Below are 57,671 nucleotides of genomic sequence, written 5' to 3'. Positions count from 1 at the left end.
TGTATTGTTAAAAAAGTATTAATTATACAAAAAAAGGCGAGTTAAAAAACTCGCCTTTTTAATTTACTATTTATTGTCTACTGTCATATTTTTCATAGCAGCTCCTAATTCATCCATGTCTCGATTGTATTCTTCTTTAAAAGATTCCCAGTCACTATTAGTGTCGTTTTTGTATTCTTGCACTTTTAGTTTAATGTTCTTGTTCTTTTGCTCTAATTCTTCAATTTGTTTTGCATATATTTCATCAATTGATTTACCGGTTCTTTTCATTTTGGTTTTCATTTCCGCAATTCGAATTTCGTTTTGCTTAATAGTAGAATTAGTGCTGTCTTTAAAATCATTCCACTCTTTCTCTGTAGCTGCGGCTCTTACATCTGACAATTCCTCTTTGGCATCATCAAGATTATCTCTTGCTTCTTCTACATTATCTTTAGCAGCTTCTTCTTTTTTTGAGGTATTTTGACATCCTACTAAAACAGTTCCGGCCATGAATGTTGTAATGGCGAGTGTAAAAAGTATTTTTTTCATTTTGGGTTATTTTTATTGTTTGTTTTGGAATTATATTTTAATATTTAAATGTAATTTGTTTATTGTGAGTATGTTAAAGGTAATAAAATTATTTTTGTCAAGCAAAATTTTTAATTTGCTAGTAGGTTGTAGAATACTACTCAAAGTCCTTGGAATATTTTAAATAATTCTTCTCTGGTTATCCCCAGTTTAGCTTGGTACTTTTTAAACATTTCTTCTTTTTTCTCTTCTGAAAAAAGTGCCTTATTATTCGTCAAAGCAGCAAACTTTTCTTTTAACTCTTTTTTTTGTTCTTCCCAGTTTCCCTCGCGCTCTATCGGATCCATTTATTTATTGTGTATTGAATGCGAAATAGTTTTCACTTTACAAATTTGGGACTTTTACAAGTTCAAGCAGTTATATAACTATAAAGATTAGTTTCATTATTCACTGATTCAGTAGATTATAACACAGATTAACAAAAAAAAAATAATGAAATAGAACGGTATTCTTTAAATATTAAGACTATAACTAAGAATAACGTTGTGTAGTTGTATATTAATTATGGCTTTGACTATATTTTTTTAATAAATTTTCGAGAGATTCATAATAATCGCTCAGTACTTTAATAGTTACTTCTGGCTGATCAACATCAGGAATAGTTACTGGCATCTCTGATAAATACTTAATTAATTCAGGATATTCATTGCGTATTTTCATAGTAATTTCGAGTATTGCCTGATTGATTTCTTTTTCTGTTTTCATGATAAATTATTTAAATATATTTATTAATAATTGTTGGAAATAACTAATTTAAACGTCATAATATTTTAAAGTATAATCTTGTTTTAAATTGGTTACCATTTGTGTAAATTAATTATTTTAAAGAATCATTTTCATCACCAATTTTTAATTCTTTTTTCATTTCCTCTTCTTCTAAATCAACTGCGTCCTCCAATTTTTTTGCTTCTGCTTTTTTCTTTTTATTAAAGTATCCTTTCAACAAGAAATTATTTTTGGCAGCTTCAATAACTTCATTCAGTCCTTTTGTCGCAGATTTAACGTTCGTTAAAGATGAATCTATAACTTTTCCCATTCTTTCATCGCTAACTAGTTTAGACAAAGCTCCTTTTCCGTTATTCATATTTACAGTAAATTTTTTGAATTCGGTTGAGCTATTTTCAAGATTAGTGACCATGATTTTTATGCTATTTCCAAATTCCTCATCAGAAACTAACCTGGATAATGCACCGTTACCATTGTTCATGCTGTAACTGAATTGAGCAAGCTGCGCTGTAATAATTCCGGCGTTATCGACACTTTTTTTGACACTAACCATTAAATCATCCATTTCTATCGATTGTTTGGAAGCTATGTAATTGCTATTTTCCACTATGACCGTAGAGTTTTTACCTGAGGAAATTGTAAGTACTTTATCGCCCATCAAACCATCTGAGTTAATACTGGCGATAGCATCTTTTTTAATGTATTTACGAACTTCGTCTTTGATGACTAATTTTATTACTACAGAAGTGTCCGTCAAAAATTCAATTTCATCAACAGTACCGATATTAATACCTGATAAGCGAACATTATTTCCTACTTCAAGCCCATTAACCGAATTAAATTTTGAATATAATTCAAAAGTAGATCCAAATAAATTTTTTTGTTTTCCAACAAAATAAATGGTTCCTACAAAAAGTATTAATCCTATTATTACAAACATTCCCAATTTCCATTGGTATCCAGATTCCTTGTTCATTTTTTATTTTTTTATTGGTTATATGAAAAAAGAGCGCACCCATTCATCGTCGCTTTTTTCTAATTCTTCGTATGTTCCTTCTGCGTGTATTATGCCTTCTTTTAAAATAATGATACGGTCACCAGTATGTTTGGCACAAGGCATATCATGCGTAATTATTATAGAAGATGTTTTGTTTTTCTTTTGGATTTCTAATATAAGTTCACTTATTTCTCTGGAAGTTATAGTGTCTAATCCTGTAGTGGGTTCATCGTATAAAATGATTTCAGGTTTTAATATAAGTGTTCTTGCAAGTCCAATTCTTTTGCGCATACCGCCGGATAATTCCGAAGGCATCTTGTCAATAGCTTCGCTCAAACCTACACTTTCTAAAACATTTTTTATTTGATTTTCCACTTCCTCAGCAGATAAATCCTTAGCATGTCTTTTTAAAGTAAAGCCTAGGTTTTCTCGAACACTCATCGAATCATATAGAGCGGCATTTTGAAATAAAAATCCAATGCGAACCCTAATTTCGTTGAGTTCATTATTGTCTAATTTGGTAATATCAGTTCCAAAAACATTTATTTCGCCTTTGTCAACTTCGACCAAACCAACTAAGCATTTTATAGCAATTGATTTCCCTGAACCGGATTTACCTAATACAACTAAGTTTTCTCCCTTATTGACAGAAAAAGTAACGCCTTTCAAAACCTCGTTTTTACCAAAGGATTTATATATATCTTTAATTTCAATCACTGGCGCATTGGTATCAACCCTTGAAGTACCATTTATCGATGTCTTTTCTTGTGTCATTTTAAAAGAATAAATCAGTTATCTGTACCGCTAACATGTCAATTATAAATATAGTCAGCGATGCGGTGACAACTGCAGAGTTAGCGGCTTTACCAACACTTTCTGTTCCATTAGCCGCATTAAATCCTTTGTAACAGCCAATCATTCCGATAAAAAAGCCAAAGAAAAAAGTTTTTATGGTTGCTGGGAAAATGTCTAAAAAAGCTATCGATTCTAAAACCTGGGCCAGATATCGATATAAATTCACTTCACTGTGGATATTGATTCCAACATATCCACCTAAAACTCCAACACCGTCAGCATAAATTACTAATAACGGAATCATAAGCGTTGTTGCTAAAATTCGGGTAACTACTAAATATTTGAAAGGATTTATGGCTGAAACTTCCATGGCATCAATTTGTTCTGTTACTTTCATGGAACCTAATTCGGCACCAATACCGGAGGAAACTTTACCTGCACAAATTAAAGCGGTTATTACAGGAGCTATTTCTCTGATAAGGGATAACGCAACCATGCTTGGTAACCAGGATTCTGCACCAAACTTAGCTAAAGTAGGTCTCGATTGCAATGTAAGAACTAGTCCCATTATGAAACCCGTAATAGTTACTAATGGTAATGATTTGTAGCCAATAACGTAACATTGCTTAATGAACTCCTTCATTTCATACGGAGGCTTAACTACTTCCTTAAAGAAGCGTGCGGAGAACATCGTAACTTTGCCTACATCATTAAAAGTTTCTTTTAAATAGATCGTTAGACTCTCCTTTTTTGTGGTTACTATGTTATTCATTTATCATTAATATTATTTTTTGATTTTTTGAAGGCAAATAATTTCATCTGGTCGCGGAGAAAGGATATCGTCAAGGAAATTTAGGTTGGTTAATCTAGTGACTTATCATAATCTTCTTTGTTTAGCATAATCCGTGAAATACTTTACTATTATTTGAAATATTCAAAATAAAAAGAATTTTGTGATTTTTTTTTAACTTATGAAAAGTATGAATTTGCATTTTACAAAATTAATTAACAGAATTACTACCTAATATTTTTAAAACATTTGTACTTAAATTTGAAATACCTATCTGATTGAACTAATAATTAAATTCTAAATGTTTGAAAATTTTAAGTAATCGAATGAAAAATTGAGTAAAATTCGCAGCATATTTTACTTACGATAACATCAAATCACCTAATTTTTTAACTTTATCATGATGTGCTGTTAACAAAATTTGTTGTGATTTAAGCATAATATGAAGTTCAGCGGTAAGATGGTCCAAGTTGTCAGACAAGGTATCCTTATAACTTTTTATAGCCACAAATTCATTGTATTCAAGCGTGTTTAAAATGTCTTCTCTTTCTTGCCCCATGAGTTTTGATTTAAAAATAATCCAAACCCTTACCAATAAACTTTTATTTCTGGCCACCTTAACAGGAACTCCTCCCATTTTCTGCACCTCTTCAACAAGTTCTGATTTGAAAATTGCGCTTGTTTTCTGGAATTCGGAAAACAAATCTTTTAAATCGTTCTCTTCAGTTACTTTTTTAGCTGTTTTATAAATCTCAATTCTTTCATTGTTGATTTCAATAAGATTATTTAACACTACAATTGATTTTTCTTTATTCATCATCTTAATTATTAAATATTAAACGAACTGAAAGGATGGTTTTCGGGAAAGAATTGTTGATTAATAAAAGAAATGAAACCTATTTTTTTAATCAATTTATTCCAACTGCTAGGAAAGTCATTTCTCAGTTTTAAAATAGAGACAGTATTATCAGGTTCTTTTCAATTTATTACGAGTACTCAAGAATCAAGTCAACAACAATAGTAGTTTCTACAAATTAATTTTATATGAAATTAAAATTTATTTGTTGTGAGAACAAGTTGCATTCCAGGGTACTGAACATCTGCGTTGTCCTCAGCTGTAATGAATATTTTTACTGGTGCAAATGATGTAACGGTTTCAAAATTCGCTTTAAGTTTTGATGACATAAAACCAGTGTCGCTTTTTATTTGTCCAATATTTTTCACAACAGAATCTTCCGTTTCCATCCAAACAACGTATACATTTTTAGAAGGTTGTAATCTGGTTACTTCTGCTAAATTTGTAATTTCTATTTTGATTGCATTGTTCTTATTACTGTCTTTTTTAACACTCACTTTTCCTTGCGCAGCCGGAACTATTGAAGAGTTTTGAAAAGCAATATTTTTGCTGCAAGAGGCAAACGATAAAAACACGATTAAAGCTAAAGCGCTAATGAATATTTTTTTAATATCTAAATTTAGTTGAATTGTCATTGTATGTTTTTTTTTGATTATAATACAATACAAATTTCACAATCAAAGCAATAAATATGTTATATAAATATTGTAAAAAGTTATATTATTCACACGTAAATAAAAATGATTTCCTTAATTTAATAATTTTTCTTAGTACCAAACACTAGCAAAACAACACCACCTACAGCAAGTACAATACCTATTATGGGCGACCAGGCAATTGGATGATTTACTTCTTTATTTATTTCAATAGGGCCTATGTCAACCACTTTTTCTGTAGTTGTAAAATTAAAGCTATTGTAAAGCAACATTAATATTCCTAAAACAATCAGTATAATTCCTATGGTTTTGCTTTTCATTTATATTTATTTAAAAGTTAATTATTTAAAAGTTATTTTTTAGTAATAAGATTATGCTTTAGAAAAATATTTTTAGGCAAAATTATGTCGCGGATTTAATTTTAGCTTATCAATGTTTTTGATTTTGAATTCAATTTTAAGAAAATGTTTATTTCCACTAACTAGATCCAACAAAGCTACTTTTGCATCCGTAAGACCAAAAAGAATTACGCGTTTTTAGTTTTTAATTGTTTCGCCAATTTTTTGTAATAGTTGTACAATTGTTTTGGATCTTTTGAAAGCATGAAATTTTCGTTTTTTGCTAAATATTTATTTTTTCCTTGTTTAGAAACTTTGATTCATTAGTTTCAATTTCGAAATAATTTAATGTTAGTTCCATTAGATCCGCTAGTACTGATCCATCTAAATTCCTAATTATTTCAATGCTGTCATGATGATTTGTTTTTGGATTTATTCATGTAACATGCTTTAATATCGGCAACTATAATTGTAAAAGTCTAAAGTTCAGGTGGTTATTTTTTTTTTTAATAATTGTATAAATTTACATAAATTTATTTAATTACATTTTTGTAAATCATATTAATAAATCACATTGATTTTGAATGAAGGAAATTTTGTGAAATTATTTGTATTTCAAATTTTTATAGGAATATTTTTTATTTCTCTTTTCAAAGATTTTTCTACAGTTAATCTTGCCATCAAATAGCTCACAGTTGACTCCGCACCTTGATTTAGATTTACATAATTATCTTCTAATCCGTCATAACATCCGCCAGTGCAAGGATTGTAAATAATTTGGTATAAATGATTGTTTCCCAAAAACCAATTAAAAGCGGTTTCCATTTTTTGAAGATATTGCTCATTTTCAAAAACAAGAGCAAATTTCCCTAAAGCAAGAATAGTATACGCGACATCAATAGGTTGTTCGCCTCCTATAGGACTCGGAGCCAATTTATTTTCTTTGTTAAGCCACCCTTTATTAGAAATTACCCGAATCCGGTTTTCTACAAAAATTTCAGAAAGAAGAAAGTCAAAAGATGTTTTTGCAATTTCCTTATAAATTAATTTTCCTGTGACTAACCAAGCACAAAGCATAGCTTCAGGCAAAATACTGTTACCATAAGTAAGATAACTTTCAAACCACGTCCATTCCTTTTCTGTTTCGTGTGTGTACATTTGTACTAACCTATTGGTTAGCGCCTTAACTGTAGAAATGTTTTGCTCTGATACTTTTTTTATATTGTAATAATAGATCCCTTTAATTATAAAAGCCATAGCTCGAGTGGAATGAATTTCAAGCACTTTTAATAAGGCTCGTTGCATTGTAACGTCAGCATCTTTTGCTAACTCTTCGGGAAGAATAGCACCAATTGAATTTAAATAGCCCAAAGCCCATATCGCTCTTCCATTTGAATCTTCCAAGTTTGTAGTATAATTTTGCGCTGTAAAAAGGTATTCTTCATCTACATAATTTAGAAAATATCCGTCAGGCTGTAAACAATACTTTATAAAGTCAAAATAGATCTGAATGTATTTTAAATTCTCCTCGTCCTTTGTTAATTCATACTGTTGACACATAGCTACCATTGCTCTGGCATTGTCATCTAAAGTGTATCCCGAATCAATATCAGGCTGATTAATTTTCGAAAACTGAATCATTCCAAAAGGTTTCGTGAGCTTTTTTATATGATCCAGATTGACTTTTGGAATTTTATAACGCAAGTGGAAGTTTTCTTCTCCAATTTTTTCAAATAACATAGCATGAGCAATTGCTGCATTTTCCCAAGCGGTAGGAGCTATTTTATGCAAACCGTTTGATCCCATATTCTTTCTCAACTGCTCGTCTAGCAATAGAATATTTGTTTTTTTAGCCAATTGTTTAGGATTGTTGAAATCAATGATAATTCCAACATTATTTTTTAATACTTCACACACATGGGGGATAGGAGTAGAAATAATTGGGCAACCACAACTAATAGCGTACGAAAAGGTTCCACTTACCGCTTGATTTGGATCTTTGGAAGTAAATAAATAAATATCAGTAAGTTGTAAGTATTCTAAAAGATTTGGTAACGGCAGAAAATGATTTATAAATTGAACATGTTCCTGAAGTTGTAAGTCTTCAATCTTAGCTTGAAGCATCAAACGGTATTTTTCGCCTTCTTCTTTTATAACAGATGGATGGGTTTTTCCAATAATTAAGAATATTACGTCTTTATTCTTTTTTATAATTTGTGGTAATGCATCTAAAGTGGTTTCAATGCTTTTTCCAGAGCTTAACAATCCAAAAGTAGAAAGTATTTTTTTTCCACTTAATTTATATTTTATTTTTAATTCCTCTTTGTCAGAATGAGGAACTAAATGAGTCCCGTGTTGAATTATTGTGATTTTATCTGCAGCAACATCATAGTCTTTTACTAATAGATCAGCAGCCGAATTAGTCATTACAATAATGGAATGCGCTTCTTGTACTATTTCTTGAACATTTGCTTGCAAGCATGGATTTGGCCTGGGTAATATTGTATGGAATACAATGATAACAGGTTTTTGAACTATTTTCAGAAACTGTTTTAAATCGGCTTCATTATTTTTAAATAACCCGAACTCATGCTGAATTAATACCATCTGAAGATTGACATTAGTATTAATTTTATTCGCCAAATTACTAAAACCATTCGGATGATCGGTATTTAGTAAATATTTTATGGAATCAGTATAAACATGTTGCTCATTGTTAGATTCTAAAGGACAAATTGTTATTTTAAAACAATCCCTGAATTTATTATTCAACGCTTTAATCAAATCTTGGGAATAGGTAGCTATACCGCATTCTCGAGCAGGATATGTTGTAATAAATAAGATTTCGGGCAACTCTTTTTTTGTACCTACTAGCAGTAAATTGTTTGACTCATTCACATAAGCTTTTGATAGGATGCTTTTAAATTGGATATTTTGACGTTTAACCTTGATTTTATTGATCATTATCTATAATTTAGGATTAATTCTTTAAGTAATTCTAATTAAGCGCGAAACAAATTGCCTATTTATGGACTGTATCATAATTTTTAGAAAGATTATCTCTAAATCAAGCAATATCTAAAGGGAAATATCTATTATCTACTTATCCTTTTAATCTTCAACTCAATTTGGGTTTAAAGAAAGGATACGGTAATAGTTCTATTTCATTGTGGCCTCATGTAAATCAAACAATGCTTTACAAGCTGAATAAATAAAGCCTTTTATAGTATCTTTAATATCAATAGATTATGGACAGTCAATTTTTTTTTCAATTGAAGGACCTGCTTAATAATGAAATGGTAAGTTGTTTATTATATGTACTGTAACATTACAATAATTACCATTGCTTACCATTCAGTAAAGAAATGGTTGTTATTTCCTTCGTTTATTTATACAGGATTTGGGGCTCCTCCATTTTTAAAATCGAACAACATTTTCTGAATTTTAATACCTTCTTTTTTTAAAGCTACCATGTGAGTTATATAAATATATCATTGATAAAATTTTAAAAAAAACATCATATGGATTAAGTTCCGGAGAAATCTGAGTTATAAAGATCAGTTTCTTATTTATTAAAAGTGTTATATAAATTTTAAAATTAGTTACATTATTTACAGTTTATTTGCTGCAATTATTTTACTTTGAAAACTAACTAATAGCTAAAATTTAATATTGTACTTTAAATCAATGTTATCCAATATACTAGATAATCTATTCTTGAAATTTTGAAAAGTGGAATAGACATTAAAATTCAATTGTTAATACTTTATTGTTCGCCACAATATTTCTGTAAGGTTCAATTCTTGAGGATATGGTTGTAAAGAGTAAATCGAAATTTCTTTTTCATTTCATTCTTTAATTGTATCCATAATTTTTTTTGAATTTTGTATTGGTGAGTTAACAAAAATCAAATCTTTTTTTTTGACGGTTTGGTTAGCAAAACTATTCCTGAAACTAATCATTTTATCAGAATTAAAAGTTGTTTCATGGGCTGCAAAGTAAAAATTATTTTTACGAGTCATAAATCCAATCACATTTAGATATTTTCCTTCAACAAACAGTAATAATATCGGATTTTTTTCTGCTTGCCAAGTATTAGGAACATTAGGAGTAAGTCCAAAATGACTTTCGTCTTCAAAACACACGTTCATATATTCGTGTGTTCCAATTTTGTCAGATTTTTTATTAGATTTTGTTTTAATTCAAATTGATTCTTGTTTGGTTTTCCTTTAAAAAAACGTCGAGCTCTTATCCATCCTTAGCCCACTATCTTTAAAAAAATTCTGAAAAGTCTTTTTACAAATTATAGTATTGTTTTGCTCTTCAAAATAAATCAATTCATTTATTATGTTCCTTTTGTAAAGTTCTGATTGCTGCGAAACCTCTTTGGAATAATATTTTAAACGGGTTGTAGGAACTCTTCCTTAAGTTGCAGCAAGGGATTAGATCCCGATTTCGCTCCGACTATAATAGCAACGTTTAATAGTTTTGCACTGACTTCAAAAATAGATGTCATTTACTTAATCTTATGTTTAGATCCGGCAAAAAAAACTCAACGCCAATATTTTCTTGTAGTGTTATTAGGATCTTTTCAATGAAGTTATTCTTATACCTCAATCTCTTTACTTTTAAATTTTACACATCTCATAATGAGAGAGATGTTTGTAATTTATGACCTGTAAACAACAAAATAGGATATTATTTTATTCTATTTTCTTTAGACTTTAATCACAGAGCACAAAAGAAGGGCTGTTGTTTCCAACAGCCCTTCAACTAACCAAACCAAAAACCCAACCTAATCTTACTATTTTTCGTAGGTCATTTTCAACTCTACTCTTCTATTTTTAGCACGCCCAATTGCCGTTGCATTTGTAGCGATCGGTTTACTTTCACCATAACCAACTGCTGTAACTCTTGATCCAGAAATACCTTTTTCCATTAAATAATTTTTAACAGATTCAGTACGTTTTTGAGATAACTCTAAATTCAAGGCATCGCTACCATTGCTATCAGCATGTCCTTCGATAACTAGGTTAGAAGAATCATATTTATTGATGATGTTAACCAACTCATCTAATTGAACTAATGATCCAACTTTTAATTTGGCACTATTGTTTTCAAAGAAAATTTTACTTCCTAAATAAGTTATTCTTTCAACATCTTGTTTTGTAATTTCAGGACATCCTTTGTTTTCCATAGTTCCTTTTACAGCAGGACAACGGTCATCCATATCAGATACACCATCTCCGTCAGAATCCGGACAACCATTTAAACTCATTGGACCAGCAACATCTGGACAACGGTCTAGATCATTAGTAATTCCATCTTTGTCATTATCCATAATACAACCAGTTGCATCTACTTTAATTCCCGGTTTAGTATCTGGGCATTTATCATTTATATCAGCAACACCATCATTATCTGAATCTGGACAACCGTTTAATAATTCTGATCCTGCAACATCTGGACAAGTATCTAAATAATCGGCAACACCGTCTTTGTCTCTGTCTAATGGACAACCATTATTATCAACAATTACACCAGCCGGAGTTCCAGGACACGTATCATTACGATCTGAAACACCATCATTGTCAGCATCTTTTTTCTCTCCTAAATTGAAAGTCAAACCAGCCATGTGAGATAAATAAGCATCTTTTTTACCATTTATAACACCGTCTCTTCTGTCTTTATTAGAAAAACTAAATGTTTCTTGTAAATTCAATGTAATCACATCACTTAATCTGAAATTTAAACCACCACCCGCTGTAGGTAGTGCGTAATCAATTCTGTCTTGATCAAAGTTTAAATCTTTGTCAAATAATATTGCTCCGACACCCGCAAATGCGTACGGCCTTACAAAAGATTCAGGACCTGTCATGTTAAATCTTAAATTTAACGCAACCGAATTAAAATCGCTTTTAAAACTTCCTGAAGGACCATTATTGTAACCAATTGTTCCTTTTGATGCTAAAAAGTTTAAATCGAAATAACGACCTAAATATCTAGAAACAGAAACACCACCAAAACCGTAAAATGCTTTATCAGTTTTGTAAAAATTATTTCCTAAATCACCTTGGTATTGTGTTACACCGCCATGAAGACCAACGTTCCATTTCTTGTCTTCCGTTTGTGCTTTCGATATTAAAGTAAATGCTAAGCACGTACTTAATAAAAGGATTTTTTTCATTTTCATTTTTGTTACATTGTTTATACAAAGGTCATTAACACCGCAGCATTATTTGTTACAGAACTATGGCAATAAGTTGTATCATTCACACATTTTGATAGCTTTAGCTTTATAAATTTGAGCGAAAACGTCAGTTAAAGCACAACACATAAAGCAAAAAAACCACCTAAGAAATTCTTTCCATTAACAGCTCAAGGAGACAGTTTTGAAATTGTTTTTTAAATGGTTCTAAGTTGTTTGAAAAAGAGTAAAGCACTTTAATTCATATAGTACAGTCATAAAAGGAAAATGACTCATCATTTTCTTCTGTCGTTCTAATTACTTTTGACAGTCGGTTTCTTGTATCAGTTGATTTTCTTCAACATGTTTTTTCGCAGTTATTTTTCCAACTCTGCAATTACTTCTAGAAATTATATAAACTTCTGATTCTAAATTTTCCATTTATAATATTGTATTTTTTTAGTTATTCTAAATATCTTCTCAATGTCCAAGCCATCGTTTCATGCGCTAACATCAAACTTGTTAAGAAATCAGCAGTTCCCGCATCCTTATTTTCATCAGCGCTTGCATCAACATCTTTTCTTAGCTGAATGATTAACGTTTCATGATCTTCTAATAGCTCTTTTAGCATTTCTTTTTGACCTGGATATTGATTTGGAGATTCCATGATAATCGTTAGCTCTGAAAACTCTTTCATTGTACCAATCGTCTTTCCACCCAATTTGCTAATTCGTTCTGCAGTTTCATCAACAGAAACTTCCAGCTGAGTATATTGTCCTTCAAACAATTTGTGAAGTTCCATAAAACTTTGACCGGATACATTCCAATGAAATTTTCTTACTTTGATATATAAAGTCATTTCATTTGCCAAAATTGAAGACAAGATCGAAATGCTGTTTTTTAAATGTGCTTCTGTAATCCCTATTTGAAGTTTCATATTTTCTTAATTTTATTTGAATAATATTATCGTATCAAAAAATGTAGTTTTTATTCTACCGTTAAAACATTTGAAGTTTAAATCATGCTTATCGAGAAAATTTTACATTACAAAGATCATTGCATTCCTCTGAAAGAGTATTATAAAATTAGAAGAATAAGTTACATCTTTCACACCTTTTTTTGTTGTAAGATAATGGTAATCAATATTTTTAAATATTTTATTTCTTTTTTGTTCATACTGTGATAATTTAAAAAAATAGCTTTTCAAATTACATCATCTTGTATTTTACAAATGTAATTTCTATTAACTAATTTGGAATAAAAACTCCATCTGAGGGTTAGGCTATCGAAACTTCTTTGGCTAAATAAATTTCTTGTACTGCCTGAATGAGTTGTACGCCTTCGCTAAAAGGTCTTTGAAAAGCTTTTCTACCCATAATTATTCCCGCTCCACCAGCTCTTTTATTTATTACAGCTGTTTTTAAGGCTTCTGCCAAATCAGTTTCGCCTTTTGATTCTCCCCCGGAATTAATCATATTAATACGTCCTGAATAACAATTCATTACTTGATATCTACATAAATCTATGGGATTTGAGCTGGATAATTTTGTATACATTTCCAGATTTGTTTTGGCAAATTGTATTGAACTAAAACCTCCATTATTGGTTGGGAGTTTTTGCTTAATGATATCTGCTTGTATAGAAACTCCTAAATAATTAGCTTGACCGGTAATGTCCGCCGCGGTATTATAATCTATGTTGTCTTTTATAAAGGCATCATTTCTGGAATAACACCAAAGAATAGTTGCCATTCCTAAAGTATGTGCTTCTTCAAAAGCCTTTGCCACTTCAATTATTTGCCTGTCGGATTCAGCTGAGCCAAAGTAAACGGTGGCTCCTACGGCCACAGCACCCATGTTCCAAGCATCTCGAACACTCCCAAACATGATTTGATCGTATTTATTGGGGTAAGTCAATAATTCGTTGTGATTAATTTTTACCACAAACGGAATTTTATGGGCATATTTTCTGGATAGCATTGCAAGACCGCCCATCGTGGAAGCAACTGCATTACAACTCGCTTCAATAGCTAACTTGACGATATTTTCCGGATCAAAATAGATTGGATTTGGAGCAAAAGAACTTCCTGCAGTATGCTCAATTCCCTGATCTACAGGCAAAATTGAAAGGTATCCAGTGTCCGAAAGTTGACCATGATGGTACAATTGTGCTAAACTCCTAATTGTTTGCGCATTTCGATTGCTTTGTAAAAAAACAGTATCGATATGGGAAGGATTCGGCAAGTGAAGCTGATCTTTTATAATTGTTTTACAAACGTGATTTAACAAAGCGTCTTTCTCATCTCCTAACAAAGCTAGCAATTGGGATATGTCTTTCATTTTAAGTAGCTTTTGAGAGTTTCTGTAAAACATTATTTAAGAGGTAAAAATTTGTTACAGTCAAATTTTGTAAAACGGATAGTCAGTATATCCTTTTTCATCTGCTGTGTAAAATAAGTCCATATCAAGTTCCTCGGATAAAGGCCAATCATTTTGGAATCTTTCTACTAAATCAGGATTATTAATAAAAGGTCTTCCAAAAGCAACAAGATCTGTAAGTCCAGATTCTAGAGCTAATTCGGCACTTTCCTTTGTATAACCACCGCAAATAATCATGGTATTTTTAAAATTTTGACGAATTAATTTTTTGATTTCCAGAGGAACGTCAGGAGCACCCATAGCGGAATGATCCACAAGATGAATGTAGGCAATATCAAGTTTGTTAAGCTCTTTAGATAAATAATCATAAGTAGCTTCAATTTCAGGATAATGTGGCATATCGCTGGCAACTCCATAGGGCGATAGCCGTATTCCGGTTTTTTCTTTTCCAATCGCTTGAGCAACGGCCGCAGCCACTTCAATTACAAATTTGCAACGGTTTTCTACACTTCCTCCATAATCACCTGTTCGAATATTACTAACCGGAGAAAGAAATTCTTCTAATAAATATCCATTGGCAGCATGTAATTCTACACCATCAAATCCTGCAAATAGCGCATTTTCAGCTGCAGAAATATATTCTGTTTTGGCGTGTAAAATATCTTGACGGGTCATTTCATTAGGTACAACAAAATCTTGTAAACCATTTGCATCTGTCCACATTTGCCCCGCTGCTTTTACCTGAGAAGGGGCCAGTATTAAGGATTCTTTTGGCATGTTTAAAGGATGGCTAATTCTTCCGGAGTGCATTAATTGAACTATTATTTTTCCTCCGTTTTTATGAATGACAGCAGTAGTTTTTTTCCAGCCCTCTACTTGTTCAGCATTAAAAATACCAGGAATTCTAGCATATCCTAATCCATTAGGCGACGGTGATGTCCCTTCAGTTATAATAAGGCCTGCACTCGAACGCTGATTGTAATATTTAGCCATCAATTCATTAGGAACATTTCCAATCGCTCTGCATCGTGTCATTGGCGCCATCACAATTCTGTTTTTCAAATCGATGGAACCTAATTTTTTTGGTGTAAATAATTCGTATGTTTTCATTTTCTTTACGCTTATGTTGTTGACATAAAGATACTTATATTATATTAATTAAAAATATCTTTCAAAATAAAGTTGTAGTCTTTAGAGATGGATCTAAAGCTTTAAAAATCTTTGAGATAAGAATCGTTTTAAAAATCTAAAACTACAGTTAGCTTTAATTCCGTTTAAACATGATTTTTATTATGTTTGGGAACTTTAATTTTATACTTACAAAGGATGAAGTATTCTCTAAATAAACTTTTCGTCTAATGATAATTTTAAACAAAATTTTTTATAACACTAAAAACTAAAATATAAGTTAGGCAACATTTTTTTATCGTTCTAATTAACGGGTATCAAGCTCGTGTACCTATTCGTTGGTCATAGGCGGAAGATTGGAAAACCCCTATGTTCTTGATGCCGTTACGCCAATCTGGCAAATCAGAAAAAATGCTACCTAACAAAATATATTTTTATTCTTTTATCAGCAACTAAATACGATGCTCGTTTTCCAGAAATTAATAGGTTCTTCTAAAGACCATTTGGCGCATTAGCCTCATTAAATAAATCTTCAATTGCAATAGTGCATTGTGCCACCATGGATGCATGTTTTATAAAATCTATATTTCCAACCATAATGTTTGGAGCCGAAAATCTGGCCACTTTATAAAAAGGAAAATTTCATGGCTCAACACCAAAAATAGCTCCTATACGGCTGCAACGTACATAAGCATCACCATATTTTGGTTTTGGATGCTTATCTGCCAAAAATGTCTCCGCGTTAGTTGAATAGGAATCAAAAATATCAGCACTTAATAAAATTTCACCTTCTGTTTGAACAATTAATTTGCCCATTTCTAACGATATAATTTTAACTAGATGTTCTTTTTTATCACGCATCAAAGCAGCAACTTTATGCAATATTACAGCACGATGCTTATATTATAACTAGTTTGTTTCCATGAATTAAATGTTTTTACAGATTGTGCAATAAACATATCGACAGATTCATCATTCATTTCATCAAATGACCGTATGACTTCATTGGTAAAGGGGTTTACAGTTTGAATAGCCATCTTTTATTTTTAAAAAGGATTGGTAGTAGTGTCTTATATTTTTTACGGAGTTGTTAAACCGTACATTGCTTCGTATTTTGACATAATATTTATTTCACCTATGGAAGTAAAAAACTCTTCAAGGCGCTTAATATGGTCAATTGTAAATTGTAAGTGTACTTTGAGTGCGTCAGCTAATTCTTCGGTAGCAGCGTTCTTAACTAATATGGGAATTGAGATAATTAACGCTTTTTCAGAAAAGTAAATTTCTTTTAATTCCTCTAAAAAAACATTGCGACAACCCTTGCTTGTTTCAAGAATGGTTTCGTCTGAATTTCCTTTCGCTTTGTGCAATATGGTTTTTTTACCCATTTTGGTGATTGTACTTTTCAAGTGTTTTAATTTAGGTTCTACATTAAAATAATATAGTAAAGTTATTGTTTTACACTTATAAATTCATTACATAATATTCCAAATGAGTTGTAACATTCACACATATCACTATGGAAATTTGCTATACATATCTATTGTTTTACTTCATTTTTTAAGGGTGAACCCTGTTCAAAATCAGTGTAATTATTTAAGGTAGTAATAGCAATCTGGTCTAGTGCTTCAATGGTAAAAAAGCCCTGATGTGGCGTAATCAATACATTGTGAAAAGCCATCAATCGCTCAATTAAATCATCGTGAATAATGCTTTCAGATAAATCCTTAAAAAATAAATTCTCTTCTTGTTCATAAACATCTATTCCTAGATAACCTAATTGTTCTTTTTTTAAAGCTTCAATAGCATGCGATGTTTTAATCAAAGCGCCACGGCTGGTATTTATCAACATCGCGCCTTTTTTAATTTTAGAAAATGCTGTCTTGTCAAAAAGGTATTTTGTGTCAGTGGTAAGAGGGCAGTGCAGCGAGATGATATCAGAATTTTTAAAAAGTTCATCCAAAGTTCTGTAAATAACACCTTTTTTTATTAATTTCTCGGATTCAATAACATCGTAAGCAATGACATTGCAACCAAACCCTAACATTATTTGGCAAAAAGCGGCACCAATTTTCCCAGTCCCAATTACGCCAACCGTTTTTTCATGAAGATTGAATCCAGTAAGATTTTCTAATGAAAAATTACTTTCCCGAACTCTATTGTATGCTTTGTGCGTTTTGCGATTTAAAGTTAAAATCAATGCTACAGCATGTTCTGCAACAGCTTGCGGAGAGTAAGCGGGAACCCGCATTACTTTAATGTTATGTTTTGCAGCTGCTTCAAGATCAATGTTGTTGAAGCCTGCGCAACGCAAATCAATAAGTTTTATACCTATTTCTGCTAATTTTGCGATTGCTTTTTTATCGATTGTGTCATTTACGAAGACACAAACGCCTTCAAATCCTATCGCCAAATTGGTAGTTTCACTATTCAATGGCGCATCAAAATAAACTAACTCGTGTTTATGATCCATATTAAACTTGTCTAAATATTCTCGGTCGTATGGTTTTGTACTAAAGACGGCTATTTTCATGGTTTGATTTTAAATTTGATATGGAGAATTCATATTATTTATTGTAGTTTATTTTTTGTTGACAGCAAATTGTAGCATCAAAATAAGAGAATTTCCTAAATGAGTCGGTTTAGTATAAAAATTAAAATGGCCAATCCAGTAAAAACGGTATGCTTGCAAGACTATAAAATATGATTTGAGGAGCAGGGAGAACTTTAACGGATCTGTTTTAAATCACAATTCAGGAAACAGAAAAAGACATTTAAGCCTAAAAAATAAATTCTCTCTGCACATAAAAAGCAGAGAGAATTTGTTTTGTAAAAATGATATTTGAAAGTATTCTGTTTTTCGTAGAAAAACGCATTTCAATCATTTTATTGTAATATTAAAAACTTATGGTCAAAGTAATAATAAATTATTTTTCTCATTACTTGAATTGGTTTTTCATGCAATAACAATCAAATTTTCAGAAAAATAATTTATGATTCGTCTTTTGTTGTACGCACTAAGCTGATTCCGGAAATGAAGAAAAGGATACCAAGTACACCGTAAATGATTAACGATTTAACATCTGTTGTTTCACCTGAAGTACTTGCAAATATAACTGCAGTGTAAATAAGTCCACCTATTCCAAGAGCAGTAAGTAATGCTCCAAAAATTCTTTTTAAATTCATGATTTTGATTTTTAAAATTTATACTTTTTTTAATGTAAGTTTTTAACTAATATGGTTTTAAACAAACACCTTTGAATAATTAATATTTCGTTTTGGGGAGATCATAATTACTTAACAAATGTATTTTGATTGAACAGCAAAAATGTTATACAATTGTTAATAAAAGTTATATCATTCACAGTTTAAAATAAATCGAATAAATCTTTACATTATATATTTATTTGTAAAACATTGACAATGAGGGAAAAATAAATTTAATTTTGTCTTATTAGAGTTATTTTTTTTTAGTTATGTTTTTGGTAGCGGCTTTATCTTTTTATCTTTATCCGTTTTAAATTGTATCAAGTTCTTCCCTCAATTCGGTACAGGCTTGGAGGCAAACATCTTCAAGTTGCTGCACTAGTTCATGTATCTCTTTTGATTTGTCTGGTGCTGTCGCTAATTCCTGAATTTTCTTTGACATATTTTCGTAATTTGAACTGATTCCCATTATTGAAAAGGAAGGTATCAATTTATGTGCGGAAGCGCCTAATAAACACCAATTTTCATTGGCTAAACTTTGCTTCATTGTAGTTACCAGTGCTGGAGTTTGTGCCAAATATAAAATTATCATTTCCTTTAATAGTGCTGGATTTGATTTTGTTCTATGATGTAGGTATTCCAGATTGGTGTATTTTGTCTTTTTACTCGCTACCTCTTTATCGTTAATAATTTTAGTATGCTTTATTGGAATTTTCCCAATTTTTATATGTTTTGGCTTTTTTAATATGTTGACTATCTTATTATAGAGTAATCTTTCATCAACGGGTTTCGCAATGTAATCATTCATCCCAACGGCTTTGCATTTAGCTAAATCCACGGTAGTTACATCCGCAGTTAACGCAATAATAGGAATAGATAAATTCATCGTTTTACGAATGTATTCTGTCGCTTCAAATCCATTCATAACTGGCATTTGTAAGTCCATTAATATAATTTCGTAATCTTTTTCTTTTATTTTTTCAATAGCTATTTGCCCATTTTCAGCAATGTCTCGTTCAAATCCAAAATCATCTAACAATGTTTTCATCAATAATTGATTTAGCGGAATATCCTCAACTATTAATACTTTTATATTATTTATTTCTGCATCTAATAATTCTTCTTCATTTTCCAATTCTGCATCTGCGTTTGTTTTTTGAAAAGGCAAGGTGAAACTAAATGTTGAACCCTCATGAATAATACTATTTACAAAAATACTTCCTCCTTGAGGTTCTACTAATTGCTGCACAATAGCAAGACCAAGTCCAGTTCCGCCATATAATGTGGAAGTTCCGCTAGTTGCCTGTTGAAAATTTTCAAATATAGTTCCTATTTTTTCTTCAGAAATACCAATTCCGGTGTCCGTTATGGCAAATTTGAGTATTACTTTTTCATCATCTTCATGCAATAAATCGACACTTACCGTAATTTTCCCTTGAAATGTAAATTTAACGGCATTACTTACTAAATTTAAAACAATTTGATGCAAACGAATCGGATCTCCAATCAGAACATCTGGAATTTTATTATCGTATTCCTTAATAAGTTTTAAGTTTTTTTCCTGAATTTTGTTTTCAAATAAATGAAGCATTGCCGTGATTGAAGATTTCATTTTGAATGGCGTTTTCTCAAATGTCATCTTACCGGCATCAACTTTTGCCAAATCGAGTATGTCGTTAATGAGGACAATTAAGGCATCACCACTTATTTTTATTGCGCTTAAATATTCTTTTTGCTTGTCTGTCAATTCCGTTCTCAGTATCACTTTAGTAAATCCGATGATCGCATTCATTGGTGTACGGATTTCGTGACTCATATTCGACAAGAATCGCTGTTTTGCTTTTACGGCACTTTCAGCTGTAATCGCAGCATTTTCGGCGTTAATTTTAGCTTCTTCAGCAATTTTGGTGGCTGATTCCGCTGAAATTTTAGCTTCAAGTAATTCTCTTTCAGCTCTTTTTTGATTGGTCACATCTCTTGCAACAATGGCCGCTCCAAGTACATTTCCTTTATCATCTTTATATACTGCTCCATTGAATAATACATCATTCAATTTGCCATTTTTATGACAAAGAATTAATGGACAATCTGCAATAAATCCTTTTTCAAATACTTTTTGGTATAATTTGCGAGCCTTTTTTGGTTCAGTAAAATAATTAAAAAAATCTGTTCCAATTAATTGCTGTCGAGCGATACCGGTTTCTTTAACCGATGCATTATTCATGTCGGTTATTTTCCCTTCCGGATTGATGGCAAATAATGGATCATGACTTGCTTCAATTAGACTTAAAGAATATTCAGAACGTAATTTTTGGGCTTTAAGGTCGGTATTCAGTTTTTTCAATTGCTGCGCTTGAACTAATAATTCCTGATTTTTTGTGTGCAAATCCACAAAAACAGCTACTTTCGCTTTTAATATTTCAGGCGAAATAGGTTTAATCATATAATCTACAGCACCGGCCTCATATCCTTTAAAAATTTGTAAAGAGTTATCCATGCTGGCCGTTAAAAAAATTATCGGTACATGTTTAAGTTTATCGATTTGTCGAATTAGTTCTACGGTTTCAAATCCATCCATCTTAGGCATTTGCACATCAATTAATATGATGGCAAAGTCTTGTTGGTGAAGTAGAATTTTTAAGGCTTCATTTCCGGAATTTGCTTTGACACACAAATAATTTTCATTAGAAAGTATTACTTCTAAGGCAAACAAATTCTCTGGTAAATCATCGACCAATAAAATTTTAACAGGGCTATTTATTTCCATTTTTAATTGTAAAACAAAAGTTTAAGAGTTGAGTGTTTTTCTTTAAATATCAAAATATCAATCAAAAAATGCAACGTATGATGATGTCTGTATATCGCGTTCTTGAAAATGTTTGATTATTTGCTTAACCACACACGCATTAATGATAACAAACGTTCAACATCAATTGGCTTCGTGATGTAATCATTGGCGCCTGCATCAATACATTTCTGTTTGTCGTCTTTCATCGCTTTAGCCGTTAGGGCAATTATCGGTAAGTTTCTGAATTTTATCTGAGATCGTATCTGTTTCATTGCTTCATAACCGTCCATTTCTGGCATCATAATATCCATTAAAACCAAATCAATATCAGAATGAACTTCTAACATTTTTAATGCATTCTTGCCGTCTTCGGATTTTATGACTTCCATTCCTCGTTCTTGTAATATTTTTGATAAAGCAAAAACATTTCGCATGTCATCATCGACCAATAATATTTTTTTTGAATGAAATATAGCTTCTTTATCATGCAAATTATTAATCATCATTTGTTTCGATTTGGGTAAATTGCTAATCGTTCGGTGAAGAAAAAGAGCTGTTTCATCCAGCAATCGTTCTTCGGATTTTATCCCTTTTATAATAATGCTCTCCGCATATTTGTGCAGCAGATTATTTTCCTCTTTTGTAAGTTCTTTTCCGGTATAAACGATAATAGGAGGTAGGTTATGGCCTTTTAAATCGCCCAGTTTTTGGATAAGTTCAAAGCCAGTCATATCTGGTAATCCTATGTCGAGAATGATGCAGTCAATGTGTTTGTGCTCAAACAATTCTAAAGCCTCTTTTCCTGTTGCTGCCTCATAACATTTTACATCACCACTGCCAATGAGTATTTTTATTGCTTTTCTGGAATTTTCGCTGTCTTCAATAATCAACAGTTTTTTTATCTTTCTATCCACAAAATTTTGAATTCTGTTAAAAGCTTGTTCCAGACTTTCTTTCGCTATTGGTTTCATCAGATATTCTACCGCGCCTTCTCGGATAGGTTCCAGCGAACGGTCATCAGCCGATATGATATGAACCGGAATATGCCTTACCGAAGAATTTGTTTTTAGTTCAGTCAATACTTGTCTGCCTTTGATTCCTGGTAAACCCATATCAAGAATGATGGCTTGAGGTTTGTATTTTGCAGCAAGGGCCAGACCGTCTTCTCCGGAAGATGCTGACAAGCATTTGAATCCTTTTTTGTTGGCTTGTTTTAAAAGTATTGAAGCAAAATTTTGGTCATCTTCAATGATTAGTACTATTTTATCATCACTGTTTATGGTATCTCTGTCGTCTTTTATTGTTGGATAATTGAGGAATCGACTATCAATTTCAGAACGTGGCGCATTCGAAACAGGTTTCAATGGGATTTCGTTTTGAGACTCTTCTGTAGCGTAAATTTCAAATGGGATTATCAGTGAGAAAGTAGAACCTTTGTCTAAATTACTTTTCACTTTTATTTCTCCTTTTAATAATTTTGCAAGTTCCCGTGAAATAGAAAGTCCTAATCCAGTTCCACCATATTTTCTGGAAGTACCTCCTTCGGCTTGCTGAAAAGCTTCAAATATGGCTGCCTGCTTGTCTTCTGATATTCCAATTCCTGTATCACTAACTGAAATGCGCAAAGTATTTTCGGTATTAGATTCCAGATCAATAAGTACACTTCCTTTTTCGGTGAACTTTATCGCATTGGATAAAAGATTTCTCAAGATCTGATTCAAACGCTGAGAATCAGTGTAAATAAACTCGGGTAAATTATCGGCCTGTTTGCAAAGTATTTCCAGTCCTTTTTGCTCAGCTTGATGCTTAAAATCGCGAATAATATTAGCTGTAAAATTTCTCAGTGCTACTTTTTCAATATTGATAGCCATTTTTCCAGCCTCAATCTTGGAGAGATCCAGCACTTCATTGATTAAGACCAAAAGATCGTGACCACTTTTATAAATTATTTCTGCACTTTCAACTTGAACTTCATCTAGATTTTTTTTTCTGTTTTCGGATAAATCTTTGGATAATATAAGCAAACTATTAAGAGGTGTTCTTAATTCATGCGACATGTTTGCAAGAAATTCTGATTTGTACTTGCTGCTAATTTCCAGTTGTTTTGTTTTTTGTTCAATATCATTTTTAGAGGCTTCAACTTCCTTATTTTTCTCTTCCAATGATTGGGTTTGCTCTTCCAGTTCTTCGTTGGTCATTTGCAATTCCTCTTGCTGTTGTTTTAGATTTTGCGCTTGTTGTTCTAATTCTTCATTCAGTTGTCTTAGTTCTTCCTGCTGAATTTGAAGTTCTTCAGCTTGATTCGAAAGCTCTTTGTTCGCAAAACTTAATTCCACAGCCCTTTTTTCTTTTTCATCATTTTGAAAGGCAAGTTCTTCATTTGCAATAACTAATTCTGCTGCTCTTTTTTCTTTTTCTTCATTTTGATAAGCGAGTTCTCTGTTAGCAACAACTAACTCTGCGGCTCTTATTTCTTTTTCTTCAGCTTGTTGCACAGTATAGACACTTATAGCAATACTGCTCATAGCAACATTTACAAATTCTTTTTCGGTTTCGTTAAATTCTGCAAGCTTGCCTATTTCAATTACACCTATCGTTTTTCCATCGAGCAAAAAAGGGGTAATAAGCAGATGTTTTGGTTTTGCATCCAATACGGATGAAGTGATACGAATTTGATGATCAGTTACATCTGATATTGAAATTTGCTTTTGTTCCCAGGCAGCCTGACCAATTAATCCTTCATTTAATTTAAAATTTTCTTTTGAGTCATTAGTAGATGAAAAAGCAAATTTTCCACTAAGCAGTAGAGTATTTTCGTTTTCATTAAAAAGATAAACGGCGCCAATATTGGCCTTCAGATAGTTACATAGAAAACTTATGGTATTGTTTGCCAACTGTTCTATATTTTGATCTCCCATTAATTTTTCACTAAGTGCTGAGTTACCGGTAAGCAACCAATTTTTACTGGCAGTTTGTGACTCGGAATTTTTAAGTGCTTTTAAATTTGTAGCAACAATGGTATAGACAACAATAAGAATCAATACAATAACCAGCAGTAAAATAGCAAAAACAATATTAAACTTACTGGCATCTTCCGCACTATTTTGAGTCCTTTGCGCAAGAAGCGAACGTTCTAATTGCTGTGATTCACTAATTATTTTTCGTATTTCGTCTTGAATTTTTTTGCCTTCGCCAGAAGCAATAAAGGCTCGTGCTTTTTCAAAATTATTTTTACGAAGGTTTATACAGGTATTTAAATTGTCAAATCGCAGTTGAAGCACTTTTGTAAGTTTCTCGATATTAATTTGTTGATTGAAATTGTCTCGTGTTAATTTATTTATTTTTTTAATATTCTCAATTATTTTTGTATTAGCGGTTATATAATGCTTCAAAAAATTATCATCGCCTGTTATAACATAACCTCGAACTCCTGTTTCTGCATCAACAGAAGTAAGTAAAATTTGTTCGAATTCATACAATACCTGATTGGAAATATTTACCAAAGTATTTGAAGCAACAAATTTTTCACTGTTTTTAAAAGAAAACAATGCAACTCCGACAAGGACCATTGCACAAGCAATAAATCCGATAACGATTTTTCTTCCTAAGTTCATTTTCGTACTGTTATTTATAAAATTTAGGCTTTTTATTTTTTTTGTTGATCTAATTGTATTAATAATTTGATTATATCCTCCAATGGTAAAACGTAATCTGCCACAATTGCTGCAATTGCTGACATTGGCATATATTCAGATTCTGCTGTTTTTGGGTCTTGAATGATGGCTAAACCTCCACAGTCTTTTATTCGTTTAATTCCTTTTGTCCCGTCACTATTAGATCCTGTGAGCACAATTCCAATTAATTTATTTGTATACGCTTCGGCTGCTGATTCAAATAACACGTCAATTGAAGGTCTTGCAAAATTTACACGCGCGTCTATAGTAAGAGAAAACGTTTTATCCTTTTCAATCAATAAATGATAATTGGGAGGGGCAATATAAATGTTTCCTTTTTCAATTGCATCTTTTTCATCGACTTCTTTTAGATTGAGTTGACTTTTTTCACTTAAAAGTTTTATCCAATGACTATCAGATTGAGCGCTTAAATGCTGCACTACGATAATCGGAATATTAAAATGCAGTGGCAAAGAGGAAGATAAAATTTTCAACGCACTCATGCCTCCAGAAGAAACTCCTATTACAATTGCTTCATATTGCATATTCAATATTTCTTTTTAAAGATGCGTTGTTTGGTGTCCAATTCAAAATAATGGGTATATAAATCAGAAAATCGTAAACTTTCTTTAGAACCCAAACAGAGTACGCCGCCATTTATAAGACTACTGTAAAAAAGATTTTGGACTTTATTTTGTAAATTTTTATCAAAATAAATCAGCACATTGCGACACAATATTAAGTTCACTTCTGCAAAAACACTATCGGTTACCAAATTATGATTGGCCCAAACAATATTTTTTTTTAAGGAATGATTCATTATGACATTATCATAATTGGAAGTGTAATAACTGGAAAATGATTCTTTTCCTCCGGCCAACTGATAATTAGAAGTATACTCTTTTATCATTTTGTTCGAAAAAATTCCATCTTTCGCACGGTTTAGAGCCATCTGATTAAAATCAGTAGCATAAATGGTTGTTCTGTCATACAAGCCTTCTTCCTGCAAAAGAATAGCCATTGAGTAGGCTTCTTCTCCCGTAGCACAACCTGCATGCCATATTTTTATGAAAGGATATGTCTTTAAAATAGGAATAACATTTTCTCGTAATGACTTGTAGAAAACTGGGTCACGAAACATTTCTGTTACTGTTATTGACAAATCTTGTAAAAGTTCAGAAGCAAATGTTTCATCATTCAAAACCTTAGATTGCATTTCAGAAATATCTTCAAATTTCGATAGTGCCATTCTGTTCATAATCCTGCGCCTGATATGAGCTTGGGAATACTCCCTAAAATCGTAACCGTATTGCTGATCGATTGCTTTTAACAACAATGAAATTTCCAAATCTGACGTTTCTTTATACCGCATTATAAAACAATTTTGGTTTTAATATTCAACCAAATGAGGGATGATTTATTTAAATTATCTATTAAATTTTAACAAAATTACATTGGAAAACGGATTACATACGATCCATGTACCAATTTAATTCTTTTTCCATTTTTTGATATTTAAAAATAGCCGTAATTATTTTTTGCAGACGAACAAAAGCAGTTTCACTTTTTACTACATAATCAAATGCTTTGTGGTGCATACAATTTATAGCCACTTCAATTTTATCTTGAGAAGATAGCATTACAACTGGAATTTCTGGATTAAAAGCCTTTACTTTATCCAAAGTTTCTAGTCCGTTCATGGCGTTTTCTACAATACCGTCCAATTGATAATCTAATATTACCACATCTGGACTGTGAGATAAATTAGATATGCAGAGTTCTCCCGTAGGATAAGTTTCTACTATAAAATCAGCATTTTCTAAGAATTCAATTTCTAACGATTTTAAAAATAATGCATCATCATCCACAAGAAATATTTTTATTTTATCATTGTTATTATTCATTAAATAGTATTTTTAATTATGTTAAATTCTTCTTGTAATTCAATACATGCTTGTAAACAAATTTTTTCTAGTTCTAACACCAAAGTAGCAATTCCATCTGTTTTTTGTTCTACTATTGCGAAATCTTGGATTTTTTTTGCCATGTTTTCAAAATCAACACTCATCCCCATTATTGCAAAAGATGGAATCATTTTGTGTGCTGCTGCTCCTAATAAAGTCCAATTTTTTTGTGCTAAACTTTGTTTAATAGTATGTATTAAAGGGGGTGTTTGTTCTAGGTAAAGAGATATCATTTCCATCATTAGCGTAGGATTCGATTTTGTTCTTTCATTTAAATATACTAGGTCAATATATTTTATTTTTTTTGCTGTAGTCCCTTCTTCTTCCTTTTCTAATGTTTCTTTGAGTTTGGCATGTTTTGGCTTTTTTAAGAGGCCTATTATTTTACTGTGTAACAATCTTTCGTCAACAGGTTTTGCAAGATAATCGTTCATCCCCACAACTTTGCATTTGGCCAAATCGACGGTGGTCACATCAGCAGTTAACGCAATGATTGGTATTTTTGAATTCATTGTGTTGCGAATGTATTCTGTAGCTTCAAATCCATTCATTTCTGGCATTTGTAAGTCCATCAAAATAATATCGTAGACGTTTTTCTTTAGTTTTTCAATCGCTACTTTACCATTTTCGGCAATGTCCCAAATAAATCCAAAATCATCTAGCAATGTTTTCATTAGCAATTGATTCAAAGGAATATCTTCAACTACTAAAACTTTTATATTTTTTAATTTTGTACCCAGTTCGATGTCTTCATGGCCTAGTTCAGCATCAGAACTTGTTTTTTGAAAACTTAAAGTAAAACTAAATGTAGAGCCAATACCAATTGTGCTTTTTACACGAATGGTTCCACCTTGCTGTTCTATCAGTTGCTTTACTATCGCTAAACCTAATCCTGTTCCTCCATAAAGTCTACTAGTTCCGCTAGAAGCTTGTTGAAAATTTTCAAATATTTTTCCTATTTTATTTTCAGCAACTCCAATTCCATCATCAGTTATGGCAAATTCAATAATCGCTTTATCATTGTCTTCATGTATCAAATTTACACTTACGGTAATGTTTCCTTTTGATGTAAATTTAATGGCATTACTGACCAAATTTAAAATGATTTGGTGTAAACGAATCGAATCACCCAAAAGTACAGCAGGAATTTTATTGTCATATTCTGTAACTAATTTTAAGTTTTTTTCCTGTATTTTGGTTTCAAATAAGTGAAGCATTGCAAATACAGACGTTTTCATTTTGAACGGAGTTTTCTCAAAAGTCATCTTTCCGGAATCTACTTTTGCTAAGTCCAAAATATCGTTTATTAGTACGATTAATGCATCACCACTCATTTTAATAGCATCTAAATACTCTTTTTGTTTGCAGCTCAATTCTGTTTTTAGTACCACTTTTGTAAAACCAATGATAGCATTCATCGGCGTACGAATTTCATGGCTCATATTCGACAAAAATTGTTGCTTAGCTTTTACTGCATTTTCAGCTATAATGGTAGCACTTTCGGCGCTTTTCTTTGCTTCTTCAGCTATTTCTGTGGCTAATTCGGCAAAAACACGTGCCTCAATCAGTTCGTTCGCAATTCTCTTTTGTTCCGTCACATCTCGAGCAACAATTACAACACCAATAACATTTCCTTGATAATCTTTATAGACGGAACCGTTAAATAAGACATCGGTTAATTTGCCGTCTTTGTGACGAATGGTTAGCGGAGAATCAGCAACAGATCCCTTTTCAAATACTTCTTGATATACTTCTCTAGCTTTTTGTTGCTGGGTAAAATAATCAAAAAAATCAGAGTCAGTAAGTTCCTCTCTCGTCATACCTGTGATATTTACCAATGCTTCGTTCATATCGGTAATTTTTCCTTTGGTATTTATGGTAACCAGTGGATCTTGGCTTGCTTCAATCAGACTTAGAGAATATTGCGAAGCTAATTTTGCAGAATTATTAATTTCTGTAAGTTCTTTATTGACAATTTCCCTTTTTTTATTTTCTTTATTTTGAAATAGTAACTCTTCGTTAGTAATCACTAATTCAGCAGCGCGTTTTTCTTTTTCCTCGTTTTGGTACGCCAATTCTTTGTTGGCAATCACTAACTCCGCTGCGCGTTTTTCTTTTACTTTATTTTGATGCGCGAGTTCTCTATTTGCGATTTTCAAATCCAATGCCCATTTTTGCTCGGCTATATTTCGAGATACTACAATCACTCCTGATGGATTTCCTTGATCATCTCTAAACATAGTTCCGTTGAACAGTATATTTGTTAATTTACCCTTTTTGTGATGTAGCGTTAGAGTAGAATCAACTACGACTCCATTGGTAAAGGCTTCTTGAAAAACATCCTTTGCTTTTTGGGGTTCGGTAAAATAATCAAAATAGTCAGTGCCAATTAAGCAGTCACGACTGATACCCGTAATATTTACCGTTGCCTCATTTACGTCCGTGATTTTCCCCGCAATATCAATTGAGATTGTAGGGTCTAAAATGGCTTCAATTAGACTTCTTGCATATTTTGATATCTGATTATTTATGATTTCTATTTTTTATTAAATTTTTTGAAAAAATTGGTTTAATTAAATCTTATGGCTTGCCAATTTCCTCAATTGGGTTGCGCCTTTTGTCTTTTAACTGTTTAAAATGAGAAGGGGAAAGACCAGTCACTTTTTTAAATTGACTGGATAAATGAGCGACACTGCTGTAATTCATTTTCCAGGCAATTTCCGTGATATTTAATTCTCCGTAAATAATTAACTCTTTTATACGTTCTGTTTTGTGGGAAATTATAAATTGTTCAATTGTAGTTCCTTGCACTTCCGAAAATAAGTTAGACAAGTAGGTGTAATCATGATTTAATTGTTGACTCAAATAATCCGAAAAATTAATTTTAATAGGTTCAACCGTATGATGCACCATTTGTATAATTACATTTTTAATTTTTTCGATTAGCATCGATTTTTTATCATCCATCAATTCAAGTCCTGAATCCAAAAGAGCCGCCTTTAAGAGTTGTCTTTGATCCATAGAAATATTTTCCATGATCTCGACCTCTCCTAATTCAACAACTATAAAGTGAAGTTTAAGCTTTTTCAACTCTTCTTTAACCGCCATTTTACAGCGATTACTTACCATGTATTTTATGTACAGTTTCAAATATTTTTATTTTACAGTTTGAACAAAAATAGCTTTTCATGCTAAAGGTACATTATAAAATTTAACAAATATGTTATAAAATTTATTCTTGTTCAGCCAATTTAACTTATTTGGAAGGCATTTCTTTAAATTTACTTTTAGTAATAATTTAAAATTAAAGATAATTGCCGAAATTTGATTTTTGTTACATAATTATTTTAAATGCTTGTTTAATTACTATTGTTAATTTGACTCTAAATCAAATGTGTTTGTAATAAATACCATTTTACTAATTAAAAAAATAACACTAAAAATAATCTTTGACTCGATCTTATTTTAGATTTGTGGAAGCAACTGTGAAGCAAGATTTCTTAATTAGAAAAGAGAAATTCAACTTAAAATTAATTTAGAGGAAAAGAGTTAACCCAATCTAATGACTTGATGGAGGATACTTTATTTTCTGAATTCATTGTAACGCGGAGTTCTTTGTTTGCTACTTTTTTTGAATACAAACCTTTGTAACGAAACACCGTTGACTTGTCAAAATTATTTCTGTATGCTTCAACCAATTGAAGGTCGATAAATGTACCGTAGAATTGACGAAAACGAGTGCAAGTTTTTGTCAGTCTTTCCTCAGTAGTGTTTTTAATAACAGAAGGGGTTGCTTCGTTTAATGTGAATGGTTTGAATTTAGATGTATTGCAAGTCATCAAAACTCTTTTGCCAAGCTCATAAGCTTTACTCTTTTGACTTTCACTAATTTCAGATAATGTAAGTTTCTCAATTTTAAATACTTCTGGCTCTGCTGGTGAAGCTACAATATTTTTTGATTTACAGCCAATGAGCAAAAAAATACTCAAAACAATAATTAATTTTTTCATGATTTATTTTATTTTTAATAAGATATTGGGGTCCGGACAGTTCTCTAAATAATGTTTCAGATTATTTTCACTGCAAACGCCGGGATAGTCCCCAAAGGTATTCGAAATTTCTTTTATAATTTGAAAATGCAAATGAGGTGCATAATCCCCATTTACCGCAGCATCACCCAAAGTGGCTATTTGTTGCCCTTTTTCATAAACATCTCCAATTTTGATGTCACTGATACTTTCTAACGATAAATGACCGTATAAAGTGTAAAATTTATGGTCTTCAATTTTGTGTTCTAAAATTATTGTAGGACCATAATCGCCCACGCCAGTATTGTAATTAAAACTGTGAATAAATCCGTCAATTGCTGCCAGAACAGGTGTTCCTGCTTTAATCCATAAATCTAAACCGATATGAATGTTGCGTTCTTCCGTTTTTGAATCGTTGAAAATTTCACTTCTTTGATACAAATTTCTAATTTCATTGTAGCCGCCGTAAGCAACTTTTGCGTCATTTTCTGTTAAATAGCTTTCTATATATTTTTCAAAATCGGTTGAATTATCGATCTTGTTTTTGTTAAAAGCTTCATTTGTAATGGATAAATCCAAAGGGATGTACTGATTGTACTCAATTCTGTCATCTATCACTTTAACATTTTCAATGCCGTGTAAGATGGTTTCTAATCGTTTCATGTTTTATAAATTTTTAAAACACTAAAATTAAATAAAAAATGCCAACATAAAAATTTTACGTTGGCATTATACCTTTAATTTAAAATTATGCCCCTAGAGATTTAAGAATACGTAATTTTTTGATTTTAAAAACAATTTTTTGTTATGAATAGAGTGTCTAGAATCTTTATTTTACTGCTAGTAATTCAACAAACTCTATAATCGGATCTTGTGACAGAAGTGTTCCGGCATTAGTCATCAACGCTTCTGCAATTTTACCAGCAAGATGCGCTTTTCTACCTTCTTCAGTTTCGAAAGTATCAAAAATGCCAAAAGTAGATGTTCCTATTTGCCATCCGTACCACTTTACTGTTTCTGGTTCATCTAATACTAAAGGTAAAGCGCTTTTTAAAAATGCTGCAACTTCTTCTTCTTTTCCAGCTTTAGCTTCTAATCGAGCTAGTAGTGCATATTTTTCCATAATTATTTTTTTTAGAGAATAAAGGTAATACTAATCGTTTTTATATCTATCGAGTTTAACTTTTGTTCAGTTACTTATTTTTTTAAAACCACTTTTATTTAAAACCCAAACGAACATAAAAAAACAATCCTAACCGTTGCCGATTAGGATTTATAACTTAGAAAATATTTATTTTAATATAAACTTGGATATTTTGATGGATTTACTTCATTCATCATTTCGTATACTTTCTCAAAAATATCTTCAGCAGAAGGTTTAGAGAAATAATCTCCATCTGTACCGTAAGCCGGTCTGTGAGCTTTTGCTGTCAAGGTTTGTGGCTTACTGTCTAAATGATGATAAGCATCTTGTTGCTCAATTATTTGTTGCAAAATATAAGCCGAAGCGCCTCCAGGAACATCTTCATCAATTACTAACAGACGATTTGTTTTAGCAATACTTTTTACAACATCTTGATTGATATCAAATGGAAGTAAGGATTGTAAATCGATAATTTCGCAGTCAATTCCAACTTCAAGCAGTTCTTTGGCAGCTTGCTGAACCAATCGTAAAGTTGAACCATAAGAAACCAATGTAATATCAGAACCTTGTTTCAACGTTTCCACCACTCCGATTGGAGTTTTGAATTCGCCATAATTCATCGGCATTTTTTCTTTCAATCGATAGCCATTCAAACATTCGATTACTAAAGCAGGTTCGTCACATTCTAACAAACTGTTATAAAAACCAGCTGCTTGTGTCATATTTCTTGGAACCAAAACGTGAATTCCTCTGATGGCATTTATAATCATTCCCATAGGAGAACCTGAGTGCCAGATGCCTTCTAAACGGTGGCCACGAGTACGTATAATAAGAGGTGCTTTTTGTTTGCCTACTGTTCTGTATCGCAATGTAGCTAAGTCATCACTCATGATTTGGATAGCATACAATAAATAATCTAAATATTGAATTTCGGCAATGGGACGTAAGCCTCTTAGCGCCAATCCAATTCCTTGTCCTAATATAGTAGCTTCACGAATTCCAACATCGGCAACGCGTAACTCTCCGTATTTTTCCTGTATTCCTTCTAAACCTTGATTCACATCCCCAATGGCTCCGGCATCTTCACCAAAAATTAATGTTTCAGGGTATTTTGTAAAAATGGCATCAAAATTATCACGCAGAATCATTCGGCCATCCGTGTCTTCTTTAGCATCTTCATGGTAAATTGGCAATACTTCCTCAACAGAAAAAACATTTAAATCAGTTTCAGAAAATAAATTACTGCTAAAATTCTGTTGTGTTTTAGCGATGTATGCTGTAATCCACTGCGAAAGTTCTTCTTTACCAGATTCATTTTGAATTAAACGCAATAATTTTCGGGCAGTGACCAAAATTTCTTTTTTTAAAGGAGATTTGATTTCGCTTAAATCAGCAATAAATTTTAATATTATTGCTTTATTTGAACTGGAATCAGCTATTTTTTGCAATAATGCAACCAGTTCTTTTTGCTCTTCAACAATAGGTTCTATAAAGGCATTCCAAGCGGCTTTTTTGCCTTCTAAAACATCTTTTTTTGCTTGTGCATCAATAGCTTCGAGTTCTTCCGGTGATGCAATATTAATGGCAATCATCCATAATTTCATTTGACGAATACAATCAAAATCTCGTTCCCAAGCTAATCGGTCTGCGTTTTTGTATCTTTCATGCGAACCGGAACTGGAATGTCCTTGTGGTTGCGTCAGTTCATTGACGTGAATTAAAACAGGAACGTGATTTTCTCTGGCAATAGTAGCGGCTTTTTCATACGTGGCAATTAAGTCCGCGTAATCCCAACCTTTTACTCTTAGAATTTCAAAACCATTCGTGTTGTCTTCTCTTTGATATCCTTTTAATATTTCTGATATGTTTTCTTTTGTTGTTTGGTGTCTGGCATGAACAGAAATACCGTATTCATCATCCCAAACGCTCATTACCATTGGCACTTGTAAGACACCTGCAGCATTTATGGTTTCAAAAAACAAGCCTTCAGAGGTACTTGCATTTCCTATAGTTCCCCACGCAATTTCATTTCCTTCAACAGAAAAATTAGAAGCATTTGGTATTCCTGAAACTTGTCTGTATATTTTTGATGCTTGGGCAAGACCTAGTAATCTTGGCATTTGTCCTGCTGTAGGAGAAATATCAGCACTTGAATTTTTTTGTTTTGTTAAATTTTTCCAAGAACCATCTTTGTTTAAACTATGAGTGGCAAAGTGACCTCCCATTTGTCTTCCTCCTGACATCGGATCTTGTTCAATATCAGTATGGCCGTATAATCCGGCAAAGAATTGTTGAATAGTAAGTTCACCAATGGCCATCATAAAAGTTTGATCGCGATAATATCCGGAACGGAAATCACCGTTTTGAAACGCTTTTGCCATTGCAAGTTGCGGAACTTCTTTTCCATCACCAAAAATACCAAACTTGGCTTTTCCAGTTAATACTTCCTTGCGTCCTAACAGGCTACATTCTCGGCTTATCATGGCCGTGGTATAGTCCTTTAAAACTTCGATTTTGAAATCTTCAATCGTCAATGTAGTATTGGTTTTTTCTTTTATCATAATTGAAAAGTATAACTTTAAATGCCAAATTTACTTAAAAACAACGTATTTTCATAATACATTGAAAAAAATAGAATTTAATTTTTGCAATTTATTCTAATAAAAAGAACTTTATTTTTTCATTATATATAATTTTATTATTTAATATCTAAGAATACTTTAATAAATAATGATAATTATATTGGATTAGAACCATTTTCGATTAAAAAGATTGATTAATGTTTTAGGCGAAAAAGTTACAATAAAACGTATTTTTTCATTGTAATTATCTTGCGCAATTTCCCATCCATTGTTTGAATAGACCGGAAAATACAATTCAAAATAGTCTGTAACCAGATTTAGGCGAATTCCACTGTCGTAAACAAATCGCTGTTTCACGTCTTTATTTTTGATAAAACCAATATCGCCATAGACCTCAATCCAGTTCCATATACTATAACTCGCATTGAAGCTGGTAATCCATCGATTGGCAAAAGGAGTAGCAATTTTGGACTTAAAACCGCCTTCTGCCAATACATATTGTTGACTGTAAAGCCCCGTGCTTTCTGATCTTCCAAAATAATTGTAATCAAAAAGATAATCTGTGGGTCTGTCCAATGCAAAACTGAAAAAATCCGATTGTGTTTTATTATATAAAAAACTCCCTGTGTAAAAACGAAGATTAATTTGGCGGTTATCTTCAAATAGTTTTCGGTATTCAATTTCACCCGTAATTTTCCCGAATTTCCCCGAAATTTGTAAATCGGATGTAAAATTAAAATGATTGGTAACCTCCGTTTTTGTATTGATATATCTCACATCAAATACCGAATAATTTTCTGGTGAGTTGTCAAGCACCAAAGCGCTTTTTTCCTTATTTACAATCACTTGTCGGAATAAGAAAAGTTGTTTCCTATTATCTCTGAAATTTGGCTCCCTAATTCGTAATTGTACGGCCGGATTCAATCTAAAATAGGCGGCATCTTCGGCGTAATGAAAATAGGAGCCGCTTATAGAATATCGGGCATTGTAAAGATTGCTTTTTCTAAAATTTTGATTGACTACAAAAACGGCCGAACCGGATAAATTATTCGATTTAGTGGAGTAGGAGGGGTTGACGTCAAAAATAAAAGGCTTTTCAAGAATGGTTTTATTGTGGAGTCGCAGTCCGGGAGTCAAACCGTCGTACAAGTTGTAATAAATGGAGGGAACGTACAAAATTTGATTATAATACGGGTCTTCCAAGTCTTTCATGAATACAAATTTAACCGGACGATTGTTAGGAAAAAAACCTTCTAATTTCTTCCAATTATTTCTTAAGTTGTATTCTGGGACTTCATTTTTTAGATTTAAAATAATCTTATCAATACTGTTTCTGGGAATTGTAAATGTGCTGTCGCATTCTTCAATATCGAGCCATTGTTTAAAAACGATCGCTCCTTTTTTTGTGCCATAAACCGGAATAGGAATTGGCGCTCCTGTTCGGTTTTTAACTGAAAAAGTAATGCTGTCTTTAGTTTTTGTAACGCTTGAAAATTTATAATCAATAATGTCTCTGGAATCGATAATGGTTTTAAAAAACCAACTAATATCTTTAGTGGTTTTTGATTTTAATACAGTTTCAAAATCATATCTCGATACTTGTGTGCGATTATTTTTTTGATAAAATTCTTGTATACTTGTAATTACAGCATCGTTTTGTAAATAATCATCCAGAAAACGAATGCTTAATCCTGCCCGGTATTTACTGGCAATTTGTTCGTTAAACTTGATTAAAGTATTCTTTGGAGCTCCTAATGGCTGGTCTAGATTTTTCCGTGCCATCAGCATGTAAAAATAGCTGTACTGACCGTTAAAATCAATATTGGTCAGATTGAAACTTTTAAGCAATCGGATGTTAGAGGCACTTCCCATCATTTTAGTTTTCGGGTGATTTTCATCGATATATTTCATCATCGCATAGACTTGAATTCCATCGTAAATCCAATTGTCTTTTCTCGGATCCAGATGCAAACTCGTCTTTAGATATTCGTTTAAATAAGTTTTCAAAAACTTAATTTCAAAAATAAATTCGTCCGGAAACGGACTTATAAATGATGGAAGTTGATTTAATCCATAAAAAGGATTTTTTTCATAATCCGTCTGGGAAACTACAATTTTTTCGTACGGATATTTCCCAATCAAATTATTAGCGTAATTTACAATTCGGTCAATTATAATTGCTTTTTCAATGTTGTCTACTTTTTTGTTTTTCAAGTCAGTCAGCACTTCAACTGAACTGTTTCTATAACTCTCAAAATTAGATTTAGGTTCAATAATCAGACTAAAATCAGTTCTATTATTTCCCGACAATCTGTAATGTAAAAAATCATCTTTTCCAGTTGTCTTAACACTGTTTAAATCTGATATTGCTTCTAAAGTTGCCGGAAGTGTAAGGTCAACTTCGTAATCAGAAACAGCATTTGCAATATCCTCCAGATTATTATTGCTGTTTTTTATAAAAGTATGGTTTTCGTATCTTGCAGGAGTCAGGTACCAGTTTTTAAGATTAAAACTACCATTGTTACTGTAACCGTGTTTTGTAAATTTATCGCTTGGGATTTTTGAGATGTATGAAAGATGCAAAGTAATTTTCTGATTTGGAAGTAATTGCTCCTTTAATTGTACCACGATATAATCAGGATTTTTGTCTGGTCGTTGCCAAGATAAAAACTGCTGGGACGCATCGTTGATAATTAAATTTATCGTGCTGCCGCGTTCTTCTTCTTTGGCTAAATGAAAACCCCTGTAAAATTCGTCAGAAAATCGTTTGGCAAGCGGTGTGTTTTTAGTGGAAAAAGCATGATTCCAGTCATTCAAAACGATTGAAGACAACGTATCATCAGACTGATTTATAAAAATAATTTTTTGTTGTAATGACAATGTTTTATTATCAGCATCAAGCGCCGCAGTCATCTTGTTTTGATGTTGAGCATATTGATGCGCTGACGTTAATAAAACAAAGAAATAAATCGTTATTTTAAGGTATGATTTCAAAATTAGGTATTATTTATTAAAAAATAAATATACTTATAATTAGATAAATTTGCTCTGATGTTCCTTAATATTAAGCAAAAAAAGAAGCTGTTTTGAGGCAGCTTCATTTTTTTTTAAAAGTTTGGTGATAAGTCGTATTTCTTATAAAAGGCATTTAGGACATCAACCACTTCATCTTCAGTGTCTACAATTTTAAATAAATTCAAATCTTGAGCACTTACAGTACACTCTTTTTCTACTAAAACTGTTTTAATCCAATCAATTAATCCCGACCAAAAGCTGGTGCCAACAAGAATAATTGGGAATTTTGCTATTTTTTTGGTCTGAATCAAAGTTATCGCTTCAAACAATTCATCCATAGTTCCAAAACCTCCCGGCATCACCACGAAGCCTTGCGAATATTTGACAAACATCACTTTTCGAACAAAAAAATAATCAAAATTAAGATTTTTATCACTGTCAATATACGGGTTAAAATGCTGCTCAAAAGGCAATTCAATATTCAATCCCACTGATGTTCCTCCGCCAAGATGTGCTCCTTTATTTCCGGCTTCCATAATTCCGGGACCGCCGCCAGTAATCACGCCATAACCGGCTTTACTGATTTTGTATGCAATTTTTTCAGCCAATAAATAATTAGCATCTTCAGGCTTCGTTCTTGCGGAACCAAAAATAGACACACAAGGACCAATGCGTCCCATACTTTCGTAACCGTTTACAAATTCGGCCATAATTTTAAAAATCGCCCAACTGTCATTCGTTCTTATTTCGTTCCAGGTTTTTCTTTTTAGACGATCTTGGATCACTTTATCTTCGTCATTATCAAAATCTTCTAATCTCATATTCAAAAATATAATTTAATTTCTGTTTTTTTGGGAGCTATTTCCTGCTATCCTTTTCAATCTTTATTGTTTTAAAGAAAAACAATAAAGGATTTCCATTGCTATCAGGGCTAAGTAAATTTAATACGTTTGTTCTTCAATTGACTTTGTTATTGTAGCGATAACTTTACCGGTATGTTCAGTAGTTTTTGATTCTATAAGCATAATTAAGCATTCGTCAGTTGACGAAACTCTGTGGTTTATACCTTTTTTCACCACAAATAAATCTCCTTTTTTCATAGAGAGTTTGGTCTCGTTTTCAATTTCCATTAATAGTTCTCCCTCTACAATGTAAAATAATTCATCTTCATTTTCGTGATTATGCCATGGCAGATCTTGGCCTTTAATTTTAGCCACCTTGATAAATTGATCATTAACTTCGCCAATTATTTTAGGTGAAAAGTAGTTTTCGACATTACTAAACGCTTCTTTTAAATTCATGATTTCCCGAGATTATTTTTTTATTTTTTAGTAATACTAAAGTAATTCTTTTTTTAAAAATTGCGCCGTATAGCTTTTTTTATTTTTTATAATTTCCTCAGGAGTTCCTTTAGCAATCAGTTGTCCGCCGCCTTTTCCACCTTCAGGACCAATGTCTATAATATAATCTGCCAGTTTAATCACGTCCATGTTATGTTCGATAATCAATATCGTATTCCCTTTGTCAACCAGTTTATTAATCACTTCCATCAACACTCTTATGTCTTCAAAATGCAGTCCCGTTGTAGGTTCATCCAGAATATAAAACGTGTTTCCGGTATCTTTTTTTGATAACTCTCCAGCCAGTTTAATGCGTTGTGCTTCACCACCGGAAAGCGTTGTGCTTTGTTGCCCCAGTGTAATATAGCCCAAACCAACATCCTGAATGGTTTTTACCTTTCTATAAATCTTCGGAATCATTTCAAAAAATGGAACCGCTTCATCAACCGTCATATTCAAAACATCCGAAATTGATTTCCCTTTGTACCGAATCTCCAATGTTTCTCTATTAAAACGCTTCCCTTGACAAGTCTCACATTCCACATATACATCAGGTAAAAAGTTCATTTCAATCGTTCGCACGCCAGATCCTTCGCAGGTTTCGCAACGTCCGCCCTTTACATTAAAACTAAATCGTCCCGCTTTATATCCCCGAATCATACTTTCAGAAGTCATCGTAAACAGATTTCTGATTTCGGTAAAAACTTCCGTATAAGTTGCAGGATTACTTCGTGGTGTTCTACCAATCGGGCTTTGGTCAATATCAATCACTTTATCGATATGTTCCAATCCTTCAATTTTTTTGTATGGTTGCGGTTTTTTAACACCATTAAAATAATACGCGTTCAAAATAGGGTAGAGCGTCTCATTAATCAAAGTTGATTTTCCACTTCCCGAAACTCCAGTCACACAAATCATTTTGCCCAAAGGCAATTCTATCGAAACATTTTTTAGATTGTTTCCAGTTGCTCCGGTCAGTTTTAGGAATTTTCCATTTCCTTCCCTACGTTTCGCAGGAACTTCGATTTTCATTTCGCCATTCATGTACATCGCTGTAATAGTATGATGTTTCAGGATTTCAGCAGGTGTTCCTTTACTGATGATTTCACCGCCATATTTTCCTGCTTTTGGTCCAATATCAATCACATAATCCGCACGTTCAATCATGTCTTTATCGTGTTCCACTACAATTACGGAATTTCCAATATCACGTAATTGTTCCAGCGAATGAATTAGTTTTTCGTTGTCTCTTTGGTGTAAACCAATACTTGGTTCATCCAGAATATACAACACACCAACTAACTGAGAACCAATTTGAGTAGCCAATCGGATTCGTTGCGCTTCACCACCTGAAAGGGATTTAGAGCTTCGGCTCAAAGCCAAATAATCCAGACCTACATTCATCAAAAAGTTCAATCGGTCCTTAATCTCTTTGATTACTTCAGTAGCGATACGCTTTTGTTTGTCAGATAAATGGTTGTCTAAATCATTAAACCAAATAGTCAAATCTGAAATGTCCATATCGCACAATTCGGTAATATTTTTTTCATTAATTTTAAAGAACTGTGATTCCTTTTTCAAACGGGAACCTTTACAAACCGGACATTTTATTTCGTCCATAAATTCTTTTGCCCAACGTTTTATGCTGGTTGAACCGCTTTCGTCATGTTGATTTTTAATGAAATGTGAAATCCCTTCAAAATCAATTTTGTATTCTCTGGCAACTCCTAAATCTTTGGAGTTTATGGTGAATTTTTCCTTCCCACCATTCAAAATCATTTCCATCGCTTCCTCAGGAATAGTTGCTACGGCATCAGTCAATTTAAAACCATATTTTTCGCCTATGATTTCCAATTGCTTGAAAATCCAAGATGATTTATATTCGCCCAAGGGAGCAAATCCACCTGCTTTTATAGATAATTTTGGGTTTGGAATGATCTTTTTAGTGTTGATTTCGTTTACCGTTCCCAAGCCGTTACAATGCTCACAAGCACCTTTTGGGGAATTGAAAGAAAATAAATTGGGTTCCGGATTTTGATAGGAAATCCCGGTACTTGGACACATTAAATTCCTGCTAAAAAAACGAACTTCATTAGAATCCTGGTCCAAAACCATCAATACATTCTCTCCGTGATGCATGGCTGTGTTGATGCTTTCTGTCAAACGTTTTTCATTATCTGCAGTGTCTTCAATCACCATTCTATCCACAACAATTTCGATGTCGTGCGTTTTATAACGGTCTAATTTCATGCCCAAAGTAATATCCAGCACATCGCCATTTACACGAACTTTAAGGAAACCTTGCTTGGCGATTTGTTGAAAAAGTTCCGCATAATGTCCTTTTCGAGCACGTATAACAGGCGCTAGAATATTGATTCGTTTGCCGGTAAAATCCTGAATAATTAAATCTTTGATTTGCTCATCAGAATAAGAAACCATTTTTTCGCCGGTGTTATAACTGTACGCATCAGCACCACGAGCGTATAACAAACGCAGGAAATCATAAATTTCAGTAATCGTTCCTACGGTGGAACGCGGACTTTTACTGGTGGTTTTTTGTTCGATAGCAATTACAGGTGAAAGTCCATCAATTTTATCCACATCGGGACGTTCCAATCCACCAAGAAACTGTCTGGCATAAGCTGAAAAAGTTTCTACATAACGGCGTTGCCCTTCGGCATAAATAGTATCAAAAGCTAAGGAGGATTTTCCTGAACCTGAGAGTCCGGTTATTACAACCAGTTTTTCACGTGGAATGGAAACATCTATATTTTTTAAGTTGTGTACGCGAGCGCCCTGAACTTCAATGGTATTGTCTTTGTCTAACATAATTTTTGCAAAAAAGCAAAGTTACCATTTTGATTTATTCTTTCCGTACAACAGTTTAGAAGTTTATGTTAAAGATTTTGGTACTTTTGACGATGTTTGGAAAAACATTCAAGACATTCACAGCAGAGCATTACACTTTTTTTTTATGAAAACAAGAATAGGAATTTTAGGATTGGGTGGAGTGGGTGGTTATTTTGGCGGACTATTGGCGAAAGCTTATTTTGAATCAGATGCAATCGAAATTGTATTTATTGCCCGTGGTGAAACTCAAAAAGCAATAGACCACGACGGTTTAAAAATTATTGCTGATACAACCGAAATGATTGTTTTCCCTACTTTGGTTTCGAATAATCCAGATGAAATAGGGAAACTCGATTATCTTATTTGTGCCACTAAAACCTATGATATCGAAACCAGTTTCGGATCTATTAAAAAGTGCATTTCGGCAACGACCATAATTCTACCACTATATAATGGTGTAGATGCTGTGGAACGCATTCAAACATTATTTCCTGAAAATACGATTTTGCAAGGTTGTGTATATATCGTTTCGATGATTGAATCGCCGGGAATTATCAAGAAAATTGGTTCTTACGAAAAACTATTCTTTGGTTCCAAAACAGCAGCAATCTCCATACTGACGCAATTACAATCAATTTTTGAAAATGCCAATGTCGATAGTTATCTTGTTGCAAATATTGAAGAAACGGTTTGGGAAAAATTCATTTTTATTTCAGCGTTGGCATCAGCGACTTCGTATTTGAACCAGAATATTGGTGGAATTTTAAATAATCCTGAAAATAAGGCAGAATATATTTCATTGTTGGATGAGATCACTGCTGTCGCTGTCGCAAAAGGGTTAGCGCTGCCCGATGATATTGTGGCTCAAACGATTATCAAACTTGAAAAATCGCCACAAGACAATACATCATCTATGCACAGAGATTTATTAGCTGGACATAAAACAGAATTGAATTCGCTTACAAAATATGTGGTAAATGAAGGTTTTAAATATGGTATTGCAACTCCTGTCTATAAAAAAATAGTGGAGAAGCTTTCTTAAAAACTGATCTAAAATTATTCTTCTTCACCGTCGTTTTGGTCTGCTTCGTTTTGAGTATCTTCTTTTTCACCAGAAACTATTTCGAAAAAACTAAAAATTGAACCACCATAACTTTTTTCGAATGAAAAGTGAATCATGTGATCCAGTTTGGTATATTTCGAATGTTCGATTACCATCATTCCGTCTTCATTTAACAATTCTTTTTCAAAAACTAATAATATGATTTTCTCGAAAGTTTTTTGGTCCAAAGCATAAGGTGGATCCGCAAAAATAATATCGTAAGACGTTTTACATCTTTCTAAATACATAAAAACATCACTCTTTGTGGCAGCAATATTAAAATCATATTCGGCAGCCACTTGCTTGATAAATTTTACACAACCAAAATCACCGTCAACAGAAGTAATCGGCGTGCTTCCGCGAGAAGCAAATTCGTAACTGATATTTCCGGTTCCTGCGAATAAATCTAATATTTTTAGTCCTTCAAAACTGAAATGATTGTTCAAAACATTGAATAATGCTTCTTTTGACATGTCGGTAGTGGGGCGAACTGGTAGGCCTTTTGGTGGAAAAATGCGTCTTCCTTTGTATTTTCCTGAAATGATTCTCATGAGTTGAAAAGTATAAAATGATTTCTGTTTTCGGCCTCAGAAAAATAATTGTTCCATCGCAAATCTTCCACATCAATTAGGGAAACGTTGCGAATGTATTTGTAAGTGATTTTAAAATAATCACTTTCGATATCAATATTTCCGATTAGTTCCAGTGGGAAGTTTTCGGGATTTAAATTTAATTGTTCGGCAGTGAATAATATGTAATATAAGAAATCTTCCGGTGTATTGTAATCAAATGAATTGAAAAGGAGTAGTTTTTGGTTCTGAACTACAATGATTTCAAAATGACCTGTATTAATATGGACAAACATTTTTTTCTCATCCTTATTTTTGGAAGCAACTAAAAGTTTGGAAACCAAAATGCTGTTGGCATGTTTATAATCGAAAGCACCAAATTGGTCAATAAAAAAATTATTGATATTCACATACGGAATGTAAACCGCATTCATTTGATAGTTTGGAATTTCATCAAAAGCGAAAAAATCCGTTTCAAAAACCTTTGTATTGTATTGTAAATAGCTGCCCAAAAAGTTTTCGTCAAATAATGGTTCCGGAACAAAAGTTGAAAGATTGTTATTATGAATCACCAGGATTTCATCGTAAGGGTCTTTTAATTCCGGATGATTATTGAAAGCATTGGCAAACAAATCTTCAGTTTTTGTGCCTTTATTAAAATTATCAAAAAGCACTTCGTTAAATGAAGTTACCGTATTATTCAGCGTATCAAAACAACAAAAAGAAAGTCCTGTCAAGGAAACTTGAATGGAAAGTTTTTTATATTTTTTTTCGACTATGTTCATAATACTATTGCTTTTTTCAACAACGCAAAGTTACGTATTTAAAAATCAATAACAATTGCAATGGCAAAATTCAATGGCAAAATTCAATTGCGATGACAATAACAACAGTAATGATAATAGCAATGATAATGGGAATGACAATAGCAAAATTCAATGGCAGTAATTGAAAATTGAAATTGCTATTGACATTAAAATTGAAAAAACATTCTTTACTTTGCATCCAAATAACACGAAATGAATTCCTCCCTGTTTTATAGTCTTTTACAAAAAAAGTTTCCTTTTCAACCCACGTATAAACAGGATATTTTTTTTCAAAAAATAGCAATTTTTTTAACCGAAACCGACAATAGAACCATTTTTGTTTTAAAAGGATATGCGGGAACGGGAAAAACAACCGTGATTTCCACGATTGTAAATAGTTTATTGGACATCAATAAAAAATATGTTTTATTAGCGCCCACAGGTCGTGCGGCAAAAGTGATTGCTAATTATTCGAACAAACCTGCTTTTACAATTCATAAAAAAATCTATTTTCCCAAGAAATCTTCCGGTGGCGGCGTTTCGTTTACATTGCAGCAAAACAAACACAAGAATACGATTTTTATCGTTGATGAAGCGTCTATGATTTCAGATACGAATTCGGATTCGAAGCTGTATGAAAATGGTTCGTTGCTCGATGATTTGATTTCTTATGTATATTCGGGAACGAATTGCAAAATGATTTTACTGGGAGATACCGCTCAGTTGCCACCGGTAAATTTAGATATTAGTCCCGCTTTGGACATTCGCACTTTGGGAATGAATTATGATAAGGAAGTAGAACATATCGAGCTAGATGAAGTGATGCGTCAGGAAGAAAATTCCGGAATTTTGCATAACGCAACCGAACTTCGAGAATTATTGAAAGATTCCTTTATCGATGAATTCAAATTTGATGTCAAAAAATTTAAAGATATTGTGCGGTTGACCGATGGGTATGATATTCAGGATGCCATCAATTCCGCCTACAGCAATTATAGTATAGAAGATACTGCTTTTATTGTTCGTTCCAATAAAAGAGCGAATCAATATAATGAGCAAATCAGAACCAAAATCCTTGATAAAGAAAGCGAACTTTCCACAGGAGATTTCCTGATGGTGGTGAAGAACAATTATTTTTGGTTGAAAGATTCGGATGAAGCGGGTTTTATTGCCAATGGTGATATTATTGAAGTGTTGGAAATTTTCAATATTAAAGAATTGTATGGTTTTAAGTTTGCCAAAGTAAAAATTAGAATGATTGATTACCCTAATCAGATTCCATTTGAAACGGTATTACTGATGGACACTATAAAAAGTGAATCGCCATCGTTGACTTATGAAGAATCAAACAGATTGTATCAGGAGGTGTTGAAAGATTATGAAGGCGAAACCAAATTCAATCAGTTCCAAAAAGTAAAAGCCAACGAATATTTCAATGGCCTGCAAGTGAAATTCTCGTATGCAATTACGTGTCATAAATCACAAGGCGGTCAATGGAATACAGTTTTTATTGAACAACCTTATTTGCCGGACGGAATCAATAGAGATTACATTCGCTGGTTGTATACCGCAATGACCCGAGCTAAAAATAAATTATATTTGATCGGTTTTAAAGATGAGAATTTTGTCGAATGATACAATATTTCTATTCCCGAGGAGAAACAAATTAGCCTCGGATCTTTCAATGATTTAACTGTGTTAATAAAAATAAGGTTAACTTAAGGAAATAAATTCTTTTTTGGTGATAAAATCTATCAAAACAAAGCGTTTTTCTCCCATTTTGAGTAAGAAAAAAACTTTGTAATGATGACTCCTGTTAAAGCAGTTAAAGGAGAATGTCAAGAAATTAGAAATAGAGATCAAGCTCCAAACGACTTGTGTTCGACAGCAGTGTTTAAAGTCAGACAGCATGTAGAATCTCTTTTTAATTGGTTGATTAAAAAAACAAATATTCAAAAAACAGGTAGAGTTAGATCCTCAAGAGGATTATCACTACATCTGTAAGGCAAAATTGCAGCTGCTTTTATAAAATTTATATTTTAACACTCAATTCACAAAATTAAGTTAATGACACATATATAGTTTAGCTGAATGCGCAGTATTTGTTTGCATATCTAAATTATCTTTATCTATTTATCGCAGCCTGATCGGTCAAGAACAACAATTTTCCATCTAAAGGTTTAATAAGTTGCGTAGGATATTTTTCAGGATTATAATCGCCATATAAAACTTCGTTTAACGCATGTGCTTTACTTTCTCCGAAAGTTATTACCACAATTTCCTTCGCTTTGTTAATGAAAGGCGCAGTTAGGGTTATTCGGTACATATTTTGCGACTCGAGATAATAGGCCGATACCCATTTATTATTTTCATGCAATACGGCTTCACCGGGAAATAGTGAAGCGGTATGTCCATCATCGCCCATTCCTAATAAGATTAAATCAAATTGTCCATGATCTCCTGTAAAACTCTTTATCAATTTTTCATATTCCAAAGCATATTCCTCCGGTGCAAAACCTTCCTTATACATTGGAAATAGGTTGCTTTTTGGTATGCCAACATGATTTAGCAGGTAGTCCGATGACATTTTCGCGTTGCTGCGTTCATCATCAAGCGCCACCCAGCGTTCGTCACCCCAAAAAATAAAAACATTTTCCCAATCTATCTTGGACTTGTATTGGGATGTTGCCAAAAGCTTGTATAGTGATACAGGCGATGAACCGCCAGTAAGCGCTACCAAAAAGCGGCCCCGCTTCTGTATTGCATTTTGTGCCGCAGCAACAAATATATTGGCTGCGTGGGGTGTTATTTTTTCTTTATTATTAAAAATACTTACCATCTGTTACTTCTTTTTCTTTTAATTCTTCGTCATTAAGCGAGTTTGATGCCCATTCATGTCCCTGACGGGCAAGTAATTTATTTGCTTCTTCAGGACCCCAGCCCCCGGCTTCATATTTATACAAACTTGAAAACTTATCGTTTTCCCAAGCTTCCTGAATGGTTGTTACTACATCCCATGCTTCTTCAACCTGATCTGAACGCATGAATAAAGTAGGGTCTCCCAGCAAAGCATCCAATACTAATGTTTCATAAGCTTCAGGTGATTGAGTGGAACATGAAAAATAATCAAAAACCATCTCTGCAGGTTTTAGCGAAAGTGACAGGCCAGGTTTTTTTGTCATAAACTGCAGCCTAATATCCATTGCAGGCTGAATATTTATAATTAAACGGTTAGGCATCATACCTTCTTTTCCAAAAGAAAAGGTAGAATGGGGTACCGGCTTAAATTGTATAACGATCGAAGATTGTTTTTCTTTCATTCTTTTGCCTGTTCGAACGTAAAAGGGAACACCTTGCCAACGCCAGTTGTCAAGATAAAATTTCATGGCTACAAATGTTTCTGTGTTAGAATTGGCCCCAACTCCCTTTTCTTGCAAATATCCGGGTACTGATTTTCCTTTTATTGATGCCTTATCGTATTGACCCCTCACCGTGTAATGTTTTACTTCTTCTGGAGTTATACGACGTATCGCTTTTAAAACGTCAGCTTTACGGTTTCTGATTTCATCTGCTTGCAATGATGTTGGAGCTTCCATCGCTACCATAGTTAAAATTTGCATTAAGTGATTTTGTATCATATCCCGAAGTGCGCCGGCATCTTCATAAAACCCGCCACGATCTTCAACCCCAACTTCTTCTGCAACAGTAATCTGGACAGAATCAATAAAGTTACGGTTCCAAAGCGGCTCAAACATTGAATTTCCAAAGCGGAAAGCTAGGATATTTTGCACCGTTTCTTTACCCAAATAATGGTCTATTCGGTATATCTGTTCCTCTTTAAAAGTTTTTGATAATAGCTCATTTAGCAGTACTGCAGAACTTTTGTTGTATCCAAAAGGTTTTTCAATAATAATACGGTCCTGTGCAGGATTAGCAGCAAGATCCATTTTCTTTATATTGTTTGTGATTGTTTCAATGAAAGATGGCGCTATTGACAAGTAAAAAAGTCTGTTGGCACGTTCGCCAAAAGACAAATCAATAGCGTCCAACTTTTGTTTTAGTACTTGATATGATTCCTCTTGATCTATATCATTTTGCAAATAATTGATATGAGTAGCAAATTGTTGATAGGCTTCTGTTGAAGCTATTTTATTTCTGGAAAACTCCGTCAGGTTCTCGCTTACATGGTCTCTATATAATGTATCGCTTCTCTCTGCTCTTCCTAACGCTAAGATTTTAAACTTTTCTGGCATGCGACCATCAAGGTAAAGATTATAAAAAGCTGGAAAAAGCTTTCTTTTTGCTAAGTCGCCCGTTGCCCCAAAAACAACAATGATGGTGGGCTTTATAGTATTGACATTATTCATTTTGTTCCATTTAAAATTTAGTCATTCCACTCTGTGTGGAATATACCGTTAGTATCGATACGCTCATAAGTATGTGCCCCGAAGTAGTCGCGCTGCGCCTGTATAAGACTAGTAGGAAGTTTTTCAGATCGATAAGCATCAAAATAAGCTAAAGAATTCATTAAGCCCGCAATAGGTATCCCTTTTTGAACTGCAAATTGTACCGTAGACCTAATACTGGATTGATTCTCGTTTACGGCCTTTGCAATAGTATCATCGAGCAATATGTTTTTTAGTTCTCCATTTTTGGCGTAAGCCTGGCGGAAATCTTCAAGCACTACAGAACGAATAATACATCCACCACGCCAAATCTTGGCAATGGTTTCAAGGTTCAGGTCATAATTATACTCTTGTGAAGCTTTTGTTAATAATGCTAATCCTTGTGCATAGGTTATTAATATAGAAAAATGTAGAGCTCCTTCTAGTGCTTCTACAGCCGAAGGCAGATCAGTGTTACCTTGTTCTGCATTCCAAACTAATTTCGCGGAAGCCTCAATTCTTTCCGGCTTATTTTTAGACATATTTCGCATTGAAACGGCAGCATCGATAGTGGGAAGCGGTACTTCTAAGTCCATGGCATTTTGGGAAGTCCATTTTCCGGTCCCTTTAGATTTTGCCCAATCGGATATCACATTTATAAGCTTCTGTCCGTCAGTATCTGTTTTTTTTAAAATATGTCCTGTAATTTCAATTAAGTAGGATTGAAGTTCAGTGTCATTCCAGTCTTCAAATACTTTTTGAATTGTAGAATCGTCTAATCCGTAGCCGCGTTTCATAAGATCGTAAACCTCTGAAATAAGCTGCATAATACCGTATTCAATTCCGTTATGAGCCATTTTTACGTAGTTACCCGCAGATCCGTTGCCTAAATATTCGACACAAGGTTCGCCATCCACTTTGGCTGCTATCGATTCAAAAATAGGTCTTAGTCTTTCATAGGCTTCTTTATTACCGCCGGGCATAAGGCTCGGGCCAAATCGCGCTCCTTTTTCACCACCGGAGATACCCATTCCAAAAAAGTGAATTCCTTTGGCTGATAATTCTGTAAATCTACGGTCGGTATCAGTAAAATAGGTATTTCCACCATCGATAATAATGTCTCCTTTATCTAGGTGGGGCAATAGGCTTTGAATGACAGTATCTACAGGCTTTCCTGCAGGTACTAATATCATAATAGCTCTTGGTTGTTTAAGAAGTTCTAAAAACTCTTTTACTTCTGTTGTGGCTTTAATTTGGTGTTGGGGATTAGCTTCCTGTGTTAAGGACAACACTTTTTCCGTATCCAAATCCAAGCCTGCCACAGCATGTTTTTGGTCGGCCATATTTAACAGCAGATTACGACCCATGACCCCTAGGCCAACTATACCAAAATCGAATGTTTTCATAATTAGTATCTAAATTTATTATTGCAAAAAAAGGCTGGAATTTATAAATAAATCCCAGCCTTCATCCATTAATTACGCTACAGTTACACTGTTTATAGCATCTTTTAATGCTTTAGCAGCAGCAGCTGGGTCTTCAGCACCATAAATGGCACCCCCTGCAACAGCTACATCAGCACCAGCAGCTACAACATCTTTGATTGTATCGATGTTAACTCCACCTGCAACAGAAAAGGGAACTTTTGCTAGTCTTCCTTCACTGATTAGTGTTTGTACAGAGTATCCAGCTAATGTTTGTTCGTCAAGACCAGCATGTAACTCTACAAAAGCAACTCCAAATGCAGTTACCTCTTGAGCTCTTTCTACTCTGTTTTTAACTCCAATAGTATCAACTACTACCTTTTTACCGTGTTTTTTTGCAGCTTCAACCGCTCCTTGTATAGTAGCATTATCTACAGCACCCATAACTGTTACTAAATCTGCTCCTGCTAAAAATGCGATCTCTGCTTCTAAGAAACCAGTATCAGCAATTTTCATGTCTGCAAAAATCAATTTGTCAGGGAAAGCGGCTTTCATTGCCGTTACAACTTTAAGGCCTTCTGATTTAATTAGCGGTGTGCCTAATTCTATAATGTCCACGTAAGGTGCTACTTTGTGTGCCAATTCTAATGCTGCTTCTGTAGTAAGTAAATCAATTGCGACTTGTAATTTTGTCATGTCTAAATGTATAAAAAAAATTAATAATAAGTAATATAAAAATCGTTATTCCAGGTTGGCGTGTTTGGGCCATAGTTCTTCTTTCGTTAAACCAGATTCTTGCCATAGGGTCATGAAAACACTTTCTAACACTAATAATGTAAACTGTTCAAAAAGGCTGCCCGCATATTGTTTAGAAACGGAAACACCGAAGTCTGTTTTTGTTGCAGCATTTACTAATATAATAGCGTCTGCCAATACGGCTAATTTGCTTTTTGCATCGGCAGTAATAGCGATAACAGTAGCTTGTTGACTCTTCGCTTTCTCAGCTGATGACAGTACGGAAGCAGTAGTTCCCGAACCCGATGCGAGAAGAAGTAAATCTCCTTTTAAAATAGCAGGTGTATTGGTTTCTCCTACAATGAATACGGTATATCCTACATGCATGAACCGCATTGCTGCCATTTTTAATGCAAGTCCGCTCCGGCCAGCTGCCATAACAAAAATTCGTTTGGCTGCTTTAATTTCGTGAACCAAAACCTTTATTTGTTGAGGATTTATCTGATTTGCCAGTTGTCTATTTTCCTCTAAAATAGCAAGTAGATTATTGTTTGTAAAAGTATCCGTGTTCATTTTGTTTTATTTAAGTAAAGTCATGCGTTCCTTTAAATATTCCAATTCATAGCAATACGAGTGAGTAATTCTAGCATGCTGTTCTCGAGTGTTTTCTTTTGGGTATAGCGTAATTGAAAGTACAGGACACCTTTATTTTCCTCCTAAACAGCATTAAACTAAATAGATAAACTAGAATCGCTTTTAGCAACAGCAATAAGTCTTTTTTAATAGTCTTAATTACTGATGCAAAGATATAGCAACAGGGAGGGTAGGGTGTTATATAAACAAGACTATGCGGTATAAATTTGCGCCAGTCCGTTTTGTAGGTCGGTTGGGGTTTCCTTTAGTTTTGCTTTTACAAATTTATTAAGTGCAGACGGGGAACTGAATCCAAGGTCAAAGGCGATTTCTTTGTGTGAGAGATCCGTAAATAATAATTGTCTTTTAATTTCTATCAGGATTCGGTTGTGGATAGCATTTATAGCCGTTTCGCCAGAATAATTTTTATTTAAAGCATTGAGCTTTTTAGTACTGATAGCCAGTTTTGAGGCGTAGTATTGTACGGTACGCTCGCTTTTATAGTGATGGTTCAAAAGTTTTTTAAAGTCAATATATGTTTGTTGGTTTGGTCCTTGCGCATCATGATGTAGAACAGGATGCTGACCATGAATGGATTCTATAAGTCCTAAAAGGAAAATTTTGATATAAAAACGCGCCTGTTCTTTTTTGACAAGGCTGGGGGCGTTGTAAATATCCTGTATGTTTTTTATAATTGGAAGCACTTGTTCAAATTCAAGGCTAGATAGTGCCGTACAATTTAGATGTGCCGATAGGTTAACATTATAAGCACTGAGCTCATTTTTTAATATATCCGAACAAAACAATACTTCTTCAAATAATATAATTTTACCTGTCAAATCAGTACTCAGATTAGACAAAAAGTGAATTTGATCCGGAAATATAACGGCTATTTTTCCTGAATTTAATAAATATATTTTGTCTTCAATATGTACTTTACTAGTTCCAGACTCTACTAGTATAATACAAAAATGATCTTTTTTATGTGGTTTCAAATAATCTTGTAGACTTGCCGTCCCGAGGTCAAAAACTCGGAATGACAAATTTTTATCATCCGTTTTTTGAATATTTTTCTTGATCTCTAACCTCTTTAAATGCATAGAATATTTTTTTATATAAGTGCATATCGCGCTTAAATTACCAACTCTAATCAATCAAGTTTATAAAAATTTCATGTGCCGTAATACTCGCAACGATAATTTAGTAAATTCAATATAATTATTTTTCTGCTTACATTTCGTTACTATATTTATAATCAAGGTTTAATATCAGAAAAAAGAAGTGGCAATGAATTTGCGTAAAACAGTAATTCACAAAGATACACTTTTCTTAATTTTACGGGAATAATTGAGTCTAAAATTAAGCTACAACTTGATTTATTGCCGTTCTTAAGTTATTAATAAGGAATTATATTTTACACCTTATTTGGAAAAATAACCTCATTGATCACTCGATTCCAGCGTAAATGGACAACCGGTTATCAGATAAATGTAATGGTTCATTGTTATCATTAAAACAAAAAATAACAATGGGGAACTAGAAAGTCAGAGGTAAAAAGTGAATCAAGAACAAGCATTCTGATAAAAAATAATTTAAATTCGAATTGTATCTGACTTTTGTTTTTTTAGGTAAAAAAAATAGTAAAAAAGTTTAATTTAACTATAATAAAATTTGATTTTTAATAATTTAATCTTTTGAAAAAGAACATATTTCAGCAGTTTTTTATTTCTTTTCGTGGTTTCACGACGTTTCAAAAAGAAATTTTTTTAGGGTATAATTCGATCGAGGAATTCCTTTGTAATGGGTTTTTGCATTAAGGAAACCACATTTAGCTCTTTACAAACTCGGGCAATATCAAAATCGTCATTTGTGTTTGAAACAGTAACTACTTTAGATTTATTGGTCCTAAAAAAATTAAAACTATGCACTTTAGTGCTTTTCGCTATTAGCTTCTAAAAATGTACATCTGAAATATGGATTTTCAAAGAACAAATAAACTAAAGTATCAAGTTTAACCGTTCATATCGTTTGGTCCATAAAGTATAAGTATAGAGTTTTGCAAGGGGATATTAAAATGCGATGGAACTATTTTGATACAAATATGTGAAGGGGAAGGCGTTCAGCTATTAAAAGAAGTAGTGTCAAAAGATCATGTCCAAATGCTTATTGAATATCGACTTTCCCAAGATTTAAGCACTTTGGTTAAATTATTGAAAGGGCGTTCTTAATGAAAACTACAAATTGAATTCCTACATCTAAAAAAAAGATATTGGGGTTGTCATTTTTAGTCTGTATGTTTTGGATGTTGGAGTACGAGTAATTTTACAGATGTAATGGTAAATCAATATTTGGAACATCACAGAAACCCGCATGAGAATTATAATGACAACTTTATAATTGAATACTAACAACCGTGCAGACTTTACGACTACTAACCAAATTTATGGATCTACAGTCCGAAGTGGTTTATTTAATTAAAAGAGGATATTTTTTTTACGATTAAATTTTGGCTACACTATTAAGACCGCTACATTTTTCGATTCTCTATTTTTCGATTGGTGCAGATAGCAACGAATATGAATTGATAAATAGATCGCAGTGTTTGATTTACTTGAAGGTTATTTTAAATTCATCAATTCGTATGGTTTTCAAGCAAGGTAGCATTGATTATTGATAAAAAGAACTATTTTTGAAAGTATGTACTTTGTTAATTATTTTTTATTTTATTATTTTTGGCGATATTTAAAATAGTTGCAGTTTTATGATCATAAATGGTTTTTTCGGATTTTTTTTAAGAATAAAAATAAAAAATGAATTCGTAACAGAATAAATGGATGAAGACCGAACGCATTTATTAGTAAAATAAAAAAATCATATTACCTTAGCGCTTCAGCAATTCCGTATAAAAATGAAAATAATAGCAGTTATTCCCGCCCGTTACGCTTCAACACGATTTCCAGCTAAACTGATGCAGGATTTGGGAGGTAAAACGGTTATTTTAAGAACTTATGAAGCCGCCGTAAACACGCAATTATTTGACGATGTTTTTGTGGTAACGGATTCGGATTTAATTTATAACGAAATCGTTTCTCACAACGGAAAAGCCATCAAAAGTATCAAAGAACACGAATCAGGAAGTGATCGAATTGCAGAAGCAGTCGAAAATATGGACGTTGATATTGTAATTAATGTGCAGGGAGATGAACCGTTTATTGATTCGGAACCTTTGGTAAAAGTCATTGCAGTTTTTAGAAATGATTTGGACAAAAAAGTAGATTTGGCTTCCTTGATGCGTGAAATTACAAATGAAGACGACATCAACAATCCCAATAATGTAAAAGTGGTTGTGGATCAAAATGGATTCGCTTTGTACTTTTCGCGTTCGGTAATTCCGTATCCAAGAGAGAAAAATGTGGGCGTACGATACATGCAACATATCGGGATTTATGCTTTTAGAAAACAAGCCTTATTAGATTTTTACAGTTTGCCTATGCAATCTTTGGAAGCATCCGAAAAACTGGAACAATTGCGTTACCTAGAATTTGGAAAACGAATAAAAATGGTGGAAACAACTCATATTGGAATCGGAATTGACACTCCGGAAGATTTAGAAAAAGCCATGAAAATGCTGTAATTATTCTAGATTATCGTGATCGAAATAGCCTTTCGTTTTTACTTTGGTGGAAAAGAAATTCAAGAAAAGTACAATAAAAAACAGAAACAATAAGGCTTGTGTAGTTACTAGAAATTTCCCAATTGTGGTGATAGGATAAAAATCACCATAACCAATAGATGAGGATGTTACGATACTAAAGTAAACTGCATCAAACCAATGAAAAAAAGGTTTGTTCATGTAGCTTTCAATTGAATAAAAAACGGCATAAGCAAATGCAATCTCTAAATAATTAAAGAAAAGCAACAACATTGATCTCTTGTACGAACGTGGTTTTGAAAATAAATCAGAAGCAAAAATTAATGTAGGAATGTAAAAAACAGTTTCCAAAAATACATAAACAAGAATCCAAATGAGCCATATATGGCTTTGCCAATGATTTACTAAAATCACTATCGGAAAAACCACTTTGAGTAAAACATAGAAATCCAAAGCTAAAACCTGATATTCGACTCCTTTTTTACTGGCCCAATATTTAATGTAAATTCCGGGAAAAAGCAATTGGGAGCAAGCAAGGATCAAACGCACTATTTTTTCAATTCCATTGTCTTCCTGATGTTCATTATTCCAAATGGATTGAATATTTTGTATTCGTTTTTGAACCGGATTAAATTTTGGTTGAAAACCCTGTGACGTTTTCCCTAGAAGCAATTTTTTTACAATTTTTTTCATTCCATCAGAGTATTAAATAACGCTATGTAAGAGTACAAAATTATTGTGTTTCTTCAAGACTATTGGATTGCAAATTTTCAGAAAGAACATTTCATGGTTCATTATTTAATTTAATTTTTCGATTACAATCAATTCATTATGAATTTCAACTCTAGGTATGGTTTTTATTTGAAATTGACTTATAAAAAAGTCGGAGACGTATTTTTTATTCCTTAGATTTTGACTTTCATTCAGTAACATTGTATTGAAAAGGATAAAACCATAATTTTTTAATAGCGAGCAAACTCTTTTGGTGAAAAAAGTTTCAAATAAAAAATTGGGCATTGTGGTATCTTGGAAAATATCAATAATAATTAAATCGTATTTGGTTTTAGTTTTCAAAACAAATTCGAAAGCATCATCAATTACAATTTCAAGATTTTTCACTTCATCTAATTTAAAATAGGTGTTGGCTATTTTAATTATTTCGGGGTCAATTTCAACTCCGGTAATTTTTCCTTTGTATTTTATTTCATCAACCAATGTTTTGATAACGCTTCCGCCGGCAACTCCCAAAACTAAAATATGATTCATTGGAACTATTTTTTCATAACCAATGTTTTTTAATCCTAACCGCAAAATACGTTGTAAACTGCCGTAAGAATAATTGGCATTTTCAGAATCCAAAACTAGTTCTCCATTAGTCCAAGTCACTTCAATCGATTTACTTAAGACAGATTTCGTTTCATAAATTTTAATTGGAATGAGATAACTGAATATTTTTTTAATCATTAGAGCTGGTTTTACCCAAAAATAAGATTTAAATAATTTATTTTGCCCGAAATAAGAAAGAATGAAAAAACAATTTTACAAATGGATATTTTTCAGGCTCATGGGTTGGAAAATAGTTGGAGGTATTGATGCAAATATCAAAAAATGTGTGATTATGGTTATGCCGCATACGAGTGCGCAGGATTTTTATCTGGGAATTTTTATCAGAGGAATAACCGAGTTAGAAATGAACTGGGTGGGTAAAAAGGAATTGTTTCGTTTTCCTTTCGGATTTTATTTTAGATATATGGGCGGAGAACCACTGGATCGTTCAGGAGGTTTGAACAAAGTCGATTCTATTGCGGCTATTTTTCAAAAAAAAGAAATTTTTCGTTTGGCTGTTGCTCCTGAAGGAACTCGTAAAAAAGTTACCAAACTTAAAACAGGATTTTATTACATCGCTTTAAAAGCAAATGTTCCTATAATTCCGATCACATTTGATTTTGGAAGAAAAGAAGTGAATTTAGGAAATCCAGTTTTACCTTCAGGCGATTATGAAAGTGATATGGTTATTCTGAAGAAACATTATAAAGGTGTAAAAGGCAAAATCCGGGAAAACGGATATTCATTTGAATAAATGTTATATTATTTAAAAAAAAATAAAGTTGGATACGCTTCCACTTATCGTTATCCAACGGCTTCAGCTGCTTCTGCTCTAATTAAAATAAGAGCCGAAGCAGGTGTAACTTTAATTTTTGTTCTTGGTAAATAGATTTGTCTTCAAATTTAAAATGCAGGATTCAAGTTATAAATGCAACTTTTTGATTAAACATATAATTAGGTGTTTCAAAATTAAATCTTTTTCTTGGTCTATTGTTTAATTTCTCTTGTATTTCTATAATTCTCTCTGGA

50 protein-coding genes and 2 pseudogenes are annotated in these 57,671 nt (G+C 32.8%); 5 read left to right on the top strand and 47 right to left on the bottom strand.

Features of this window, described 5'->3' with window-relative positions; translation table 11 throughout:
• Positions 1-66: 66 nt before the first annotated feature.
• From ACP7AT_RS04280 to uvrA, 36 genes are all read right to left on the bottom strand, one after another.
• Positions 67-528: a hypothetical protein gene (locus ACP7AT_RS04280; RefSeq protein WP_426063112.1), complete on the bottom strand. Its 462-nt coding sequence runs from the start codon at positions 526-528 to the stop codon at positions 67-69.
• A gap of 140 nt (positions 529-668) precedes the next feature.
• Positions 669-854 carry a CsbD family protein gene (locus ACP7AT_RS04275; protein WP_426063111.1) on the bottom strand — a complete coding sequence of 62 codons (186 nt, stop codon included), beginning with the start codon at positions 852-854 and terminating at the stop codon, positions 669-671.
• Positions 855-1,065: 211 nt separating this feature from the next.
• The gene (locus ACP7AT_RS04270) at positions 1,066-1,272 is read right to left on the bottom strand and encodes a hypothetical protein (protein ID WP_426063110.1); all 207 of its coding nucleotides are present in this window, start codon (positions 1,270-1,272) and stop codon (positions 1,066-1,068) included.
• Between the two features lie 112 nt (positions 1,273-1,384).
• The gene (locus tag ACP7AT_RS04265; protein WP_426063109.1) at positions 1,385-2,269 is read right to left on the bottom strand and encodes an MlaD family protein; all 885 of its coding nucleotides are present in this window, start codon (positions 2,267-2,269) and stop codon (positions 1,385-1,387) included.
• A gap of 18 nt (positions 2,270-2,287) precedes the next feature.
• Positions 2,288-3,064 carry an ABC transporter ATP-binding protein gene (locus ACP7AT_RS04260; protein WP_426063108.1) on the bottom strand — a complete coding sequence of 259 codons (777 nt, stop codon included), beginning with the start codon at positions 3,062-3,064 and terminating at the stop codon, positions 2,288-2,290.
• 1 nt (position 3,065) lies between these two features.
• Positions 3,066-3,776, bottom strand: a complete 711-nt coding sequence (locus tag ACP7AT_RS04255) for an MlaE family ABC transporter permease (RefSeq protein ID WP_426063355.1) — start codon at positions 3,774-3,776, stop codon at positions 3,066-3,068.
• Positions 3,777-4,236: 460 nt separating this feature from the next.
• Positions 4,237-4,692, bottom strand: coding sequence for a PA2169 family four-helix-bundle protein (locus ACP7AT_RS04250; RefSeq protein ID WP_426063107.1), 456 nt, complete (start codon positions 4,690-4,692; stop codon positions 4,237-4,239).
• A gap of 233 nt (positions 4,693-4,925) precedes the next feature.
• Positions 4,926-5,366 (bottom strand): hypothetical protein, encoded by a 441-nt coding sequence (locus tag ACP7AT_RS04245; protein ID WP_426063106.1) that lies wholly within the window; start codon positions 5,364-5,366, stop codon positions 4,926-4,928.
• Positions 5,367-5,485: 119 nt separating this feature from the next.
• Positions 5,486-5,707, bottom strand: coding sequence for a hypothetical protein (locus tag ACP7AT_RS04240; RefSeq protein ID WP_426063105.1), 222 nt, complete (start codon positions 5,705-5,707; stop codon positions 5,486-5,488).
• 633 nt (positions 5,708-6,340) lie between these two features.
• Positions 6,341-8,689, bottom strand: coding sequence for a glycosyltransferase (locus ACP7AT_RS04235; protein ID WP_426063104.1), 2,349 nt, complete (start codon positions 8,687-8,689; stop codon positions 6,341-6,343).
• 884 nt (positions 8,690-9,573) lie between these two features.
• On the bottom strand, positions 9,574-9,876 hold the full coding sequence (locus tag ACP7AT_RS04230) for a hypothetical protein (protein ID WP_426063103.1): 303 nt from the start codon (positions 9,874-9,876) through the stop codon (positions 9,574-9,576).
• 653 nt (positions 9,877-10,529) lie between these two features.
• The gene (locus ACP7AT_RS04225) at positions 10,530-11,912 is read right to left on the bottom strand and encodes an OmpA family protein (protein ID WP_426063102.1); all 1,383 of its coding nucleotides are present in this window, start codon (positions 11,910-11,912) and stop codon (positions 10,530-10,532) included.
• 463 nt (positions 11,913-12,375) lie between these two features.
• A complete protein-coding gene (locus ACP7AT_RS04220; protein WP_426063101.1) occupies positions 12,376-12,849 on the bottom strand; it encodes a Dps family protein in 474 nt (157 codons plus the stop codon).
• A gap of 340 nt (positions 12,850-13,189) precedes the next feature.
• On the bottom strand, positions 13,190-14,251 hold the full coding sequence (locus ACP7AT_RS04215) for a class I fructose-bisphosphate aldolase (RefSeq protein ID WP_426063100.1): 1,062 nt from the start codon (positions 14,249-14,251) through the stop codon (positions 13,190-13,192).
• Between the two features lie 60 nt (positions 14,252-14,311).
• The gene (locus ACP7AT_RS04210) at positions 14,312-15,400 is read right to left on the bottom strand and encodes an alkene reductase (protein WP_426063099.1); all 1,089 of its coding nucleotides are present in this window, start codon (positions 15,398-15,400) and stop codon (positions 14,312-14,314) included.
• Between the two features lie 510 nt (positions 15,401-15,910).
• Positions 15,911-16,042, bottom strand: a complete 132-nt coding sequence (locus tag ACP7AT_RS04205; RefSeq protein WP_426063098.1) for a hypothetical protein — start codon at positions 16,040-16,042, stop codon at positions 15,911-15,913.
• Positions 16,043-16,060: 18 nt separating this feature from the next.
• Positions 16,061-16,279, bottom strand: a complete 219-nt coding sequence (locus ACP7AT_RS04200; RefSeq protein WP_426063097.1) for an aldehyde dehydrogenase family protein — start codon at positions 16,277-16,279, stop codon at positions 16,061-16,063.
• 23 nt (positions 16,280-16,302) lie between these two features.
• Positions 16,303-16,455, bottom strand: a complete 153-nt coding sequence (locus ACP7AT_RS04195; RefSeq protein WP_426063096.1) for a hypothetical protein — start codon at positions 16,453-16,455, stop codon at positions 16,303-16,305.
• Positions 16,456-16,497: 42 nt separating this feature from the next.
• Positions 16,498-16,827, bottom strand: coding sequence for a DUF892 family protein (locus ACP7AT_RS04190; protein WP_426063095.1), 330 nt, complete (start codon positions 16,825-16,827; stop codon positions 16,498-16,500).
• Positions 16,828-16,958: 131 nt separating this feature from the next.
• Positions 16,959-17,951 (bottom strand): 2-hydroxyacid dehydrogenase, encoded by a 993-nt coding sequence (locus ACP7AT_RS04185; protein WP_426063094.1) that lies wholly within the window; start codon positions 17,949-17,951, stop codon positions 16,959-16,961.
• 458 nt (positions 17,952-18,409) lie between these two features.
• Complete coding sequence (locus tag ACP7AT_RS04180) at positions 18,410-18,604, bottom strand: hypothetical protein (protein ID WP_426063093.1); 195 nt, start codon at positions 18,602-18,604, stop codon at positions 18,410-18,412.
• Between the two features lie 331 nt (positions 18,605-18,935).
• Positions 18,936-21,392 (bottom strand): response regulator, encoded by a 2,457-nt coding sequence (locus ACP7AT_RS04175; RefSeq protein WP_426063092.1) that lies wholly within the window; start codon positions 21,390-21,392, stop codon positions 18,936-18,938.
• 116 nt (positions 21,393-21,508) lie between these two features.
• On the bottom strand, positions 21,509-25,027 hold the full coding sequence (locus tag ACP7AT_RS04170; RefSeq protein WP_426063091.1) for a response regulator: 3,519 nt from the start codon (positions 25,025-25,027) through the stop codon (positions 21,509-21,511).
• Positions 25,028-25,059: 32 nt separating this feature from the next.
• On the bottom strand, positions 25,060-25,632 hold the full coding sequence (locus tag ACP7AT_RS04165; RefSeq protein WP_426063090.1) for a chemotaxis protein CheB: 573 nt from the start codon (positions 25,630-25,632) through the stop codon (positions 25,060-25,062).
• A gap of 2 nt (positions 25,633-25,634) precedes the next feature.
• On the bottom strand, positions 25,635-26,459 hold the full coding sequence (locus tag ACP7AT_RS04160) for a CheR family methyltransferase (RefSeq protein ID WP_426063089.1): 825 nt from the start codon (positions 26,457-26,459) through the stop codon (positions 25,635-25,637).
• A gap of 94 nt (positions 26,460-26,553) precedes the next feature.
• Positions 26,554-26,991 (bottom strand): response regulator, encoded by a 438-nt coding sequence (locus ACP7AT_RS04155; RefSeq protein ID WP_426063088.1) that lies wholly within the window; start codon positions 26,989-26,991, stop codon positions 26,554-26,556.
• Positions 26,991-29,498: an ATP-binding protein gene (locus tag ACP7AT_RS04150; RefSeq protein WP_426063354.1), complete on the bottom strand. Its 2,508-nt coding sequence runs from the start codon at positions 29,496-29,498 to the stop codon at positions 26,991-26,993. The genes ACP7AT_RS04155 and ACP7AT_RS04150 overlap by 1 nt, the downstream gene beginning before the upstream one ends.
• 133 nt (positions 29,499-29,631) lie before the next feature.
• The gene (locus ACP7AT_RS04145) at positions 29,632-30,180 is read right to left on the bottom strand and encodes a helix-turn-helix domain-containing protein (protein WP_426063353.1); all 549 of its coding nucleotides are present in this window, start codon (positions 30,178-30,180) and stop codon (positions 29,632-29,634) included.
• 401 nt (positions 30,181-30,581) lie between these two features.
• On the bottom strand, positions 30,582-31,061 hold the full coding sequence (locus ACP7AT_RS04140; RefSeq protein ID WP_426063087.1) for a hypothetical protein: 480 nt from the start codon (positions 31,059-31,061) through the stop codon (positions 30,582-30,584).
• A 3-nt stretch (positions 31,062-31,064) separates the two neighbouring features.
• A complete protein-coding gene (locus ACP7AT_RS04135; RefSeq protein WP_426063086.1) occupies positions 31,065-31,742 on the bottom strand; it encodes a peptidoglycan DD-metalloendopeptidase family protein in 678 nt (225 codons plus the stop codon).
• 166 nt (positions 31,743-31,908) lie between these two features.
• Entirely contained in the window at positions 31,909-32,202 is a 294-nt protein-coding gene (locus tag ACP7AT_RS04130) for a putative quinol monooxygenase (RefSeq protein WP_426063085.1), read from the bottom strand.
• 173 nt (positions 32,203-32,375) lie between these two features.
• Positions 32,376-34,784 carry an alpha-ketoacid dehydrogenase subunit alpha/beta gene (locus ACP7AT_RS04125; RefSeq protein WP_426063084.1) on the bottom strand — a complete coding sequence of 803 codons (2,409 nt, stop codon included), beginning with the start codon at positions 34,782-34,784 and terminating at the stop codon, positions 32,376-32,378.
• Between the two features lie 186 nt (positions 34,785-34,970).
• Entirely contained in the window at positions 34,971-37,718 is a 2,748-nt protein-coding gene (locus ACP7AT_RS04120; RefSeq protein WP_426063352.1) for an aminopeptidase, read from the bottom strand.
• Between the two features lie 194 nt (positions 37,719-37,912).
• Positions 37,913-38,641, bottom strand: a complete 729-nt coding sequence (locus ACP7AT_RS04115) for a TIGR00730 family Rossman fold protein (protein WP_426063083.1) — start codon at positions 38,639-38,641, stop codon at positions 37,913-37,915.
• Between the two features lie 120 nt (positions 38,642-38,761).
• Positions 38,762-39,121, bottom strand: a complete 360-nt coding sequence (locus ACP7AT_RS04110; protein WP_426063082.1) for a cupin domain-containing protein — start codon at positions 39,119-39,121, stop codon at positions 38,762-38,764.
• A 36-nt stretch (positions 39,122-39,157) separates the two neighbouring features.
• Positions 39,158-41,989, bottom strand: coding sequence for an excinuclease ABC subunit UvrA (uvrA, locus tag ACP7AT_RS04105; RefSeq protein WP_426063081.1), 2,832 nt, complete (start codon positions 41,987-41,989; stop codon positions 39,158-39,160).
• Between uvrA and ACP7AT_RS04100 the strand changes: the two genes are divergently transcribed.
• The gene (locus tag ACP7AT_RS04100) at positions 41,979-43,052 is read left to right on the top strand and encodes a ketopantoate reductase family protein (RefSeq protein WP_426063080.1); all 1,074 of its coding nucleotides are present in this window, start codon (positions 41,979-41,981) and stop codon (positions 43,050-43,052) included. The two genes, uvrA and ACP7AT_RS04100, sit on opposite strands and share 11 nt — an antisense overlap.
• A 14-nt stretch (positions 43,053-43,066) precedes the next feature.
• On the opposite strand, the gene ACP7AT_RS04095 is transcribed toward ACP7AT_RS04100, so the two are convergent.
• Entirely contained in the window at positions 43,067-43,663 is a 597-nt protein-coding gene (locus ACP7AT_RS04095; protein WP_426063079.1) for an RsmD family RNA methyltransferase, read from the bottom strand.
• Positions 43,660-44,466 (bottom strand): DUF3822 family protein, encoded by an 807-nt coding sequence (locus tag ACP7AT_RS04090; RefSeq protein WP_426063078.1) that lies wholly within the window; start codon positions 44,464-44,466, stop codon positions 43,660-43,662. The genes ACP7AT_RS04095 and ACP7AT_RS04090 overlap by 4 nt, the downstream gene beginning before the upstream one ends.
• 234 nt (positions 44,467-44,700) lie before the next feature.
• On the opposite strand from ACP7AT_RS04090, the gene ACP7AT_RS04085 reads away from it, so the two are divergent.
• On the top strand, positions 44,701-46,122 hold the full coding sequence (locus tag ACP7AT_RS04085; protein ID WP_426063077.1) for an ATP-dependent DNA helicase: 1,422 nt from the start codon (positions 44,701-44,703) through the stop codon (positions 46,120-46,122).
• A 490-nt stretch (positions 46,123-46,612) separates the two neighbouring features.
• Here the strand turns inward: ACP7AT_RS04085 and pgl are convergent, their stop codons facing one another.
• The 6 genes from pgl to ACP7AT_RS04055 form a co-directional block, all read right to left on the bottom strand.
• Entirely contained in the window at positions 46,613-47,326 is a 714-nt protein-coding gene (gene pgl / locus ACP7AT_RS04080) for a 6-phosphogluconolactonase (RefSeq protein ID WP_426063076.1), read from the bottom strand.
• Positions 47,310-48,854, bottom strand: coding sequence for a glucose-6-phosphate dehydrogenase (gene zwf, locus ACP7AT_RS04075; RefSeq protein WP_426063075.1), 1,545 nt, complete (start codon positions 48,852-48,854; stop codon positions 47,310-47,312). Before zwf ends, pgl begins: the two co-directional genes overlap by 17 nt.
• A 17-nt stretch (positions 48,855-48,871) precedes the next feature.
• Positions 48,872-50,278, bottom strand: coding sequence for an NADP-dependent phosphogluconate dehydrogenase (gene gndA, locus ACP7AT_RS04070; protein ID WP_426063074.1), 1,407 nt, complete (start codon positions 50,276-50,278; stop codon positions 48,872-48,874).
• Between the two features lie 72 nt (positions 50,279-50,350).
• A complete protein-coding gene (gene hxlA / locus ACP7AT_RS04065) occupies positions 50,351-50,992 on the bottom strand; it encodes a 3-hexulose-6-phosphate synthase (RefSeq protein WP_426063073.1) in 642 nt (213 codons plus the stop codon).
• Between the two features lie 45 nt (positions 50,993-51,037).
• Positions 51,038-51,604 (bottom strand): 6-phospho-3-hexuloisomerase, encoded by a 567-nt coding sequence (hxlB, locus tag ACP7AT_RS04060; RefSeq protein WP_426063072.1) that lies wholly within the window; start codon positions 51,602-51,604, stop codon positions 51,038-51,040.
• Between the two features lie 272 nt (positions 51,605-51,876).
• On the bottom strand, positions 51,877-52,818 hold the full coding sequence (locus ACP7AT_RS04055; RefSeq protein ID WP_426063071.1) for an AraC family transcriptional regulator: 942 nt from the start codon (positions 52,816-52,818) through the stop codon (positions 51,877-51,879).
• Positions 52,819-53,687: 869 nt separating this feature from the next.
• On the opposite strand from ACP7AT_RS04055, the pseudogene tnpA reads away from it, so the two are divergent.
• Both tnpA and kdsB read left to right on the top strand, forming a co-directional pair.
• Positions 53,688-54,072 (top strand): annotated as a pseudogene (tnpA, locus tag ACP7AT_RS04050) (IS200/IS605 family transposase).
• Positions 54,073-54,572: 500 nt separating this feature from the next.
• Complete coding sequence (gene kdsB / locus ACP7AT_RS04045) at positions 54,573-55,298, top strand: 3-deoxy-manno-octulosonate cytidylyltransferase (protein ID WP_426063070.1); 726 nt, start codon at positions 54,573-54,575, stop codon at positions 55,296-55,298.
• Here kdsB and ACP7AT_RS04040 read toward each other — a convergent pair whose 3' ends face one another.
• Positions 55,299-56,009, bottom strand: coding sequence for a potassium channel family protein (locus ACP7AT_RS04040; protein ID WP_426063069.1), 711 nt, complete (start codon positions 56,007-56,009; stop codon positions 55,299-55,301).
• Between the two features lie 105 nt (positions 56,010-56,114).
• Positions 56,115-56,780, bottom strand: coding sequence for a spermidine synthase (locus ACP7AT_RS04035; RefSeq protein ID WP_426063068.1), 666 nt, complete (start codon positions 56,778-56,780; stop codon positions 56,115-56,117).
• A 61-nt stretch (positions 56,781-56,841) separates the two neighbouring features.
• On the opposite strand from ACP7AT_RS04035, the gene ACP7AT_RS04030 reads away from it, so the two are divergent.
• On the top strand, positions 56,842-57,396 hold the full coding sequence (locus ACP7AT_RS04030; RefSeq protein WP_426063067.1) for a 1-acyl-sn-glycerol-3-phosphate acyltransferase: 555 nt from the start codon (positions 56,842-56,844) through the stop codon (positions 57,394-57,396).
• Between the two features lie 163 nt (positions 57,397-57,559).
• Here ACP7AT_RS04030 and ACP7AT_RS04025 read toward each other — a convergent pair.
• Positions 57,560-57,671: pseudogene (locus ACP7AT_RS04025) on the bottom strand (IS30 family transposase); the annotation flags it as partial.

This window comes from Flavobacterium sp. DSP2-3-1, assembly GCF_049896865.1.
Classification (GTDB): domain Bacteria; phylum Bacteroidota; class Bacteroidia; order Flavobacteriales; family Flavobacteriaceae; genus Flavobacterium.
The sequence above is the reverse complement of the archived record's forward strand: the minus strand, read 5'-3'. Positions and strand labels throughout refer to the sequence as shown.

Coding starts and splice junctions, on each gene's coding strand:
- ACP7AT_RS04090 (WP_426063078.1), bottom strand. CDS start 44,466: ATGAACATAGTCGAAAAAAAATATAAAAAACTTTCCATTCAAGTTTCC.
- ACP7AT_RS04250 (WP_426063107.1), bottom strand. CDS start 4,692: ATGAATAAAGAAAAATCAATTGTAGTGTTAAATAATCTTATTGAAATC.
- ACP7AT_RS04275 (WP_426063111.1), bottom strand. CDS start 854: ATGGATCCGATAGAGCGCGAGGGAAACTGGGAAGAACAAAAAAAAGAG.
- zwf (WP_426063075.1), bottom strand. CDS start 48,854: ATGAATAATGTCAATACTATAAAGCCCACCATCATTGTTGTTTTTGGG.
- hxlA (WP_426063073.1), bottom strand. CDS start 50,992: ATGACAAAATTACAAGTCGCAATTGATTTACTTACTACAGAAGCAGCA.
- ACP7AT_RS04230 (WP_426063103.1), bottom strand. CDS start 9,876: ATGAACGTGTGTTTTGAAGACGAAAGTCATTTTGGACTTACTCCTAAT.
- ACP7AT_RS04035 (WP_426063068.1), bottom strand. CDS start 56,780: ATGATTAAAAAAATATTCAGTTATCTCATTCCAATTAAAATTTATGAA.
- ACP7AT_RS04110 (WP_426063082.1), bottom strand. CDS start 39,121: ATGAATTTAAAAGAAGCGTTTAGTAATGTCGAAAACTACTTTTCACCT.
- gndA (WP_426063074.1), bottom strand. CDS start 50,278: ATGAAAACATTCGATTTTGGTATAGTTGGCCTAGGGGTCATGGGTCGT.
- ACP7AT_RS04085 (WP_426063077.1), top strand. CDS start 44,701: ATGAATTCCTCCCTGTTTTATAGTCTTTTACAAAAAAAGTTTCCTTTT.
- uvrA (WP_426063081.1), bottom strand. CDS start 41,989: ATGTTAGACAAAGACAATACCATTGAAGTTCAGGGCGCTCGCGTACAC.
- ACP7AT_RS04215 (WP_426063100.1), bottom strand. CDS start 14,251: ATGAAAGACATATCCCAATTGCTAGCTTTGTTAGGAGATGAGAAAGAC.
- ACP7AT_RS04240 (WP_426063105.1), bottom strand. CDS start 5,707: ATGAAAAGCAAAACCATAGGAATTATACTGATTGTTTTAGGAATATTA.
- ACP7AT_RS04220 (WP_426063101.1), bottom strand. CDS start 12,849: ATGAAACTTCAAATAGGGATTACAGAAGCACATTTAAAAAACAGCATT.
- ACP7AT_RS04280 (WP_426063112.1), bottom strand. CDS start 528: ATGAAAAAAATACTTTTTACACTCGCCATTACAACATTCATGGCCGGA.
- ACP7AT_RS04145 (WP_426063353.1), bottom strand. CDS start 30,180: ATGGTAAGTAATCGCTGTAAAATGGCGGTTAAAGAAGAGTTGAAAAAG.
- ACP7AT_RS04155 (WP_426063088.1), bottom strand. CDS start 26,991: ATGAATAATAACAATGATAAAATAAAAATATTTCTTGTGGATGATGAT.
- ACP7AT_RS04180 (WP_426063093.1), bottom strand. CDS start 18,604: ATGAATTTAAAAAGAATTTTTGGAGCATTACTTACTGCTCTTGGAATA.
- ACP7AT_RS04200 (WP_426063097.1), bottom strand. CDS start 16,279: ATGCGTGATAAAAAAGAACATCTAGTTAAAATTATATCGTTAGAAATG.
- ACP7AT_RS04245 (WP_426063106.1), bottom strand. CDS start 5,366: ATGACAATTCAACTAAATTTAGATATTAAAAAAATATTCATTAGCGCT.
- ACP7AT_RS04095 (WP_426063079.1), bottom strand. CDS start 43,663: ATGAGAATCATTTCAGGAAAATACAAAGGAAGACGCATTTTTCCACCA.
- ACP7AT_RS04165 (WP_426063090.1), bottom strand. CDS start 25,632: ATGCAATATGAAGCAATTGTAATAGGAGTTTCTTCTGGAGGCATGAGT.
- ACP7AT_RS04235 (WP_426063104.1), bottom strand. CDS start 8,689: ATGATCAATAAAATCAAGGTTAAACGTCAAAATATCCAATTTAAAAGC.
- hxlB (WP_426063072.1), bottom strand. CDS start 51,604: ATGAACACGGATACTTTTACAAACAATAATCTACTTGCTATTTTAGAG.
- ACP7AT_RS04130 (WP_426063085.1), bottom strand. CDS start 32,202: ATGGAAAAATATGCACTACTAGCTCGATTAGAAGCTAAAGCTGGAAAA.
- ACP7AT_RS04260 (WP_426063108.1), bottom strand. CDS start 3,064: ATGACACAAGAAAAGACATCGATAAATGGTACTTCAAGGGTTGATACC.
- ACP7AT_RS04255 (WP_426063355.1), bottom strand. CDS start 3,776: ATGTTCTCCGCACGCTTCTTTAAGGAAGTAGTTAAGCCTCCGTATGAA.
- ACP7AT_RS04270 (WP_426063110.1), bottom strand. CDS start 1,272: ATGAAAACAGAAAAAGAAATCAATCAGGCAATACTCGAAATTACTATG.
- ACP7AT_RS04185 (WP_426063094.1), bottom strand. CDS start 17,951: ATGAAAATAGCCGTCTTTAGTACAAAACCATACGACCGAGAATATTTA.
- ACP7AT_RS04225 (WP_426063102.1), bottom strand. CDS start 11,912: ATGAAAAAAATCCTTTTATTAAGTACGTGCTTAGCATTTACTTTAATA.
- ACP7AT_RS04135 (WP_426063086.1), bottom strand. CDS start 31,742: ATGAAACGATTAGAAACCATCTTACACGGCATTGAAAATGTTAAAGTG.
- ACP7AT_RS04170 (WP_426063091.1), bottom strand. CDS start 25,027: ATGAACTTAGGAAGAAAAATCGTTATCGGATTTATTGCTTGTGCAATG.
- ACP7AT_RS04120 (WP_426063352.1), bottom strand. CDS start 37,718: ATGACTGCGGCGCTTGATGCTGATAATAAAACATTGTCATTACAACAA.
- pgl (WP_426063076.1), bottom strand. CDS start 47,326: ATGGTAAGTATTTTTAATAATAAAGAAAAAATAACACCCCACGCAGCC.
- ACP7AT_RS04265 (WP_426063109.1), bottom strand. CDS start 2,269: ATGAACAAGGAATCTGGATACCAATGGAAATTGGGAATGTTTGTAATA.
- ACP7AT_RS04210 (WP_426063099.1), bottom strand. CDS start 15,400: ATGAAAACATACGAATTATTTACACCAAAAAAATTAGGTTCCATCGAT.
- ACP7AT_RS04030 (WP_426063067.1), top strand. CDS start 56,842: ATGAAAAAACAATTTTACAAATGGATATTTTTCAGGCTCATGGGTTGG.
- ACP7AT_RS04195 (WP_426063096.1), bottom strand. CDS start 16,455: ATGGCTATTCAAACTGTAAACCCCTTTACCAATGAAGTCATACGGTCA.
- ACP7AT_RS04040 (WP_426063069.1), bottom strand. CDS start 56,009: ATGAAAAAAATTGTAAAAAAATTGCTTCTAGGGAAAACGTCACAGGGT.
- ACP7AT_RS04125 (WP_426063084.1), bottom strand. CDS start 34,784: ATGATAAAAGAAAAAACCAATACTACATTGACGATTGAAGATTTCAAA.
- ACP7AT_RS04140 (WP_426063087.1), bottom strand. CDS start 31,061: ATGAAAAAATTAATTATTGTTTTGAGTATTTTTTTGCTCATTGGCTGT.
- kdsB (WP_426063070.1), top strand. CDS start 54,573: ATGAAAATAATAGCAGTTATTCCCGCCCGTTACGCTTCAACACGATTT.
- ACP7AT_RS04160 (WP_426063089.1), bottom strand. CDS start 26,459: ATGCGGTATAAAGAAACGTCAGATTTGGAAATTTCATTGTTGTTAAAA.
- ACP7AT_RS04115 (WP_426063083.1), bottom strand. CDS start 38,641: ATGAGATTAGAAGATTTTGATAATGACGAAGATAAAGTGATCCAAGAT.
- ACP7AT_RS04175 (WP_426063092.1), bottom strand. CDS start 21,392: ATGGAAATAAATAGCCCTGTTAAAATTTTATTGGTCGATGATTTACCA.